Raw genomic sequence first — 52202 nt, forward strand, 5'->3', positions numbered from 1 at the left:
CCAGCGCCGACCACATCAAGATTCTCTTCATGGTTTGCTTGTCTCCTGCTTCTTTTCTTGGGTTGAAAACTCTGTCGAACGAACGAAGGCGCGCAGGGCTGCGCCACCGGGTGCGCTCGGGTGTGCGCACCGGTTGGCGAAAGCCGGGATGAAAAAGGTCTAGCTTGGTGGCGCGGTGCGCTCGATGCGCTCGGTACGCACGAGCACGGCGCCCTTCGACAGCGGCCCCACGTTGCGCCGGTACTGCTGCAGCCAGCCGGTGTCGTTCACCGGCGGCGGCGACTGCCAGCCGTCGCGTCGCGCCTGGAGTTCTGCGTCGCTCAGGTCGATGTCGAGGCGGCGTGCGTCGAGGTCGATGGTGATGAGGTCACCGTCTCGCACCAGCCCGAGCGGCCCGCCGAGCGCGGCTTCGGGCGACACCTCGGCCACCACGAGGCCCTTGCAGACCAGGCCCGACAGGTGGCCGTCGGTCAGCAGCGCGACCTGGTCGCCGAGCCCCGCGCCGTCGACCGCGAAGACCACGCGCGACGCGCCGCCGCCCATCGCCGGACCGCCGCAGGCACCGGCACCGCGCATCACGATCACCTGGCCGGGCGCGATCTCGCCCTTCTTCAGCGCGGCGATGGCTGCGTCCGAGGTCCAGAAGCACACGGCCGGGCCGGTGAATCGGCGCACCTTGCGCTCGGCGATGCCGGTCTTGATGAGGCCCGACTCCGGCGCGAGGTTGCCGCGCAGCAGCACGATGGCAGGCAGCGGCGCCACGGGCCGGCCGATGGGGCGGATCACTTCGGCATTGGCCACCTCGGCATCGCGCAGGTTGTCGGCGAGCGTGCCGCCGGTGACGGTGCGCACGCCGGTGTCGAGCAGCGGCTCCAGCTGCTTCATCAGCGCGCGGCAGCCGCCGGCCGCCTCGAAGGCTTCGATGGAATCGCTTCCGATGGGACGCACGCCGGCCAGCACCGGCGTCTCGGGGCCCAGGCGCTCGAACATGCCGTAGACGTCGACGCCGGTCTCGCCCTCAGTCGCCACCGCCTGCAGGTGCTTGGCGGTGTTGAGCGAGCCGCCGATCGACAGCACTGCGCGCACCGCATTGGCGAAGGCGCCGGGCGTGAGGATGTCGCGCGGCTTCAGGTCGTCCCACACCATCTGCACGATGCGAGTGCCGGCCGCGCGCACGTCGGCCATCATCTTCGGGCTCAGTGCCGCCACCGGCGCGCTGCCGGGCAACGCCATGCCGAGGGCCTCGCAGACGATGTGCATCGAGTTGGCAGTGCCCAGGCCGGAGCACACGCCGGGGCCGCGGATGGCCTCGCGGCTCATGCCCACGAGTTCCTCCACCGGCAGGTTGCCCGTGACCGCATGCATCGCGCCGATGAACACTTCCTCGATGTCCATGTGGTGGCCCTTGTACTCGCCGCTGGGCTGATAGCCGCAGGGCACGAGCAGCGTCGGGATGTTCAGCCGCGCGGCGGCCATCAGCTGGCCCGGAACGGTCTTGTCGCAGGAGGTGAGGCAGACCATCCCGTCGAGCTGCGCGCCTTCGACGGCCACCTCGATGTCGTTGGTGACGAGGTCGCGCGCCGCCAGCATGTAGGCGCCGCGCGCACCCGCGCCGGTGATGAAGTCGCTGGGCGCGGCCGTGCGAATCTCGAAGGGCACGCCGCCCGCCGCGCGGATGGCTTCCTTGATCTCCGCCGCCACGCGGTCGAGGTGGCTGAAGCAGGCGGCCAGCTCCGAGGAGCTGTTGACGATGGCGATCTTGGGCTTCTCGCAGTCCTCCTCGGGAATGCCGAGCGCGCGCCAGTGCGCGTTGCGCACCGACCAGAGGTAGGAGCCGCGCGGGAAGTTGCTGCGCAGTGGGCGGGTCATTCGGCACCTTCCTGTTTCTTCTTCGTGATCTCGACCACGCCGCGGTCGGCGTCCACGCGCACCCAGTCGCCGGTCTCGATGCATTCGAGCGGGTCGCGCTCGAAGTCGGTCATCGCGGGCGAGTGCGTGACCACGGCGCCCAGCGCCATCTTGGTCGTCATCTCGTTGAACAGGAACGCGGCCGGCGCCGAGTTCATGAGCCGCGTCATGTGGAACATGGCCGACCAGCCCGAGGAGCCCTTGGCCCCCGGGAACACCAGCACCTTGCCCGCGAAGCTCTGCCCGCGCAGCTCGTGCCGCGTCTCGACGACGGTGCCGGTGCGCGGATCTATGCCGCCCCAGCCCGAGATGCGGTCGCGCGTGACCAGCGCCTCGCCTTCCGCAACGCCGCCCACCACCTTGCGGCCGCGGATGACGAGGGTCTGTTGTTCGGTGATGACTGCGGCGTTCATTGCAATACCTCCGTGCTTCGCACTGCGGTGCGAGCTTGCTTGGGGCGGCCCGGCGCGTCGCTCATGCATAGCCTCCGTTCCAGCGCCCGGTGCAGGCCGCGTCGATGCATTCGGCGGTGCTGCCGAACCAGGCCTGCACGCCGAGGATGGCGGGCAGGTAGTGCGCCTGCTTGGCGGAATCGAGCGCGACGGTCTTCGTGCCCTTGGGCACGGCGCGGCTCATGGCGGAACAGCTGTCGCCCATGATGATGCCGCCCGCGTCCTCGATGATCTTCGTGTAGCCGTTGCGATCGGCCAGCGCCTTGATGGCGCGCGGCGTGAAGATCCACAGCTCGCAGTCGGGGTGCACCTTGCGCCCTTCGATGAGCTGCGCGGCCTCCCAGATCTGCTCGATCGTGTAGTGCGGGCAGCCCAGCATCACGTACTGCACCTCAGCGTCCCTGGCAGTGATGTTGATCTTCTCGTAGGTGGCGCGGCGCTCGGCCTCTCCGTAGCGCAGCACCTCCACGGGCGCCCTTGCGCCGAGCGCCTGCTCGAGCGTGAGCGCTTCGGGCGTGACGCCCGCGATGTGATACATCTCCACGCCGCCCGAGGACGAGGCCGCCGCGCCGAAGTGCTTGAGCCTCGGCAGGTTCGGCACCCGCGAGATGCCGCGCCGGCTGTGCACCACCGGCACGCGCTCCTGCACGTGCTCGCCGATGTAGTAGCCGAGCAGGCCCCAGTCCTGCACCGATTCGACCTCGATGTCGAGCTCGACCACGTGCGTGGCATGGCGGTTCTGGTCGAGGTGGTAGCCCCAGTAAGGGATGCGGCCGGTGAGCATGGCAGCGCCGGTGCTCTCGCGGCCTTCGGTGTTGGTGCGCGCGCCCAGCACCGAATTGCAGTACACGACCGCCGACGACTCCATCCATGCGCAGTGCTCGCCGCGCGTCGGGATGTTGCCGACCTGGTAGGGCGTGCAGGTGTTCATGATCTGCGCGCCGAGGCCGGCGGCATGGCGCTCGCTCTTCTCGTAGAAGCGCACGATCTCCTCGCTCACGCCCATGCGCTCGGGCTGGCCGGGGTCGAAGCCCAGCTGCAGGTGGCTGGTGAAGACCTTGAACTTCGGGATCTCGACGGTCTCCTGGCTGTCGAGGCTGAATTCGGAGAACACCGCGTCCATGCCGCCGCCCTTGGCGAGCGCGAAGTCGCGCTGGAAGGGCGTAGTCGATGTGATGGTGGCGCACACGTTGCGCGTCTCGACCAGCCGCTCGGCGCCCAATGCTTCGCCGTAGCGCACCAGCAGGTCCATCGCCTTCTGCACGGCCGGGCCGTCGCGGCCGTCGTACATGGCTTTTTCTTCATCGCTCAGGTGCATGACCTGTGTCTCCGTTCTTCTGTCGTCATGGGGAATGAACCCCGGCCGGGCTGCTAGCCCGGCGAGGGCGTGGGTACGTGGCCGCCGATGTCGCGCGCGATGCTCAGCGCGATGTCGTGCAGGCGCGGCGCGAGTTCGTTGCGCAGCCGGTCTTCCGTGAACACGAAGGCGGCGCCGCCGCCGTTGAGCGCCATCACCTCGCCGTCGGGCCCGATGAGCGGCACCGACACCGAGTTGATCTCGCGGTGGAATTCGCCGAGCGACAGGCAGTAGCCCAGCCGCTTCGACTCGCCGATGGCGCGGTTCATGCTGGGCGCGATGCCGTCCCATTCGGGGCCGCGCAGGAGGCGCATCGAATCGACGAGCTGGTTGCGCTGCGCCTCGGGCAGTGCCGAGAGGTACGCGCGGCCGAGCGCCGAGTTGGCAAGGGGCGCGCGCGAGCCGACGTCGAGCCGCGCCGAGAGCATCGACGAGCGCGGGCGGCAGGCTTCGATCAGCACCATCTCCATGCCGTCGCGCACGGCCAGGTAGACCGAGGCGCCGACCTCCTCCGCCATCGCCTGCATGCTGGGCCGTGCGGCGGCGCGCACGTCGAGGCTGCCGAGGAACACGCGCGACAGCGACACCACGCCCGGGCCGAGCATGAAGCGGTCGGGCGCCTGCGCCGGCTTGAGCATGCCCAGCGAAAGCAGCGTGGCGACCAGCCGGTTGACGGTGGCGCGCGGAATGCCGGTCATGCGCGCCACATCGGCGTGCCCGAGCACGGGCCGGTCTTCGCTGAAGCAGCGCAGCACCGAGATGCCGCGCTCCAGCGCGCTCACGGTGTCGGAACGCTCGCCGCGCGCGTCGGCCTGCTGTTCGGCCTGGGGGAAAGAGGTGTCGTTCTTTTCGGTGGACATGGAGGAACCCTTCGCAAGACTCTCAGGATCGGGACTCCCGAATGTAGAGGCTCGCGGACGGAGGGTTGCCGGGTTCATGGCCGCGCAGTGCCATCAGGCGCCGGCCTCGGCCGTGGCGGGCGAAGCCGCCGCGCCCTGGCCCTGGCCTGCACCGGCGCGCAGGTACACGCCCTGCTCCAGCAGCGCGGACTGCAGCGCGCCCACGTCGACGAAGCGGGGGGCGATGCCGCCTTGAGAAGCGATCGCCGCAGCCACGCCGGCCGCCTGGCCGGTGATCCAGCACTGCGGGATCTCGCGCATGAAGCCGTGCGAGTTGCGGTCGCAGGAGATGTGGCGCCCGCAGGCCAGCAGGCCGTCGAGTTGCTTCGGCACCAGTGCGCCGTAGGGGATGGAGATGTTCGGGAACTTGGGCGAGACGGCAGGCGACACGCCGATCTCGTCGGCCAGCGGCACGCCGTCGGGCCACTGGCTGCGCAGCACGGAGCCCACGCCGACGAGTCGCCGTGCATGGCGCACGCCGATCTGCGGCGCGCTCAGCATCAAATAGGCGTTCTCGAAACCCGGCGCATGGGCGCGGAAGTAGTCGAGGTGCGCAGCCATGGCGCGGTGCGAGCGCACCTCCACGGCGGTGAGGTCGTCCACGTCGAGCGCGGAGTAGCCCGACTGGCGCGGCCCCATGAAGAGCGCCACGTCATTGCGCCACGAGACGAAGGGCCGCTCGAACAGGCCGCACTGCTCGCGGCCGCCCGCCATGAAGGCGGTGAAGGCCTCGGGCTGGCCGGCCTTGAACTCGATCCAGCGGTTCATGTCCACGCCGCCGAAGAGCCAGGAGGTGTTCATGCAGTGATGCACGTCGGCCTCCTCGATGTCGTTCACGTACTCGGCGCCGGCGCGGGCGAACAGGTCGCCGTCGCCGGTGGCGTCGACCACCACGTCGGCCATGATGGCCATGCGGCCTTCCTTGCTCTCGAACACCACGCCCTTCACCACGCCGTCCTGCACGATGGGAATGGCGGCCCACGAGTGATAGATGAGCTTGACCTTGCGCTCCAGCACGATCTCCTGCGAGAGCAGCTTCAGCCGCTCGGGGTCGATGGTGGGCGACCAGGTGACGACGCCATGGTAGGCGGCGGTGCGCTGCGACCAGTGCGCGGCCTTGGCCGTGTCCTGCGAGCCCCAGTCCTCGCGCGCCGGGCCGGCGATGGCCTCGGCCGGCAGGCGGTCGAACAGCTCTTCGGCGAAGCCGCGGATCACCAGCTTGCCCTCCCAGTCGGTCATGCGGTCGATCCAGATGACCAGGCCGCCGGTCGACAGGCCGCCCAGGTGGTTGTAGCGCTCCAGCAGCGCCACGTCGGCGCCCGCGCGGGCGGCGGCGGCCGCGGCGGCGGTGCCCGAGGGGCCGCCGCCCACCACCAGCACGCCGCAGCGGTGATAGACCGGAATGCTCTTGCCGGGCTCGGCCCAGCTGCCGTGGTCAGGCCGCTTGACGCGGCTGTCGCGGTCGAAGATGTCGGAGGTCAGGATGCGCTCGTCGGTGCGGACGACAGTTTTCATGAATGCGTTCTCGGCTTGGCTTGTTTCGTCGTATTTTGATTTCACTTTCCATTTTGTCAAACTCAAAAGCCGATTGTTCGGGGTATTCCCTAGTAAATATGGCTTTTTATGGATTTGAAGATCAATATCGAAAAAGCATTCCAACGGAGACATCGATGAAGAAACCTCACGGCACCCGCCGTGCCTTCGGCTCGGCCATCGGCGCCGCAGTGCTTCTGGGCCTCGCCCCCCTGGCCATGGCGCAGGACTTTCCGGCGCGCGGCAAGCCCATCCGCATCGTCGTGGGCTTCACCCCCGGCGGCGGCACCGACGCGCAGGCGCGCATCGTTGCGCAGAAGCTCGGCGAGGTGCTGGGCACCAGCGTGATCGTCGACAACAAGCCCGGCGCCAGCACCATGCTGGCGGCCAACGAGGTGTCGCGCGCCCAGCCCGACGGCTACACGCTGCTGTACGCGCCCTCCTCCACCATGGCGCAGAACCCGCACACCTTCGCGCAGGTGCCCTACGACCCGTTCAAGGACTTCACCGCCATCTCGATGGGCGGGCGCGGGCCGCTGGTGCTGTCGCTGAGCACCAGCGTGCCGGTGAACAACGTGAAGGAGCTGGTGGCCTACGTGAAGTCGCACCCCGGCAAGGTGAGCTACGCCTCGTTCGGCGCGGGCACCTCCTCGCACATCTACGGCGAGGCCTTCGTGAAGAAGACCGGCATCGACGCGGTGCACATTCCGTACAAGGGCGGCTCCGACGCAGCGAAGGACCTGATCGGCGGGCGCGTGCAGTACATGTTCGACTCGGCCTCCTCGGCCATCATCACCGCCTCCACCGGCAAGGTGAAGATCCTCGCGGTGGCCGCCGGCTCGCGCATCGCGGCGCTGCCCGACGTGCCCACCTTCGCCGAGCAGGGCTACGCCGGGCTCGACCTGCCGAGCTGGCTGGGCTTCTACGGCCCGGCGCGCATGTCGGCGCCGGTGGTGGAAAAGCTCAACGCGGCGCTCGCCAAGGTGCTGGCGATGCCGCAGGTGCAGGAGTTCTATCGAAGCGGCGGCTACGAGGCTGGCGCCACCACGCCGGCCGAGTTCGCGAGCATCACGCGCTCGACCTACGACAGCTGGGGCGCGATGGTGCAGCAGGTCGGATTGGTCAAACAATGAGCGACATGACGGCTTCTTCCTCCTTCTCCTCTTCGCTGCAGCGCCGGCGCTTCGCGGCCTGGCTCGCGCTCGGCGCCGCAAGCCCCCTGCTGCCGGCCCGCGCCGCCGCACCCTTCCCGGAAAAGGGCCGCACCGTCCGCATCGTGCTGGGCCTGGCGGCCGGCGGCGCCTCGGACGCGCAGGCTCGCTTCGTCGCGAACAAGCTCGGCGAGGTGCTGCAGACGCCGGTGATCGTGGAGAACCGGCCGGGCGCGAGCTTCATCCTCGCGACCGAGGAGGTGATCCGCTCCACGCCCGACGGCTACACCTTCATGTACGCGCCCTCCTCCGTGGTGGCGCAGAACCCGCAGACGCTGGCGCAGGTGCGCTACGACCCCTTCAAGGACCTCACGCCGATCTCGCTCGGCGCGCGCGGCCCGCTGGTGCTGACCGTGCACACGAGCGTGCCGGCGCGCACGGTGCAGGAGCTGGTGGCGTACATCAAGGCCAACCCGGGAAAGATGAGCTACGCCTCCTTCGGCACCGGCACCTCCTCGCACATCTACGGCGAGGCCTTCGCGCGGCAGGCCGGGCTGGACGTGGTGCACGTGCCGTACAAGGGCGGCGCCGACGCGGCCAAGGACTTTCTCGCGGGCCGCGTGCAGTACTACTTCGACGCGGCGCCCAACGCCATCCAGAACACGGCCACCGGCAAGGTACGCATGCTCGCGGTGGCCGCGCCCAAGCGCAGCCCGATGCTGCCCGACGTGCCCACCATGGGCGAACAGGGCGTGAGCGGCGTCGACATGCCGAGCTGGCTGGGCTTCTACGGCCCGGCGCGCATGCCGGCACCGGTGGTCGAGAAGCTCAACGCCGCGCTGGCGCAGGTGCTGGCGATGCCGGCCACGCGCGACTTCTTCCGCCAGGGCGCCTACGAGGCCGAGTCGTCGAGCCCGAAGCAGTTGGCCGACCTGACGCGCGCCACCTATGACCAGTGGGGCGACATCATCCGCAAGCTGGGGCTGGTGAAGCAGCAGCAATAGCCACAGCAGCAGGGCTCAGCGGAAGAACTCCACCAGCCGCGCATTGACCTCGTCGGCGCGCTCGTACTGCGCCCAGTGCCCGGCGCCGTCGATCACCACGCCCTCGCGCCCCGGGCCTTCGGCCGCGAGCTGCGCCACCAGCGGGCGCGGATCGGCCGTGACGTCGAACTCGCCCCACAGCAGCAGCGTCGGCACACCCATCGTTGCCAGCGCCTGCTGCAGCCCGCCCGACTGAGACACCTCCTTGCTGCGGAAGCGCGTGCCGTGGCAGGAGACGTCGTGGATGGCGAAGGCCAGCTCGTCGATGGCGGCGGCGTCGTGCAGCATCAGCGCCGCCAGGTTGTGCAGCAGCGCGGCACGCTCGGCCTCGCGGTCGGGGGCGGCGCGCCAGTTGATCATCTGCGCCGTCATGCGCCGCAGCGTGCCGTGGCCGCCGCTGCCGATCAGCGCCAGCCGGCGGACCGCACTGCGACCGGCGCCGAAGCGCGCGGCCGTCAGCCCGCCGAAGGAGAAGCCGCCGAGGTCGATGACGGTGCCTGCGCCGATGAGCTGGTCGAGCGTGCCGCCGAGCGCGGCGAGCAGCGGTTGCAGCGGGTCTTCGCCGGGCGCCACGCGCGGCGGTGCGTCCGATTCGTTGAAGCCGGGCATGTCGGGCAGCCACAGCGTGCGGCCGGCCGAGAGCGCCTCGGCATTGAGCAGCCAGTGCATCCAGCTGCCGTGGCCGCCGTGCAGCAGCACCAGCGGCGGGCGGCTGGCGTCCGAGCCGAAGCGGCGCCAGCGCACGCGCACGCCCTCGTGCACCGCGTCGTGATGGGTCGAGAGCGCGTCGATGCGCGCGATGAGGTCGGCGTTCAAGGCCACATCCTCTGCAGTTCGCGTTCGCCGTCGAGGAACTGGTGCTTCAGCGCGGCCAGCACGTGCAGGCCGACGAGCACGTACAGCACGTAGCCGGCCCATTCGTGCACACCGCCCAGCACGGTGTGCCAGGTCTCCTTCACCGTCGGCTCGATCGCCATGATCCAGCCGATGCGCGGCCATTCGAACAGGCCGAAGAGCTGCATCGGGTGCGTGGCGGCGTCCTTCCAGGCCGAGTCGTGCATCCAGCCCGACAGCGGCAGCAGGATCATCAGCACGTACAGCGCACCGTGCGCCAGGTGGGCCGCGAAGCGCTCGAAGGCGCCGTAGGAGCCCGGCATGGCCGGCGGCTTGTGCGTGGCGCGCCAGAGGATCCGCATGATGACCAGGCCCAGCACCGTGATGCCTATGGACTTGTGGGTGTCGACGGCCGGGCGCACCCACTCGTCGGGATAGCGGTCGACCAGCAGGATCAGCGCGATGTTGATGATCATGAGGACCGCGATCAGCCAGTGCAGCGCGATCGCGGTTCGGGTGTAGCGGGTTTGTGCGAGCATGCGGGGAATTTTCGGGCGGGTGCCGACTCAGTCGGAAGCGCGTGCGATTGTCCGGGCATTCCCCGGGCTTTTCGAAACCGCAGGCCGAGTATTTGCGTATCACGAACCTCCGACCGACCGATCGACAGCCGCCCTGGCCCACTTTCCTTGAACGATCCTCTACAAAGCGCCTTCGTGGCCGCGTCGCCGCGCCTGTCTCCCCCCGCCACGCCGCTGCGCAGCTGGCTCATCCACGGGGGCGTGCTCGTGCTGTGGGTGCTGCTCTTCGCCATGGCGTTCAAGGCCGTCGACGTCGGGGCGTGGTCGGTGGGCGTGGCCTACGTGCTGTACGACACGGTGCTGCTGCTGTTCGTCGCGTGGATGACGCTGCCGATCCTGCGGCCGCGGCCGGCGCCTTCGCCCGCGGCAGCCGCGCGGCGCGACTCCCTGGGCGTGATCGTCGCCTCGCACAACGAGGCCGCGGTGCTGCCGGTGACGCTGGCCGCCCTGCTCGCCCAGACCGACCTGCCCGACCGCATCGTGATCGCGGACGACGGCTCGAGCGACGGCACGGCCGAGCTGCTCACCACGCGCTACGGCCTCGTCGCTCCCGGACTCGGCGAGCTGAGCGCTCCCAGCTCTCTGCATCCGTCGCTGCGCTGGCTGCGGCTGCCGCACGGCGGCAAGGCGGTGGCGCTGAACGCGGCCATCCTGTGCATCGACACCGACATCGTGCTCACGGTCGACGGCGACACCCTGCTCGACAGCCGCGCCATCGGCGCCGTGCGCCGTGCGTTCTCGCAGGAGCCGGAGCTCGTCGCCGCCACCGGCGTCATCACGCCCGTGTGCAGCCGCACGCTGGCCGGCCGCTGCTTCCAGTGGTTCCAGACCTACGAGTACATCCGCAACTTCCTCTCGCGCTACGCATGGATGCGCGTCAACGGCCTGCTGCTGATCTCCGGCGCCTTCGCGGGCTTTCGCACCGAGGCCGTGCGCGCGGTGGGCGGCTTCGACACCGACTGCCTGGTCGAGGACTACGAACTCATCCACCGCCTGCACCGCCACGCCCAGGCCCATGGCCTGCCATGGACGGTGCGCGTGCTCGGCGACGCGCAGGCGCACACCGACGCGCCGAGCAGCACCGGCGCCTTCCTGCGCCAGCGCCGCCGCTGGTTCGGCGGCTTCCTGCAGACGCAGTTCTGGTACCGCGCCATGGTGGGCGACCGGCGCTACGGCTGGCTCGGCGTCGCGATGCTGCCGGTGAAGGCCGTCGACACGCTGCAGCCGCTCTACGGCCTGGCCGCGTTCGGCCTGCTGCTGGTGTACCTGGTGCGCGGCAACCTCGGCGTGCTTGCGCCAGTGGCAGGCGTGATCGGCGCGAAGATCGTGCTCGACCTCGTCTTCCACCTGTGGTCGGTGCACCTGTACCGCCGCTGGCTGGGCGCCGCCGGCGAGGCCGCCAAGGTCGGATTCGCGCAGGCCTTCGCGGCCGCGCTGGTCGAGCCCTTCACCTTCCAGATCCTGCGGCACACGGGTGCGGCGTGGGGCTGGTGGACGTTCCTGACGGGGCGCGGCACCTGGGGCCGGCAGACGCGGGTGGGGCTGGTCGACGCCGACGGGGCTCGGCGCGGCTGAGCGCCCGTCCCCTTGTCTCTTATTTCTGGCGTCAGGCCCCGAACCGGAAGCTCGACACCACCAGCCCGCCCATGAAGGCGTCCTCGTGATAGACGCGCTCGCCGGCTTCGCCCTCGGCCGCGCCCACGGCCACCATCAGCGGAATCAGGTGCTCCTCGCGCGGATGCGCCATGCGCGCCGCGGGAGCTGAATCCCACTGCAGCAGCTGCGCGCTGCGCTCGCCGGGGGAGCTCTTTACCACGGCAGCGTCGAGCCAGTCGTCGAAGGCCTTCGACACGCCGTGCGCCTGCGGACCGAAGTTGCGCAGGTTGTGGTAGCTCAGCCCGCTGCCGACGATCAGCACGTTCTCGTCGCGCAGCGGTGCGATCGCGCGGCCCAGCGCGAGGTGCTCGGCGGGGTCGAGGCCGCGGCGCAGCGACAGCTGCACCACCGGCACATCGGCCTTGGGATAGATGGCCGCCATCGGCGAGAACATGCCGTGGTCGTAGCCGCGCTGGGGGTCGATCTGCGCCGGCAGGCCGGCGGCGGCGATGAGCGACTGCACGCGCTGCGCCAGCTCGGGCGAGCCGGGCGAGTCGTAGTGCACCTCGTAGGTGTGCGGGGGAAAGCCCCCGTAGTCGTAGATCATCGGCGGCTTCGCGCTGCCCTGCACGGTGAAGACGGGTGCCTCCCAGTGCGCCGAGACCATGAGGATGGCGGCGGGCGTGCGGCCGATCTGGCGCGGCATGTCGGCCAGCGAGGCCTCGAGCTGGTCGTAGGTCGGGCCCATTTCCTTCTTCATCCAGGGCCAGGGGCCGCCGCCGTGGGAGATGAAGTAGGTGGGCAGGCGGGGCGAAGCGGAAGTGTTGTCGTGGGTCAAGTCGATGCTCCTCGATGAAAGCGTTGGATCGACTGTAGACATTTCCTTGGAGGAAATCGACAGGCTACGATGCATCGGATCAGTTCCTGCCAGGAAATCTTCGACAAGGATGCGCACATGGACCGGATGACCAGCCTGCGGGTGTTCCGCGAAGTCGTGGAGGCGGGCAGCTTCGTGGCGGCGGCCGAGCGGCTGGGCATGTCGCCGCCGATGGCGAGCAAGCACGTGGCGCAGCTGGAGAAGTCGCTGGGCGCGCGGCTGCTGCACCGCTCCAGCCGGCACCTGAGCCTGACCGAGGCCGGCACCGCCTGGTACGAGCAGAGCCGCCGCGCGCTCGACCTGCTCGACGAGGCCGAGGCCGCCATCGGCCAGACCAGCGACGTGCCGCGCGGCCTGCTCAAGGTGAGTGCGCCCGTGTGGTGCGCCACGCCGCGCTTCGCCCGGGTGCTGGCCGACTACCGCGAGAAATACCCCGAAGTGCTGGTCGACATGCACCTGGAGAACCGCAAGGTCGACCTCGCGGCCGACGGCTACGACCTCGCATTGCGCGCCACACAGGAGCCCTCGCCCGCGCTGATCGCGCGCCCGCTGTGCCAGGTGCCCTTCTTCCTCGCCGGCACCCCCTCTTATCTCGAGCGCATGGGCGGCGTGCCCGCCGTGCCGGCCGACCTCGCGAAGCTCGGCGCCATAGTGCCCAGCTACGTCAACCTGGACAACCTCGCGCTCAGGGGCCCGGGCGGGCGGATGTTTCCGCTGCGGCTGGCGCCGGCCATGCGCTCGGACGACACCACGCTCACGCTGCACGCGGTGCGCGCGGACATGGGCATCGCCTACATGCCCACCTGGCTGATCGACGAGGACATCGCGCAGGGCCGGCTGCTGAGGCTGCTGCCGGACTTCGAGGCCACGCCGGTGACGCTCTTCGCGGTCTACACCAGCCGGCAGTACATGGCGCCCAAGCTGCGCACCTTCATCGACTTCCTGGGCGAGCGGCTGGGCCCGCCGGCGGCCGCCCAGGGAGGCCGCGCGGCCCGCTGAACGCTTGCTGAAGAACGCACCTTTTCGGGGCAAGGTCATGCATGCGCGGCTAAAGTCCTGAGCTCTCCGGGAGACTGCGCCCTTGTTCCGATTCTTCGAAAAACTCCTCCACCCCTACCCTGCCGCCGAGCCCGCGATGCCGCCGCAGGGCTTCTTCGCCTTCCTCTGGGCCTGCACGCACGGCGTGCGCGGCAAGATCGCGGTGATGGCGGTGCTCACCGCCGCGATGTCGATCTTCGAGGCGGCACTGTTCGCCATCCTCGGGCGCATCGTCGACTGGCTCGCGGGCCAGGAGCCCTCGCGCCTGTGGCAGGACCGCGGCGGCACGCTCATGTGGCTGGCCGCCTTCCTCGTCATCAGCATCGTGGTGGTGGCACTGCAGACCATCGTGAAGCACCAGACGCTCGCGGTGAACCTGCCGATGCGCCTGCGCTGGAACTTCCACCGGCTGATGCTGGGCCAGAGCATGGCCTTCTACCAGGACGAGTTCGCCGGCCGCATCACGGCCAAGGTGATGCAGACCGCGCTGGCGGTGCGCGACACCATCTTCGTGCTGGCCGACGTGCTGGTGGCCATGGGCGTGTACGTGGCCACGATGATCATCCTGGTCGGCCTGCTCGACACGCAGCTGGTCTGGCCCTTCCTGATCTGGCTGGTGCTGTACGTCTGCTCGCTCGTCTACTTCGTGCCGCGCCTGGGCAAGGTCGGCAAGGAGCAGGCGGACGCGCGTGCGCTCATGACCGGCCGCGTGACCGACGCCTACACCAACATCGCCACCGTCAAGCTGTTCTCGCACACCCAGCGGGAGGCCGGCTTCGCGCGCGACGCGATGCGCGAGTTCATGAAGACCGGCTACGGCCAGATGCGACTGGTGAGCGCCTTCGAGATCGTGAACCACACGCTGAGCATGGGCCTCACGGCCGGCATGGCGGGCGTGGCGCTGTGGCTGTGGTCGCACGGCTCGGTCGGCGTGGGCGCGGTGGCGGCGGCCACGGCGATGGCGCTGCGGCTGCAGGGCATGTCGCACTGGATCATGTGGGAGATGACCAGCCTGTTCGAGAACATCGGCACGGTGCAGGACGGCATGAAGACGCTCTCGCGCCCGCGCGCCGTGCTCGACGCGCCCGACGCCAGGGTGCTGGAGGTGCCGCGCGGCGAGGTGCGCTTCGAGCACGCGAGCTTCCGCTACGGCGACGCGGGCCGCCGTGTGATCGACGACCTGACGCTGACGGTCAGGCCCGGCGAGAAGATCGGCCTGGTCGGCCGTTCGGGCGCGGGCAAGTCGACGCTGGTGAACCTGCTGCTGCGCTTCCACGACCTGGAGAGCGGCCGCATCCTGATCGACGGCCAGGACATCGCGCACGTCACGCAGGACTCGCTGCGCAGCCACATCGGCATGGTCACGCAGGACACGTCGCTCATGCACCGCTCGGTGGCAGACAACGTGGCCTACGGCCGGCCCGATGCGACGAAGGAGCAGATCGAGGCTGCGGCCAGGCGCGCGGAGGCGCACGACTTCATCCAGACCCTGGGCGACGCGACCGGCCGGCGCGGCTACGAGGCGCACGTGGGCGAGCGCGGCGTGAAGCTGTCGGGCGGCCAGCGCCAGCGCGTGGCCATCGCGCGCGTGATGCTGAAGGACGCGCCGATCCTGCTGCTCGACGAAGCCACCAGCGCACTCGACTCGGAGGTGGAGGCCGCCATCCAGCAGAGCCTCTACACGCTGATGGAAGGCAAGACCGTGATCGCGATCGCGCACCGGCTCTCGACCATCGCAGCGATGGACCGCCTCATCGTGCTCGACGAAGGCCGCGTGGTGGAAGAAGGCGATCACCGCACGCTGATGGCGCAAGGCGGTCTCTATGCGCGGCTGTGGGCCCACCAGAGCGGTGGCTTCCTGGGCGACAGCCTCGAAGAGGATGAGGCGCTGCGCGCCTGAGGAGCCTTCTCCGCGAAACACCGTGGAACCGGCTTTGCCGCGCCACAGGTGCTGCCCCCGGAAGGGGGTTGGCATAGCGACACGAAGTGCGCGAAGCCTGGGGGAGAACCTAGCCCGGCAAGGCACCGGCCTCGTATTGGGCGACGAACTCCCCGCTCGGCGGGATCGGCTTGATGATGTCGATCAGCACCCCGTTCGGATCGCGCGTGATGAAGTGGCGCTGGCCGAATGCCTCGTCGCGCAGCGGCAGCAGGATCGGCAGGCCGGCGGCCTTCAGCCGGTCGTGCACCGCGTCGGGGTCGTCCACCTCGAAGTTCAGCAGCGTGCCGCCTGCCACCTGGCCGCGCGCGGCTGCGGGAATGGTCTCGTGGCGGCCGTCGAGCACGGCGAGGTTCACCGAGGGCTCGTCCGCCATCTGCAGATGCACGTACCAGTCGCTCGTGAAGAGCGGCATGAAGCCGAAGTGCGTCTTGTAGAAATCCGCGGTCGCCGCGACGTCGGCGGTCATGAGAACGGGGTAGTAGCTCGTCACTTTCACGGTGGACCCTTTCATTTAACATACAGACTGCATGTAAATTGAATATAACTTACAGACAGGCTGCATGTAAATGAGCAAGACCACATCGGCGACCGTCAGGACCAACCGCGAGCGCACGGAAACCACCCGCCTCGCCCTGCTGGACGCGGCGCGTGCCCTGTTCGTCGGCAAGGGCTACGCCGACACCTCCACGCCCGAGATCGCGGTGGCCGCGGGCATCACGCGCGGAGCGCTGTACCACCACTTCGAGGACAAGCGCGACCTGTTCCGCCAGGTGCTGCAGCGCGAGAGCCAGGCCGTGGCGGCCGACATCGAGGCGGCCGCGCCCGAGCAGCTCTCGCCGCGCGAGGCGCTGCTCGAAGGCAGCAAGGCCTACCTGAACGCGATGACGGCGCCGGGCCGGACGCGGCTGCTGCTGATCGACGGGCCCGCCGTGCTCGGCATGGAGGAAATCATGGCGCTGGACGACACCACCTCGGCCGCGTCGCTGCGCCAGGGCCTGGAGCGCGCCGGCGTGGGCAGGGACGAGGCCTCGCTCGACGCGCTCACCCCACTGCTCTCGGCCGCCTTCGACCGCGCCGCGCTGGCCATCGACGCAGGCGCGGACGCCGAGGAAACCCGCACCGCGATGCTGTGGCTGCTGGAGCGCGCGCTCGGGCCCGCTCGTCAACCCTGACGGCTCGCTCCGGCTCGGCGCTTCACACCCGCCTACACCACCCGCCGCCCCCTGCCGACAGTGGCGCCGCGATACCGGCGCGATGCTGAAGCCATCGTCAACACTGAGGAGCAATCGCGTGAATTCCATCATCTACATCGTCGGTCTGGTCGTGGTGGTCGTTGCCGTTCTTTCGTTCTTCGGCCTTCGCTGATCCACGAGCCCTGCTCATCCCTTCAAACGGGGCCGTTCGCGGCCCCGTTCTTCGTCGTGCCCTCGCGGGAATCCGCCGGAACCCGCCGGGCATAATTTGCGCGGCCCCGCACCGCTCGACCACCGTGTCGCGCCTGCTGCGCAGGGCCTCATCGACTCATCCGGATACAGATCGGCTTCAAAGGGACCCTGTTGACCAACACCGCGCTGCGCGACCCCGCCTTTACCGACGCGGTGATCACCGAGGCCATCCGATGGACCGAGCATAGCGGGCCGCTCGACGACGCACAGGCGCTGCGCACCGCAGCCTCCCGCACGACCGATCCGCACCGCCAGGTCACCGAGCGTGCGCTGCTGCTCGGAGAACGCATCGGCCTGCAGCCTGAACTCGCGCGTGCGCGGCAGTGGGCGCCCTGGGTGCTGATCGGCCTTTCGGCGCTGATCGTCATCGCCGGCCTCGGGCTCGCGGGCAACGTGGTCGGCGGGGGCGAGCGCCACATCAACGTGATCGTCGCGCTGGCAAGCCTGCTCGGGCTGCATGCGCTGACGCTCGTGCTGTGGCTCGCCGGGCTGTGGCTGCCGCTGGGCTCCTTCAGCACCGCCTCGCTGGGCTGGATCTGGCTGTCTCTCACCGCACGCGTGGCCGGCGGCAAGCGCGGGCAGGCGCCGGTTCTGGTGCGCGCGGCCACCGGGCTGCTCGCGCGCGCGAGGCTGCTGCCCTGGGCCTTCGGACTCGTGAGCCACGGAATCTGGTCGCTGTCTTTCGCGGTGGTGCTGGCCGCGATGCTTTTCGCGCTCGCGTTCCGCAGCTACACGCTGAGCTGGGAGACGACGATCCTGGAGCCGGAATTCTTCGTGCATGCGGTGCAGGCGCTCGGCTGGGCTCCGGCGAAGCTGGGTTTTCCGGTGCCCGATGCCGCGACCGTGATGGCCGCCCCCGGCTCCCCTGGCTCGTTGAATGCGGCCGGGCAGCGCACCTGGGCGCTGTGGCTCACCGGCTGCATCCTGGTCTACGGCTTTCTGCCCCGGCTGGTGCTGACCCTTTTGAGCGGCGCCATCCTGCACAGCCGCCGCAAGGCGCTGCAGCCCGACTGGCGCGAGCCCTACTACCGCAAGCTGCTGGCCCGCTTCGCCGCGATGGCGCCGGCAGCCATCGTCGATGCCGACCCGGGCCGCCTGCGCGCCGCCACGCCATCGGGCCTGCCGGCCTCGGAACTGCACGACGCCCTCTTCGTCCTCGGCTTCGAGCTGCCGCCCGACATGCCCTGGCCGCCGGCCGCGCTGCCCGCGGCCATTGCAGCGCAGGCGCAGCGCATCGACGGCAGCGCCCCCGCGCGGCGCGCCGTGCTCGACCAACTGGCCCGAATCCATCCGCGCACCGTGCTGATGGTCTGCCACGCAGCCTCGAGCCCCGACCGCGGCACCGAGCGCTTCCTTCGCGAGCTGCTGGCGCACTGCGGCGAATGCCGCCTGTGGCTGGCCGACTCGCCCGGGGCCGACGCCACGCAGCGCTGGCTCGACTGGCTGCGCGACACCGGCCTGGAGCGTATCGCCGCCAGCGAACGCCTCGAAGCCGCCCTGCCCGAAAGCGCCATCGCCCCATGACGCAACAGCCCATCCGCATCGCCGTCGTCGGCCACACCAACGCGGGCAAGACCTCGCTGCTGCGCACGCTCACGCGCCGCGTCGACTTCGGCGAGGTGTCGCAGCGCCCGGGTACCACGCGCCATGTGGAGTCGGTCGATCTCGACGTGGATGGCGAAACCGCCGTGCGCTTCTTCGACACACCGGGCCTGGAAGACGCCGTCGCGCTGCGCGAGCACCTGGCCGCCGGTTTCGACGCGCAGGCCACGCCGCCGGAGCGCATCCGCCAGTTCCTGCGCGGGCCCGAGGCGCACGGCGTGTTCGAGCAGGAGGCCAAGGTTCTGCGCACCATGCTCGACATCGACGCCGCCTTCCTGGTCATCGACGTGCGCGAGCCGGTGCTGCCCAAGTTCCGCGACGAGATCGAGCTGCTCAACTCCTGCGCGCGACCTGTGCTGCCGGTGCTCAACTTCGTGCGCGACGCCGCCAGCCGCGAGCCGGCGTGGAAGGAACTGCTCTCGGCCTACGGCCTGCACGTGCAGGTGCGCTTCGACGCGGCGGCCCCCTTCGTGGGCGCCGAGCGCGACCTGTACGGCGACCTCGCCACGCTGCTGCGCGATCGCCGCGAGCTGCTGCGCGGCGTGGTCGATTCGCTGGCTGCCGAGGCCGCACGTCGGCGCGAATCGGCGTGCTCGCGCATCGCCAGCCTGCTGGTCGATGCCTCGGCGGTGCGGCGCACGGTGCCGTCCACCGAGTTCGCCGACGACGCGCGCCGCAAGGCCCTCGTTGCCGCGCTGCAGAAGGAGGTGTTCGACAAGGCCCAGCGCTGCACCGACGACCTGCTCGCGCTCTACGGCTTTCGCCAGGGCGATGCCGACGAGGCGCCGCTTCCGATCATCGAAGGCCGCTGGACGCTGGACTTCTTCAGCCCCGAGGCGATGAAGGATGCAGGCCTGCGCCTAGGCAAGGGTGCCGTCATCGGCGCGGCGGTGGGCGTGGTGGCCGACCTCGCGGTGGCCGGCATCTCGCTCGGGGCTGGCGCGGCGCTCGGCGGCGCCATCGGCGGTGCGGTGTCGCAGGGTCTGGGGCCGCTCGGGCGCAAGCTGGCCAACAAGCTGCGCGACGTGCACGAGCTCACCGTGGAAGACGGCGTGCTCTTCACGCTGGCCGCGTGGCAGCTGAAGCTGACCCAGGCCCTGGAGCTGCGCGGGCACGCAGCCACGCAGCGCATCGCCGCCGAATCGCCCGAGGACGGCGATGCGCCCACGCGCGCGGCCGCCGCCGCGGTGCGCGCGGCGCAGCCGGCGCGCAACCATCCCGAGTGGGAAGCCGCCGGTATCACCTCCCGCAGCTTCTGGCGTCCTTCGCCGCAGCGCGAGGCCCTGGTGGCGCAGCTGTCGACGGCGCTGCAGCGCGCCTTCGAAGCGGCGCCCCAGCCCTAGTCAGTTCACCAGCGCCTGCAGCCGCGCATAGTCGCCCGGCCGAGCGCCCAGCTGCTCGGGCGTGGAACGCTTGACGACGCGCTCCTGGAACAGCTGCCGGTTGGCCGGCGACACGGTCATGCCCTTGTCGCGCAGGAACTTCTCGTCTTCCAGCTCGCCGGCGATCACGCCGACGTTGGTCCACTTCGCGGTGTCCGCCAGCACCTTCTCGACCATCGCCTGCTGCTGCGGATTCAGCCTGCCCCACGCCGCCTTGCCGATAACGATGCCCAGCGTGTCGTAGACGTGCGAGGTCAGCAGCACGTACTTCTGCACTTCGTAGAGCTTCTTCGACTTGACGATGTCCAGCGGGTTTTCCTGCGCCTCGACCTCGTTCTTCTTGAGCGAGCCATACAGGCTCATGAAGGGCAGCGTCACCGGCTTGGCGTCGACCGCGGTGGCGAAGAGCTGATAGGCCGCGGCAGTGGGAACGTACAGGCGCAGGTCGCGGAAGTCTTCGGGCCTGGCCAGCGGCTTTGCCGATGTGACCTGGCGCGCGCCGTAGTAGACGGAGGCGACCATGCGGTTGCCGCTCCTCTCGTTGTAGCCCTTCATGAGCTCGGCCAGCAGCGGGCTCGCCAGGTACTTGCGCATGTGGTCGAGGTCCTTGAAGGCAAAGGGATAGCTCGCCAGGCTCAGCGGCGGATAGCCCTCGGCCAGCGTGGCCTGGCCGACGTAGGCGATCTGCATCGAGTCGTTGGCCAGCATGAGCGGATAGTCGCCCTCCTGTCCCAGCTTGGAGGAAGGCACCACCTCGATCTTGATCTTGCCTTCGGACTGCTCGGCGATCTTGCGCGCCGCCAGCTCGGCCTGCTGGTGGAAGATGCTCGTGGGCTCGTAGACGTGGCCCCACTTGAACTGCAGCGCCTGCGCCTGCGCAGCCACTGCGCCCGCGAACGCCATGCAAAGAAAAACACCGGCGCGGCGCCACGGCAACAAGCTTTTCATCGACTCTCCCTCGGGTTGAAAACAGCCCGGCCCCATGCAAGATCGACGCCATGGTGGCGGGCGCTGCCGGGCAGCATGTCCGGCGCGGCGATCGTAAGTATTTGAAACCTTATTCGTAACCGGGTTTGCCCGACTGCGGCCGACGCGCCTACGATGCCTCTGCACATGACCGATACGACCAAGCTGCGCGCGATCCGCGCCGACATCACGACCCTGCGGGTGGACGCCATCGTCAACGCCGCCAACTCCTCGCTGCTCGGCGGCGGCGGCGTGGATGGAGCGATCCATCGCGCGGCCGGGCCCGAACTGGTGCACGAATGCCGGCTGCTGGGCGGCTGCAAGACGGGCGATGCGAAGCTCACCAAGGGCTACCGGCTGCCCGCCGGCTTCATCATCCACACCGTCGGCCCCGTATGGCGCGGCGGCGGGTCGGGCGAGCCGGAGCTGCTGGCCTCGTGCTACCGGCGATCGATGGCACTCGCGGCGGCACAGGGCGTTCGCAGCATCGCGTTTCCGGGCATCAGCACCGGCATCTATGGCTACCCGGTGGAGCCGGCGGCAAGGCTCGCGGTGAGCACGGTGCGGGAAGCCCTGGCGGATGCCGCATCGCCGGTGGAAGAAGTGGTCTTCTGCTGCTTCTCCGCCGGGGACCTTGCCATCTACGAAGCGGTGCTGGCCTGATCCGGCATCGGCCCTGAAGAAAAACCAACCCCACACCCCATGTCCGAATCCAAGCTCCAGTCCGAGGACAGCGACGACAACGCCGGCATGCGCAAGGGCCTCACCAGCTACGGCGACCGCGGCTTCTCGCTCTTTCTGCGCAAGGCCTTCATCAAGGGCGCGGGCTATACCGACGCCGCGCTGGACCGGCCGGTGGTCGGCATCGCCAGCACCGGCAGCGCCTACAACCCCTGCCACGGCAACGCGCCGCAACTCGTCGAGGCCGTGAAGCGCGGCGTGATGCTCGCGGGCGGGCTGCCGATGGAGTTTCCGACCATCTCTGTGCACGAGAGCTTCGCCGCGCCGACGAGCATGTACCTGCGCAACCTCATGGCCATGGACACCGAGGAGATGGTGCGCGCGCAGCCCATGGACGCGGTCGTGCTGATCGGCGGCTGCGACAAGACCGTGCCGGCGCAGCTCATGGGCGCGGCGTCGGCCGGGCTGCCGGCCATCCAGCTCATCACCGGCTCGATGCTCACCGGCAGCCATCGCGGCGAGCGCGTGGGCGCCTGCACCGACTGCCGCCGCTACTGGGCCCGCTATCGCGCGGGCGAGATCGACGCGCAGGAGACCGCAGACGTCAACGACCAGCTGGTGGCGAGCGTGGGCACCTGCTCGGTCATGGGCACGGCCAGCACCATGGCCTGCATCGCCGAGGCGCTGGGCATGACGGTGCCGGGCGGGGCCTCGCCGCCCGCAGTCACGGCCGACCGCATCCGCATCGCCGAGCAGACCGGCGCGCAGGCGGTGCGGATCGCGCGCGAGCGCCTCACCATCGACCAGGTGCTGACTCCCGCCGCCTTCGAGAACGCGATGCGCGTGCTGCTGGCCATCGGCGGCTCGACCAACGGCATCGTCCACCTCGCGGCCATCGCCGGCCGCATGGGCCTGGACATCGACCTGCACGCGCTCGACCGCATGGGCCGCGAGACGCCGGTGCTGCTCGACCTGAAGCCCTCGGGCCGGCACTACATGGAAGACTTCCACGCCGCGGGCGGCATGGCCACGCTGCTGCGCGAACTCAGGCCGCTGCTGCATCTCGACGCCCTCACCGTCACGGGCCGCACGCTGGGCGAGGAGATCGAGGCCGCCGGCCCCGGCTTCGCGCAGGACGTGGTTCGCCCGGCGGCGCAGCCGATCTACCCGCAGGGCGGCATCGCGGTGCTGTGGGGCAACCTGGCACCGGGCGGCGCGATCATCAAGCAGTCGGCCGCCGACCCGGCGCTGATGGAGCACGAAGGCCGCGCCGTGGTCTTCGAGAACGCCGAGGACCTGGCCCGCCGCATCGACGGCGACGAGCTCGACGTCACGCCGCACGACGTGCTGGTGCTCAAGAACATCGGCCCCAAGGGCGCGCCGGGCATGCCGGAGGCGGGCTACCTGCCGATCCCGCGCAAGCTCGCCCGGGCCGGCGTGAAGGACATGGTGCGCATCTCCGACGGCCGCATGAGCGGCACCGCCTTCGGCACCATCGTGCTGCACGTGACGCCCGAGTCGGCCATCGGCGGGCCGCTGGCCCATGTGCGCAACGGCGACCGCATCCGGCTCAGCGTGGCGAACCGCGAGATCTCGCTGCTGGTGAGCGACGAGGAACTGGCACGCCGCGCAAAGGAGTCGCCAGCCGTGGTGCCGACCGCCGAGCGCGGCTACCGCAAGCTCTTCCTGCAGGCCGTGACGCAGGCCGACAAGGGCGTGGACTTCGACTTCCTCCGCGCGCCGGGCAACGCGGGCAAGGTGCCGCGCTAGCCACCGCACAATGCCCGGATGACCAACGACTTCTACGACGAACTCGCACCGCTCTATCACCTGATCTATCCGGACTGGAACGAGAGCATCCGCGTACAGGGCGAGAAGCTCTCGCAGCTCATCGAGGCCGAATGGCCCTGCACCCAAGCGCGCCGCAGGGTGCTCGACGTGTCGTGCGGCATCGGCACCCAGGCGCTGGGGCTCGCGGCGCTGGGCCATGCAGTGACGGCGTCGGACCTGTCGCCCGATGAGATCGAGCGCGCGAAACGGGAAGCCGGCCAGCGCGGCCTCGACATCGCCTTCTCGGTGTGCGACATGCGCGAGGCACACACGCACCACGGCGGCGGCTTCGACATCGTGATGTCGTGCGACAACTCCATGCCGCACCTGCAGACCGACGCCGACCTGCTCACGGCCCTGCGCCAGATGAGCGCCTGCCTCCGCCCCGGCGGTGGCTGCGTGGTCAGCGTGCGCGACTACGCGAAGGAAGAGCGCGGCAGCAACATCGTGAAGCACTACGGCGCCCGCCTGGACGAAGGCAGGCGCCATGTGCTTTTCCAGGTCTGGGACTTCGACGACGACGGCGGTGGCGATCACTACGACCTCGGCTTCTTCTTCGTCACCGAGGATCTCGCGACGCAGGCGGTGAGCACGCGCGTGATGCGATCGCGCTACTACGCCATCTCGACGGCGAGGCTGTGCGAGCTCATGCAGGAAGCAGGCCTCAAGGACGTGCGGCGCATCGACGGTGCCTTCTTCCAGCCCGTGCTGGTGGGCACGCGGCCCTGACAAGAAGCCGCCCGGGCGTCGATCCGACGCTGGTTTTCAGGCTGTTGCAGGGGAAGTCGCGGGGGCGCATGCCGGTCACTGTCCCGTCACGGGGCAAACCTAGCATCCGCCGGCTTTCGCTTCTTCATCAACAGACACCTGAAAACCACATATGAAAAAGAGCGTTCCCGCGTCTGCGAACCGTCCCGTCCTCGCGACCATCGCCGCAATCACCGCCATCGGCGGAAGCATCCTGATGACGGCCTGCGGCGGCGGCAACGGCGGCGGCATCTCTTTGCCGGTGCTTCCGCCGGCACCGGCGCCCGCCCCTGCACCGGCTCCCACGCCCGCTCCGCCCGCGCCAGCGCCGCTGGGCACGCTCGACGGTTCCGTCCCCCTGGTCATCGGCCATCGCGGCCTGCCAGGCCTGTATCCGGAAGAAACGAAGACCGCCTACGAGGCCGCCGCCGACGCCGGCGCCGATTCGCTCGAAACCGACCTGCACCTCACCAAGGACTGCGTGCTCGTCGCGCGCCACAACCCCTGGCTGAGCGACAACACCAACATCGCGGAAGTCGCCAAGACCAACACCACGGTGGCTGCGCGCCAGCGCACCGTGCCGGGCGTGAAGGTCAACGTGAAGTATCCGGTCACGCCCGAGAACGGCCCCGCGCAATACTGGAGCGATCTGACCGATCCCAACGACCCCAAGTCGGTGCTCAAGTCGCTCATCGTGGATGGTCAAGACCACACCGGCGACTGGTCCATCACCGACTTTACGATGGACGAACTGCGCCAGTGGATCCGCGGCACCACCTACGACGCCAGGAACCAGCGCCCCACCGACCTCAACGGCAAACTGCCGATCATCAGCTTCCAGGAGCTGATCGACATCGCCAAGGCCAAGAGCGCCGCCACGGGCCGCGCGCTCACCGTGTACCCGGAAACCAAGAACCCGATCTGGAACAACGCCCAGGCCATCGCCAACGGCTGCGGCCCCGCGGGCAGCCATCCGCTGGAAGACGCGCTGCTGAAGGTCATGAACTTCAACGACCTCAACCGAAAGGACGCGCCGATCTTCGTGCAGAGCTTCGAGCCCGAGAGCCTGAAGTACCTGCGCTCGGCCGGCATGAAGGCGCGCGCGGTGCAGCTGATCGACGGCAACGACGTCAACTACCAGACGGGCGAGATGATCTACGTCACCAACGACGAGTACACCTTCATCGATGGCCGCCCCTACAGCTGGACCCTGGCGGGAAATCCGAAATTCTTCGGTGAAATGCTCACGCCCGCAGGGCTAGCAGAGATCAAGACCTACGCCGACGGCATTGGGCCGTGGAAGCCGCAGGTCATGGCGCACACCATCGTGCCTTTCGTCGCAGGCAAGGGCCTGGCCGACGTGAACAACGTCAAGCCCACCAGCCTGATCGCCGACGCGCACAAGGCCGGCCTCTTCGTGCACACCTACACCTTCCGCAACGAGCCAAACTACCTGGCAGGCGTCTACAAGGGCGACCCGACGGCCGAATACCTGGCGTTCTTCCGCGCGGGCGTCGACGGCGTGTTCTCGGACTTCGCGAACACCGCCTTCGCGGCGCGCAAGACCTACCTCAAGGAAACGGGGCGCTGAGACAAGGCACGCGAGGCAGGCAGGCGAATTCTGGCGAGGCGCGATGTACCCGGGCGAACGGCTCAACGGATACAGCCACCTGCTGGGCCTGCTGCTCGCGCTGCCGGCAATGGCCCTGCTGCTCGCCAAGACGTTGCCCACCGGCGATCCCGCGCGCATCGTGGGCGCGCTGGTGTTCTCCCTCTCGGCGGTGGCGCTGTATGCCGCCTCCACCCTCTTTCACAGCACGCGCGGGCGCCTCAAGCGCATGTGGGAGCGCGCGGACCACTGCGCCATCTTCCTGCTGATCGCCGGTACCTACACGCCCTTCGCGCTGGTCACGATGCAGGGCCCGTGGGGGCTCTTGCTGCTCGCGACGATCTGGACCGCGGCCGCCTTCGGCATCCGGCGCGAACTGGTTCCGGCGAAGAATGGCGCGCCGAAGAAGCCGTCGCTGCCGATCTACATCGGCCTGGGCTGGCTGGTGGTGCTGGCTGCCGTGCCGCTGGCTGCAAGGCTCGATACGGCAGGCCTCGTGTGGCTGCTGGTCGGCGGCGTGTTCTATACGACGGGCACGGTGTTCTATCGCAACCGCTCGGGCTTCAGGCACGCGCACGGGGCGTGGCACCTGTTCGTGCTGGCGGGAACGACGAGCCACTACGTGGCGGTGGGCTGGTTCATCCTCTGAGCTTCGAGTCGGCGGGCGCGGGGATAATCCCCCACCGATGATCGTCCGACCCCGCCCCCACTGGCTGCGCATGCTCTTCGTATGGCACGGCTCCGTCCTGTCGGACATCGCGCCCCAGCTGCTGTGGACCACCGCCTTCGCGGTGCTGGTGACGGTGCTGCACGGCCGGCTCTTCCAGTGGAAGGTGCCGCTGAACTTCGTGCCCTTCTCGCTCATCGGGCTGACGCTTGCCATCTTCCTGGGTTTCCGCAACGGCACGAGCTACTCGCGCTACTGGGAGGCGCGCACCCTCTGGGGCACGCTGCTCAACGAGACGCGCACGCTGGTCCGGCAAGTGCTCACGCTGACGGATGCGCCCGCTGAGGCATCCACGCCGGCCATGCGCCTGGTCGCCTTCGTCCACGCGCTGCGCCATCAGTTGCGCGGCACCGACGCTTCGGCCGACCTCGCCCGGCTGCTGCCCGCACAAGACTGCGCACGCCTTCGGGCCGCGCGCTTCAAGCCCGCCGTGCTCCTGCTGATGGTGGGCGAGTGGCTGCGCGAGCAGCGCCGCCACGGCCGGCTCGACCCGACGCTGGCGCAGGCCATGGAGCACCCGCTGGGCCGACTGACCGAAGCGCTGGGCGGCTGCGAGCGCATCGCGGGCACGCCGATACCGTTCACGTACTCGGTCATCATCCACCGCACCATCTACCTGTACTGCGTGCTGCTGCCCTTCGGGCTGGTTGACGCGATCGGCCCGATGACGCCGGTGGTGGTCGCCTTCATCGCCTACACCTTCTTCGCGCTGGAGGCGCTGGGCGCGGAGATCGAGGAGCCCTTCGGCACGCAGCCCAACGACCTGGCGCTGGATGCGATGTCCCGCACCATCGAATCGACGGTGCGCGAGATGCTGGGGGAGCCGCAGGTGGCGACGCCTCCCACGGCCGGGCCCGCGGGGTACATCCAGACCTGAGGAGCGAGCGGCCTGTCACCTGCAGTCTGCAATTCCTCGAGCACATCCCCGGAACCTCCCATGCTGTCCAAGCCCCGGCATCCGCTGCACGCCATGCTCGCGATCGTGGCGGGCGCCGTGGTCGCGCTCCTCGCCGGATGCGAGCGCGTCGACACCGCCGCGCAACCCACCCCCGAGGAAATCGCCATCCGCACCGCGCCTGCCGAGCAGGTGTTCCAGGGCACGCTCGCCGGCCAGCCGGTCCATCTGGTGGTGCACGACTGCGAAGTGCTTCGCGTGCGGCAAGGCCCGCAGGGCCGGCTCGAATGGACGAGCGTGCTGGCTCCCGAACCGTATCCGCTTCCGACCGCGTGCGAGCGCCAGTCGCTGAGCTTCGATGCGGGGCAGGTCACGGCAAGGCTCGGTCGACGTGCCTTCGGCGCGGGCGGCTGCTGCGCCAGCGGCGGCACCTATCGCTCGGCCGATGGCCTCACCTGGAAGAAGCTCTAGCGCCCGGCATCGCCTCCAGGCCCGGATAATCCGGCTCCTTTCATCACGAGGGGTACGCATGAGAGCCGCCGCATCCGCCATCGCCATGCTCCTGGCCGCCGGCACGGCGTTCGCCCAGGGGACGCCGGCTCCGTACAAGGGCCCTCTGTTCGACACGCACCTGCACTACAACCAGGAAGCCTGGGACGGCAACACCGGCCCCTTCCCGCCCTCGGAGGCGCTGGCGCGCATGCAGCGCAACGAGGTGAAGGCAATCATCGCGAACTCGCGCCCCAATGCCGGCACGCAGACGCTGGCGGCGGCTCGCGAGACGCGTGCGGCGGGCGTGACGGTGGTGCCCTTCGTGCGGCTCTACCGCAACCGCGACGACTACACCAACTGGTTCCGCGACGAGACCATCTACGAGATGGTGCAGACAGAGCTTGCGCGCGGCACGGCCAGCGGCCCCTATCGCGGCCTGGGCGAGTTCCACCTGTACGAGAGCGCCAACGCCAACGGTCCGGTCGCGAAGAAGCTGGTCGCGCTGGCGGAGCGCGAGAAGCTCGCGGTGCTCGCGCACGTCGACGACGTAGCGGTCGACCTGCTGATGGCGAATGCGCCTTCGAAGGGACAGTCGCTGCGCCTCATCTGGGCCCACACGGGCATCGGCGGCACGCCGGTGGAGCGGGTGCAGGCGATGCTGGAGCGCTATCCGCTGCTGATGGGCGAGCTCTCGTACAGGCCGGGGCTGACCTGCGAAGGCGGCAGGCTCTGCCCCGAATGGCGCGCGCTGATCCTCAAGCACCCGGGCCGCTTCATGGTCGGCTCCGACACCTGGATCAACCAGCGCTGGAGCAGCTACGACGAAACGATGCGCGCCTATCGGGTCTGGCTCGGCGACCTGCCGGAGGATGTGGCGCAGCGAATAGCCTGGGGCAACGCGGCCGGACTGTTCGGCATGCGCTGACGCCGCGGGCTCTCAACCGGCCAGGGCGGTGGCAGCGATGCGCGCGGCCGAGGCGATCACGTCGTTGCGGCCCTTCGCATCCTTCTGCGGGAAGGTCAGGTACACCGACAGCACGATGGGCGCACCGGCCGGCGGCCACAGCACGCCGACGTCGTTGGTCGAGCCATAGGAGCCCGAGCCGGTCTTGTCGCCCACCTTCCATCCCGCCGGCACGCCCGCCAGGAAGCGCTCGGTGCTGGTGGTGTTGCCCAGCAGCCAGGTCTTGAGCTGATCGCGCTGCGCCGCGCCCAGTGCGTCGCCGAGCACGAGGCGCTGGATGCTGTCGCTCATGGCCGACGGCGTCGTGGTGTCGCGCGGATCGCCCGGGATGCTGGTGTTGAGTTCGGGCTCGGTGCGGTCGAGCCTGAAGGTCTGGTCGCCGATGCCGCGCGCGAAAGCGGTGACCGTGGCCGGGCCGCCCAGCTCCTTCAGCAGCAGATTGGCCGCGGCGTTGTCGCTGTACTGGATGGTGGCAGCACACATGGCGGCCACCGTCATGCCGGTGGCGACATGCTTCTCGGTGATCGGCGAATGGTCGATCAGGTCGCCCTTGCCGTAGCTCAGGTTGCGCGACAGCAGGCTGCCGTCCCTGGTGCTGCGCTCGAGCACCGCAGCGGCCAGCATCAGCTTGAAGGTGCTGCACAGAGGAAAGCGCTCGTGCGCCCTGTGCTGCAGGCGCACGCCGCTGCCCGTGTTGAAGCCGGCCACGCCCAGGCGACCGCCCGATGCGCGCTCCAGCTCTGCGAGCTGCGCTTCGGCGGAAGACTGGGAGCGCGCGCCCGACCACGCTGTGCAGGCGCCGGCAAGCGGCAGGACGGAGGCGGCGAGCAACAGGGTGCGGCGCTGGATGGGAGATGTCATTTCGTTTTCTCTTTCTTTTTGCGAGTGGATGGAACGAAACGAATCCTAGGAGCGCCCCCTGCCACGATCCAGCCTGATGCCGGCGTTTCCCGTCCCGGGTGTATCCGGTGTAACGGACATCGTTATTCAACTATTTGGTTGAACATCAGCGGGATCGCGTCTATATTCAACCATATGGTTGAACTAGAACTCGCAGACGAACGGCTCGACGCCGTGTTCCACGCCCTTGCCGACAGCACGCGCCGCACGATGCTGCAACTGCTGTCCCATGGCGAGTGCAGCGTGGGCGAACTGGGCGCGCCCTTCCACATGTCCTTCGCCGGGGCGTCCAAGCACGTGAAGACGCTGGAGCGCGCGGGCCTGGTGTCGCGCACCGTGCAGGGCCGCGCACATGTCTGCCGGCTGGAGCCGGAGGCGCTGGCCATGGCGGATGCATGGCTGCGCTACTACGAAGGCTTCTGGAGCAATCGCCTCGATGCGTTGGAGCAGGAGCTGAGGCGCGATTCGCAGGCCCGAAAGTGAGCGTTTCTCCCCCATCCAACCCAAGGAGCATCAGCAAATGACGACCAAGCACAACCTGGGCGCCCAGGTCGACGCCACCACCCTGCGCATGGAGCGCATCCTGCCCGCGCCCATCGAGCGCGTATGGGCCTACCTCGCCAACTCCGACAAGCGCGCCACATGGCTGGCCGGCGGCGCGCTGCCTCCGGCGCCAGGCGAACTCTTCGAACTGCGCTTCGACCACACCAGCCTCACCGGTGAAGTGGCGCCCGATCGCTTTGCCGAGTGCCGAGAACCGATCCTGCAGAAGTCGCGGCTCCTGCGCATGGAGCCGCCCAGGCTGCTGGCGATCAGCTGGAACGAGGGAGGCGCGGCACCATCGGAAGTCACCTTCGAACTCACGCCGCAGGGCGACACCACGCGGCTCGTGCTCACGCACAGCCGGCTGGCCAGCCGCAAGGGCATGCTCAGCGTGGCGAGCGGCTGGCACGCGCATGTCGACGTGCTCATCGAAACCCTGGCGGGCGGCAAGCCGCAGGGCTTCTGGACGAATCTGCTCGCGCTCGGGCAGGAGTACGAGGCGCACATCGGCTGAGGCTGCGCGCTCTTTCGCCCACTCCCTTCTCTTGCATTTCTCTCCACGGGGCCTTCGGGCCCCGTTTTTCTTGGCCGTCGACCTTCACGGTCCTGTCAAACCGTTGTCACCCGCGAAGCTCAATATTTGAGGCATTCGGAGCATTTGTGCGTTTTGTTGCAAATGCATTTCCTTGCACAACCACATGCGGGAACACGCAAGCCCATGGTCGGAGCCACGGGCCGGCATCTCAACACTTCGAGGGGAATCATGATCAGAGGATTGAACGCTCGCCATGCGCGTGCGTGGGGAAGCGCTTGCACGCTGCTGCTTCTTGCGGCCTGCGGTGGGGGTGGTGGAGGTGGCGGCGCGAGCTTCCCGCTCGTCGGTACCCCACCGGCAAGCAGCGGCAGTGGTGGCAGCGCCGGCAGCAGCAACGCGCCGCCGCCGGTCAACCAGGGCAAGAGGGGACCGAAGGCATTGGTCGTGGAGATCGACGGCTTCACGCATTCGGCGCTTCGCGATGCGATGGCGCAGAACAAGGTCCCGGCCCTTCAATCGCTGCGCGTTGCGCCGGCCTGGACCGGCGGCGCCAACGGCACACCGAGCGAGCAGCGCACCACCGACGGCCCCGGCTGGGCCACGCTGGTGACCGGCACCTGGGCACAGCGCCACGGCGTGCGCTGGGACACGGCCGACCAGCGCATCGACGTCAAGCTCGCACCTTCCGTCTTCGCGCTCGCCAGGCAGAACAACAAGGCGGCCGGCTACAGGACGGCATCGGTCACCTCGAGCCCGCTGTACCCGCTGCTGCTGGCGAACGAAGCCGGCACGGTGGACAGCGCCATCGACTGCGCGGGTGCCGACGCCTGCGTCACCGACCGCACCTCGCAGCTCATCGACGCCGGCTACGACCTGCTGGTGGCGCAGTACGGCGCACCGGCAGCAGCCGCGGGCAACGGCCTGAAGAGCGACGCCTACCAGCGCTCGATCGCCGACACCGCGGCAGGCATCGACCAGTTGCTCGCACGCGTCGCACAGCGCTCTGCCAACGACCCGAAGGAAGACTGGCTGGTGATCCTCACCACGGGCCATGGCCTCGATGCCTTCGGCAGCGCCACCGGCGTGCAGGACAACGGCAACAAGACGGTCTTCATCGCGAGCAACAAGACCCTGGCAGCCCTGCCGGGTGTCGGCGCTGCTGCTCCGGCAGATGCCACGCTGCTCGCACTCGCTGCCGCCACCGACATCGCGCCGACGGTGCTGCGCCACCTCGGCGCGCTGCCTGCGGCAACGGACTACCGCTTCGCCGGCCAGGCCTTGCAGGCCAGCACCTCGCTGCGCAGCCTTGCAGCGAAGACCGGCGCGGACAAGCGCAGCATCGAACTCTCGTGGACCCTTGCCGGCAACACCAGCGCCGCGGTGCAGGTCCTGCGCGACGGCAAGGTGGTGGCCACGCTGCCGGCCGGCTCCACCGCCTACACCGATCCCATCGTCGCGGCGAGCGACGGGCTCTACGCCTTCCAGTACACGGTCGTCGCGGGCGAAGCCAGCGTGGCGCTTGCGGCTCAGATCTCGTATGTCGCGCCCGAGGCGCCGGTGACGCTTGCACCCACGCTGGCGAACGGACTGGTCAACTACTACCCGCTCGACGCCCTGCCCGGCGTGGATACCAAGAACGCCTCCACGCTAGCGCCGTGGGCGTCCGACGCCAACGGCGGTTCGCTGGTCGACGACGGATACAGCGCGCCCTACAAGGCCAAGGCGCTGCGCGTCGACAGCACGGTGAAGAACGCCAGCGGCATGGCCGGCTACCGGCTCGTGCAGAACAACGACGTCACCACCAACGCCGCGGTCACGGCATTCACCATCGGGTTCTGGGTGCGCACCGATGCCACCTGCAGCCAGGGGGTGAGCAACGGCGGCACGGTGATCGGCAACAAGAACTACACCACCGGCGGCAACGCGGGCCTGGCCATCAGCCTGTTCGGCAGCTGCGAGATCCGCTTCAACGTCGGCACGGGCAGCGCGCGCGCGGACAGCAACGGCTACAGCCTCAGCGCAGGCCAGTGGGCCTACGTGGCGGTGGTCATCGACAAGGCGGCGCTCACCATGCGCGGCTACGTGATGGACCCCGTGCGCGGCGTGCAGACGAACAGCACCGCCATCACCACCGCGCTGGTCGACAAGCTTGGCGGCCTCGGCAACGGCCTGGGCCTCAACGAGGACGGCACCGGCCTCTACTACCAGCGTGAGAGCAGTTCGCCGCGCGGCGCCATGGACTTCAACGACTTCGCGATCTGGAACCGTGCGCTCACGAGCGCCGAGCTCAACAGCATCTTCAAGTCGGGCCAGCCGCTGTCGAGCCTGCCCTGAGCCCAGATCACCTTCAGCCCCAAGACAACAACGCCCACAGAGGACATCAACCATGCAACTTCACTCGTCTCTCCTCGCGCGGCTCGCACCCGCGCTCGTCCTGGCCTGCGTCCTGTCCGCCTGCGGCGGCGGCAGCGGTGGCGGCAGCGGCTTCTTCGGCGGCACGCCGACGACTCCGGGCACGCCCACCACGCCTGCCACGCCCACGCAACCCGATACCGGCGCCGCTCCCGTGAAGAGCTGCGCACCCTGAGCCCCACATCCAGCCCCAAGCCATGCCTCAACAAGAGAAGAACAAACCCATGACGAATTCACGTCGCAAGTTCCTCACCGGCACCGCCACCACCGGCGCCGCCGCCCTCGCACTGTCGGCGTTTCCGCCCAGCATCCGCCGCGCGCTGGCCATTCCGGCCAACAACGCCACCGGAACGATCAAGGACGTCGAGCACATCGTCATCCTGATGCAGGAGAACCGCTCCTTCGACCAGTACTTCGGCACCCTCATGGGCGTGCGCGGCTTCGGCGACCGCTTCACCATTCCGCTGCCCAAGGGCCTGAACGTGTGGCAGCAAAGCGATGCCAACGGCAAGGTCATCCTGCCCTACCACCTCGACAGCCGCAAAGGCAACGCCCAGCGCGTGAGCGGCACGCCGCATTCGTGGAGCGACGGCCAGAACGCCTGGGACGGCGGCCGCGCCTACCAGTGGCCGCGCTACAAGAACAACGCATCGATGGGTTACTTCAAGGAAGCGGAAGTCACCTTCCAGTTCGCGCTGGCCAACGCCTTCACGCTGTGCGACGGCTATCACTGCAGCATGCACACGGGCACCAACTCCAACCGCATGTTCCACTGGACCGGCACCAACGGCCCCTCGGGCCAGGTCGGCACGGGCGTCGCGGGCGTGGCCTCGGTGGTCAACGAGTGGGACGACATCGGCCCCTCGACCAGCGGCTACGAGTGGAAGACCTACCCCGAGCGCCTGCAGGAGGCCAAGGTCAGCTGGTTCATCTACCAGAACATGCCCGACAACTTCACCGACAACCCGCTGGCGGGCTTCAAGCAATACCGCCAGGCCAACGAGGCCTCGGGCAAGCCGGTGAGCAACGACACGGCGTCGCCCGCCTACGACCCGGCCAGCGACGATGCAGGCAATCCGCTCTACAAGGGCATCGCCAACACCATGCCCGACGGCGGCTTCCTCGAGCAGTTCCGCCAGGACATCAAGAACGGCAAGCTGCCGCAGGTGTCGTGGATCATCGCGCCGGCCACCTACTCCGAGCACCCCGGACCGTCGAGCCCCGTGCAGGGCGGCTGGTACATCCAGCAGGCGCTGGACGCGCTCACCGCCGTGCCCGAGGTGTGGAGCAAGACCGTGCTGCTCATCAACTTCGACGAGAACGACGGCTACTTCGACCACTATCCCTCGCCGGCAGCGCCCTCGCTCAACCCCGACGGCACGATGGCCGGCAAGACCACGCTGCCCGAGTCCGACCTCGCCGTGGAACGCTTCACCCACCCGAAGCCGCCGGGCACCAGCAGTCAGCCCGCACCCGACGGCCGCGTCTACGGACCCGGCGTGCGCGTGCCGATGTACGTCATCTCGCCCTGGAGCCGCGGCGGCTGGGTCAACTCGCAGGCCTTCGACCACACCTCGGTGCTGCGCTTCATCGAGGCGCGCTTCGGTGTGAGGGAGACGAACATCTCGCCATTCCGCCGTGCGGTGTGCGGCGACCTCACGAGCGCGTTCAACTTCGCGACGCCCAACAGCGAAGCGCTGCCCACGCTGGCAGGGCGCACCACCAGGGACGCCGCCGACAAGCTGCGTGCCGACCAGCAGGCGCTCGCACAGGTGGCGCTGCCCCTCGACCCGCAACTGCCCCGCCAGGCCACCGGCACGCGCCCCTCGCGCGCCCTGCCCTACGAGCTGCACGTGAGCGGCCGCGCCGATGCCGTCAACGGCCAGATGCGGCTGATCTTCAAGAACAGCGGCAAGGCCGCTGCCGTGTTCCATGTGTACGACAAGCTCAACCTCGACCGCCTGCCCCGCCGCTACATGGTCGAACCCGGCAAGCAGCTCGACGACACCTGGAGCCCCGCCAGCGACAACAGCGGCTTCTACGACCTTTGGGTGCTCGGTCCGAACGGCTTCCACCGCCACTTCAAGGGCGACCTCAACAAGCTGCGCGCCGGCGGCTCGCCCAACCCCGAGGTGCGCGTGTGCTACGACGTGACCAACGGCAACGTCTCGGTGGAGATGCTCAACGGCGGCAGCGGTGCCGCGAAGTTCACGGTGCGCGCCAAGGCCTACCGCGACGACGGCCCGTGGACCGCCACGGTCAACGGCGGCGCCAAGGCCGAGCAGGCCTGGGTGCTGGCCAGCAGCGGGCAGTGGTACGACTTCGCCGTCACCTGCGACTCCGACCCGGCCTTCTATCGCCGCTTCGCCGGCCGCGTGGAAACCGGCAGGCACTCGGTGAGCGACCCGGCCATGGGCCTGATCGACCTCTGAGGGCGGCATGGGCGTGCGGGTGTGCGGTCGGTTGATCGCGCATCCGCATGGGCGTACTCGGGCACACGGGCACAATGGCGCGGCTTTCGCGCCTGCCCCAGGGCGGCCGTCTCGCGACGCCGCCTTTTTCACTTCTTCCCTCAAGCCGCGTTTCCATGCTCCAAGAAGAACGATTCCTGCGTATCCGCAGCCTGCTGGCCACCTTCTCGCGGCTGAGCGTGGAGCGCATCGTCCAGGACCTTGCCGTGTCGCGCGAAACGGTGCGGCGCGACCTGGTCGAACTCGAGAGCCTGGGCGAGCTGCGGCGCGTGCACGGCGGCGCAGTCGCGGTCAAGGCGGAGCCCGAACCGCCGCTGGCGGTGCGGCTGGTGGCGCGGCAGCGCGAGAAGCGCGCCATCGCCAAGGCCGCTGTCGCCCTGCTGCAGCCGGGCCAGACCATCTTCATGGACGCTGGCAGCACCATGTCGATCTGCGCGGAAGAGATCGCCACGCTCAGCGGCATGACGGTCATCACCAATTCGCTGAGCATCGCGCTCAAGCTCGCGGGCGCGGGCGAAGGCCGGCTCACCGGCAACCAGACCATCCTGCTGGGCGGCCAGATCGACGTGAAGGCGCAGGCCACCTTCGGCGACACCACGGTGGAAGCCATCCACCGCTACCGCGCCGACATCGCGCTGCTGTCGCCCGTGGGCCTGCATGCGAAGCACGGGGCCATGAGCTTCGAGCACCACGAGGCCACCGTCGCACGCGCCATGGCCGAGCAGGCGCAGCAACTGGTACTGCTGGCCGACCACGCGAAGATCGGCCAGGCCAGCCGCGTGACGTACGCGCGCACGGCGGACGTCGACGTGGTCGTCACCGACGCCAAGGCGCGAGAACTGCCCGGCCTTTCGGGGCTGCGCAAGGCCTGCGAGCGGGTGATACTGGCCTGATGCCGGCGCTGAGCGGCGAGCTCAGCCACCTCGCCGCGAGAAATAGCGGCCGGGCGATTCCCCGAAGGCCTTGCGGAACATCGCGATGAAGTTGCTCGGCGTCGCATAGCCGAGCGCATCGGCGACGCCCGCGACGGACTCGCCGTTGGCAAGCCTCTCGAGTGCCGTCGCAAGCCGCGCCTGCTGGCGCCACTGGATGAAGCTCATGCCCGTCTGCGCAACGAAGTGGCGGCGCGCGCTTCGTGCCGAGAGACCTGCCCATGCCGCAAGCTCGTCGAGCGTTCGCGGGTCTTCCGGATGCTCGATCAGGAGATTGGCCATCGTCACGAGACGGCGCTCGGTCGGCATCGGCAGGCCGAGCGGCTCGCGCGGACCGAGCCGGATCTCGTCCAGCAGCACCGCGACCAGGCGCTCCTGCTCGGGCTGCAGATGTTCGCTGCCGCTCCAGCTGGCGGCGCGGCGCACCAGGGCGTGCAGCACCTCGCCGACGCCCATCACGCAGGGCTCATCCGGAAGGCCGGTGCCGGCGTCGGGCCGGAGCATCACGCCCCAGCCGCTCAGGGCGCCGCTCACGCTCACCTTGTGATCGACACCGGGCGGAATCCATCCGGCGCGGTGCGGCGGCAGCAGCCATGCGCCGCGCGCGGTGCGCACGCGCACCAATCCGCGATCGATGCAGAAGAGCTGGCCGCGCACGTGGCTGTGCCAGTCGTATTCGCGGGTGCCGAGCCGGAATTCGCTTTCAGGCTCGTCGCTGCCCCAAAAGGCAAAGAGCACCGGCCCGTCGGCACGCTCGCTGGGGTCGGGAGATGCGCTCGTGCCCGCTCGGGCCGACGTTGGTCGATGTTGGCCGTTTCTCATTGTTTTTCGTCCCGATGAAATTATCAGGCCACCGCATCCGGCACTTAGCCTCGAATGAAGGAGAAACAACGGATGCACCAGCAATCACATGTCTCGATCATCGGCGCGGGCCTCGGCGGCCTCTGCCTCGCCCAGGGCCTGCGGCGCGCGGGCATTGCTTTCGACGTCTACGAGCGTGATCCGGCTACCGCCAGCCGCAGCCAGGGCTACCGGATCAGGATCGACGCCGACGGGCAGGCCGCGCTGGCGCAGTGCCTGTCGCCGGAGCTCTACGAACTGTTCCGGCGCAGCTGTGGCGGCAGCTCGGGCGGCGTCCGCTTTGTCGGCAGCGACCTGGAGCCGGTGCCAGGACGCCCCGCCAGAAGCTGGCGCGCCTCTGACTCCGGCAATGCGCCTTCCCGACCCCACGATCTCAGCGCGAACCGCCAGACGCTGCGGGAGATCCTGCTGTGCGGACTGGAAGGCCGCGTGCACTTCGGCAGGGCCTTCCGCCGCTTCGAGGCCCTCGACGACAACGACGTGCGGATCGTCTTCGAGGACGGCAGGGAAGCGAGATCGACGCTGCTGGTCGGCGCCGACGGAGCGAACTCGGCCGTGCGCAGACAGCTCGCTCCCGGCGCCGAGCCCGTCGACACCGGCGCAGCCTGCATCTACGGCAAGACCATCGCGACCGCCGCACTGCGCGAGAGCCTCGGCGCGGACCTTTGGGCGGGCACTTCCGTGGTCTTCGCCGACGGCTTCGCGGTGATCCTGGACCCGATGCTGTTCCAGCAGCCGTTGCCAGCCATGGCGGCGACGCTTGCACCCGCCTGCTCGCTGGAGCCTGTCGACGACTATCTCTACTGGGCGTTCATCGGTCCTCGCGCAAGGCTCGGGCTGGGTCCCGGGCAACTGCCGGATCAGGCACGGCTGCCCGCGCTCGTCGAGGCGGTCGTGCGGCAATGGCATCCCAGGCTTCGCACGCTGTTCGCACAGGGCGACATCCGCACCCTCGCGGTGCTGCCGGTGCGCAGCTCGCCGCCGGAAATCGCGGCATGGAGCCCCGGTCCCGTCACTTTGCTCGGCGACGCGGTCCACGCCATGAGCCCCGCCGGAGGCGTCGGCGCCAACACGGCGCTGCGGGACGCGGCGGCGCTCGCCAGTGCCATGGCCGGCGAGCGCTCCTCGCACACCGCCGTTTCCGCCTACGAGACCGCGATGCGCGCATGGGCCAGGGCCGCCATCACGGCTTCCAACGACGGTGCGCGCAGCCTGTTCGATACCGGCACGCCCGACGGCAACTGAAGGCATGCCGGCACGCGGTCGCCGGGCTATGCTGCGCGACCACATGCCGCGACACGACGCCTCCGCCAAGCTCCCAGCTTTTTCTTCTTCGCTGCGTGCAGCGCTGCTGTGCGGCGCCCTGATGCCTGTACCGGCGCTCGCCGCGCCGGTCTGCCTCGACACCGCCACGCAGGTCCCGCCACCCGCGCGCGCCCTCGCCATGGCCAGCTTCGCCATGCAGGAGCACGAAGCGTTCGGCGGCCAGGCGATGGACGCCGAAGGCCGCATGACCGAGGCCGGCGACTCCGAAGCCGAGGACACGCGCCGCACCGTGCCCGGACTCGCGCCGTGGCAGCGCGTGCTGGGCTACTGGAAGGCGGTCGACCCGCGGCTGCCCTCGCAGGTCCGCTTCGGCGCCCTGCGGCCGGCCGACCGCCATCTGCTGATGCAGGCGCTGAACGAGGCGACGGCCGGACGCCTGCAAGGCATGGGCGTGGGCCCCGACGAGGGGCTGGATTCATCCGAACTGCGCGCCGTGCAGGCAGCGCTGGCACGCACCGCGGTGATCGACACGCCCTGGTCCGCAGCCTTCATCAGCTGGCTGGCACGGCAGGCCGGACTGGCCGAAGAGGAATTCGTGTTCTCCGAAGCACATGCCGACTACGCGGGAGCCGCGTGGCAGGCCGGTGTCGACGAAGGCTTCGGCCGCGGCACGCGCTACGCGCTGCGGGCCTGTGACCTCAGGCGCACGCCGCCGCGCGTCGGCGACCTGGTCTGCCAGGCGCGCGGAACAGGCGCCGAGCTCGACACCTTCGACAAGATCGGCGAGGTGCTGGCCGCTCGGACCACCGGCGGCGAGCCGCTTCCCATGCACTGCGACGTGGTGGTGGCGGTGGATGCCACGGGCTTCGATACCGTGGGCGGCAACGTGCTGCAGTCGGTCACGCGGCGCCGGCTCGATTTCGCGCCGGGCACGCGGTGGCTGGACCCGAGCTACCTGCCCGAGGGATGCGCTTCGGGCACGCCGGGCTGCATCGATCGCCACATGAGCCGGCAGCCCTGGTCGCTGCTTCTGCAGTGGCGATGAGCGGCCGTGTCTCTTACTTGTAGTACGCCTCGACGGCGCCCTTGAGCTTGATCAGCAGCGGCTTGCCCTTGCGGTCGAGCGTCTTACCGGCGGGCACCTTGATCCAGCCTTCGCTGATGCAGTATTCCTCGACGTCGAGACGGTCCTTGCCGTTGAAGCGGATGCCGATGTCGTGCTCGAAGGCGGCAGCCACGTGGTGCGGGCTGCGCGGGTCGATGGAGAGATGGTCGGGGAGAGGTGGGCGGGAGGTGGCTTCTGTCATGGCGCGTGATGATAGGGGCTCCGGCACGGGTTCCCTTTTCCGGAACCCGTCGGCGCCTACCGGCGCTTGCGGTGCCGGCGCGGTGGCGGCTTGGGGCCGAACCCCAAGGCGGCGCGCGCCAGTGCGTCGGCCTCGCCGTTGCGATGGCGCGGAATCCAGTGCAGGCGCACGTCGTCGAAGCTGCCCAGCAGTGCACGGGCTTCGTCGAAGAGGCCGGCCAGGCGGACGATGGGTGCGGGCTCGGGCCCGGTCGCGCCAAGCTGCTCGACCAGGATGCTGTTGTCGCTGTAGGCCCGCACCGCCGTCGCACCGCGCTCGCGGAGGTCACGCAGCGCGAGCGTCAGCGCCAGCAGTTCGGCCTCGTTGTTGCAGCCCGTGGTGTGCGTGGCCTGCGAGAGCGTGTGGCGGCTGCCGTCCGGCGCGGTGATGACGGCACCGATGCCCATTCGGCCCGGATTGGGCATGGCGCTGCCGTCGCAATGCACGACCCACGGCGCGCTGCCGGCCTCCTGTTCGTCCCCAGCACTCATCCGGTCGGTCTTCAGCAGTTGTTGCGCTTGATGCCGGCGAGGTTCTGGCAAGGCCGCTGGCCGGGCGGCGGACCGGGGTCTTGCGCATGCGGCGGACGCGGCCTGCGGATGGGGCGCACGCCGTCGTAGTACGGGTCGGGGCTCAGGATGACCACACCCGGCGGATCCGCCGCGGCCTGCGGCAGGCTCTCTTCCGGATAGCGCGGAATGATGGCCGGCCCGGAGGGCGGATTGCCCGCCACCCGGCTCGGCGGCGCGACCGGAGGTGTCGGCGAGGCCTGCGGCGGCGTGTAGTCGCGCCGGGCCGGGTCGGGCGGAGGCGATTCGAGGATCGGCACCTGCCGCGACTGCTTGCTGCCCGGCGGGCAGGCCACGTTCGTGTACGACACGGCCCCGCTGGCATCGGTGCAGCGCACCACCTCGGCGGCGTGCGCACCGAGCGCAGCGGCGGAGATCGACAGGAAGATGGCCAGGGAACGCATCGGATGGGTCGGTTGCCCGGAAAGGATTGGAAACAGGCCGACTGTAGCCCTACCCCGATCCGCTTGCGAGCCCCCCGGCACCCGGCCCCACCCGTGGCGTCGTCATTCCGGCTGGATGCCGGCCGCGCGGATCACCTGCCCCCACTTCTGCGATTCCGCCGCCTGGAACCGGGCCAGCCCCTCTGGCGTGCTGGTGGCTGCTTCGCCGCTGGTGGTGGCCTGATAGGCGACGACGGCGGGCGCAGCGGACACCTTGACCATCATCTCGTTGAGCTTCTGCGTGATGGCGGCCGGTGCGCCTGGCGGGAGGTAAACGGCCGTCCAGTAGGACATGTCGTAGCCCTTCACGCCGGCCTCCTCCACGGTGGGCAGCGCGGGCACGGCCTCGAGCCGCTTGCTGCCGCTGACGGCCAGCGCACGCAGCTTGCCGCTTCTCACCTGCGGCAGCGCCGTCGGCGCGTCGGCGAACATGAAATCGACCTGTCCGCCCAGCAGGTCCGTGATGGCCAGAGGATTGCTTTTGTAGGGCACGTTCACCACATCGATGCCAGCCATCTGCTTGAGCAGTTCGCTGGCCACACGGCTGGACGAACTGCCGCTGCCGAAGTTGAGCTTTCCAGGCGACTTCTTTGCGGCCGCGATGAGGTCGGCCACCGACTTGATCGGCGAATCGGCATTCACCAGCAGCAGCATGTGGCCCTTGGACAGCAGCGTGACCGGCGTGAAATCCTTCACCGGGTCGTAGGGCAGCTTCCTGAAGAGGTGTTCGTTGGCCGCGTGCGTGGTGTTGGTGGTCATGAGCACGGTGTAGCCGTCGGGCGCGGCCTTGGCCACGTATTGCGCGGCGATGAAGCCGCTGGCGCCGGCGCGGTTGTCCACGATGACCGGCACCTTGTACTCGGCGCCCAGCGCCTGCGCCATGCTGCGCGCCTGCTGGTCGGTGCCGCTGCCCGCGCCGAAGGGCACGACGATGGTGATGGGCTTGGCGGGGTACTGCTGGGCATGGGCCGAGGCGATGGTCAGCACGGCCGCGCAGAGCGCCGTGGCTGCGCGGAGTCGGGAAGCGAAGGTCTGCACGGTGTTGTCTCTTTCTGTGGTTTGTTTTCTTCTTCGGCTCGCCAGATGGCGGCAGCGATCAGTGGCGGAAGCGCCCGAGCGTGCCCGCCCGCATGAGCTTGCCCGGCAGCGGGTGACCGACGATCTCCTCGGCCATGCGCGCGCAGCCGATGAGCGCATCGAGGTCCACGCCGGTCTCGATGCCCATCTCCTCGCACATGAAGGCCAGGTCCTCGGTGCAGATGTTGCCGGCCGCCCCGGTGTGGCCTGCGAACGGGCAGCCGCCCAGGCCGGCGCAGGCGCTGTCGAAGGTGTCGATGCCCATCTGCAGGCCCATGAGCGCATTGGCCATCGCGGTGCCGCGCGTGTCGTGCAGGTGCAGGCCCAGCCGCAGATCGGGCCAGCGCTCGCGCACCGCGCCCACCACCGAGGCGATGGCGTTGGGCTGGGCCCAGCCCACGGTGTCCGCCAGCCGCAGGATCGGCAGGTGCAGGCCGAACTCGGCCATCACCTCGAGCATCTGCGCCACGCGCTCCACCACGGTGGCCGGGGCGATCGCGCCTTCGAGATTGCATCCGAAGGCCGTGGTGACGATGCCGCGCGTCACCGCAACGCCGTGGTCGACGCAGAAGGCCAGCGTCTCGCGCTGCGACTCCCGCAGCGCGTCCAGGCCTTTGCCGTTGTTGCGCACCGAGAAGGCTTCCGACGCGCTGGTGCCGATGGTGCCTTCGATGTCGAGCTGCGTGCGCATCGCGCGCTGCATGCCGCGCAGGTTGAGCCACAGGCCGGTGTAGCGCACGCCCTCGCGCTTGCGGATGGCCCGGGCGACCTCCTCGGCGTCGGCCATGCCGGGCACGCGCTCGGGGTTCACGAAGGAGACGCACTGCACCTCCTCCAGCCCGGTTTCGGCCAGCGCCTCGATGAAGCGCACCTTGTCGGCGGATGCGATGGGGCCGGCCTCGATCTGGAAGCCCTCGCGCGGGCCTTCCTCGTGCAGATGGACGCGGCGCGGCAGATCAGGCATGGGTGCTCCCTTCCTTCGACGGCACGGCGGGCGCGCCGAATTCCGCGTTGTGCTGGCCCAGCCGCGGCGCGACCGAGCGGTGCGACGGCCGCTGGCCATCGATCGACAACGGCAGCGCGGTGAGCCTGAAGTCTTCTCCCGGCACGCCCTGCAGCATGCCGAGCGCCTCGACTTGCGGATGCGCGATGGCCTCGGGCAGCGTGTGCACCGGCGCGCAGGGCACGCCGGCCGCGGCGAAACGCGCGCTCCACTCGTCGCGGGTGCTTGCGCGCAGCAGCGTCCCGATCTGTGCGAGCAGTTCGGCCTTGTGACGCAGCCGCATGCGGTTGGTGGCGAAACGCTCGTCGGCGATCCAGTCGTCGCGGCCGAGCTCGTGCGCGAACTTGGCGAAGAGCCGGTCGTTCCCGCAGCACACCAGCAGCGGTGCGTCGGCGGTGTCGAAAGCCTCGTAGGGCACGAAGCCGGGGTGGCCCGAGCGATGGCGATCGGGCTGGCGGCCCTCGTTGGCATAGGCGTCGGACTTCTGGCCGGTCCAGACCAGCGCGGTCTCCAGCAGCGAGGCGCTCACCACGCCACCCCTGCCTGTGACATGGCGCCGCTGCAGCAGCGCCAGTGCGCCGATCACCGCCCACATGCCGGTGCCCTGGTCGCACACCGAGGCACCGGTGCGCATGGGCGGGTCGTCCGGTCCGCCGTTGATGCTCGACAGGCCGCTGAAGGCCTGGATGAGCGGCTCGTAGCCCGGCTGAATGGCGAGCGGCCCGGTATGGCCGAAGGCGGAAATGCCGCAGTAGACGAGGCGCGGATGGCGCGCGCACAGCGATGGCCCGTCGATGCCCATCGACTCGGTGACGCCCGGGCGCAGGTTGTGGATGAGGATGTCGGCCTCCCCTGCCAGCCGCTCGAACACGGCCATGCCCTCGGCACTCTTGAGATCGATGGCCACCGACTTCTTGCCGCGGTTGAACACGTGGAAGTTGAGCGCGTCGCCGTGCCGGAACGCCGGGCCCATGTGGCGCGCGTCGTCGCCGCCTTCGATGCGTTCGAGCTTCACCACGTCGGCGCCAAGGTCCGCGAGGATGGCGCCGGCGAACGGGCCGGCCAGCACCTGTCCGAGTTCGAGCACCCGGATGCCTTCCAGAATTCCTTGCATGACTCGTGCCCCGCAGGGGGTTGTCTCCGTTGTAGATGGCTCGAAGTCTGGCCTCCGCTCACTGATCTGGGAAGACGAATGTTTCTATATCTGTGATAACTTGAGCGGATCAATCCCGAAGGAAGTGCCTTGCGAGTCGACATCACGCTGCAGCAGCTGGAGGCCTTCGCCGAGGTCGCGAAGACCTCGAACTTCCGCGCCGCCGCATCGGCGCTGCACGTTTCGCAGCCGGCATTGAGCCGCACCATCCGCATCGTCGAGGACCTGGCCGGTGCGCGGCTCTTCGACCGAGACACGCGGCATGTCGAACTCACGCCCGCCGGGCGCGAGCTGCTGCCGATCGCGCTGCGCATCCTGGAGAACTTCAACAGTTCGTTCAGCGAGCTGTCGCAGTTCCTCGAGGGACGCAGCGGGCACCTGACCATCGCGGCGCTGCCATCGACCGGCGTGGCGCTGCTGCCCAATGCGATCGCCGAGTTCCGCCGCAGCCATCCGCAGGTGGCGTTCTCGTTCGTCGAGGGGCCGGCGGAGCTGGTGCGCTCCGCGGTGGACGAGGGCAAGGCCGACTTCGGCATCAGCGTACGTCCCGGGCCGCAGGAGCCGATGCTCTATCGACATCTCATCGACGACCCGTTCATGCTGCTGTGCCGGCGCGACGACCCGCTCGCGTCGCGAGCCTCGGTCGCGTGGTCGGTGTTCGCGACGCGGCCCTTCATCGCCAGCGGGTTCCGCAGCAGCATCCGCCCCATCACCGACGCGGCCTTCCTGCAGCGCGGGCTGCAGGTGGTGCCGGCGCTGGAGTACCCGAGCGTGGCGGCCGCGGGCGCGCTGGTCGCGGCAGGACTGGGCATCACAGCCCTGCCCCGGCTGGCGCTGCAGCTCGCGCACAACGACGATCTGGTGACGGTGCCGCTGCAGAGGCCGGTCATGTCGCGGCCCATCGGGCTGGTGACGCGGGCGGGCCGCTCGCCCTCGCCGGTGAGCCGGGCCTTCATGGACCTGCTGCACAGCCGGGAAGCCGCCCGCTGAAACCGAGCTTTCGCTCTGCGGCATGATCGCGGGATGGACATCTCCCGACCGCATCCCCTCGTCATCGTCAAGCTGGGAAGCACCTTCGAGGCCCTGCGCGCGCAGCAGGGCGGCGACTTCGAACACTGGATCGCCGACGGGCTCGGCGAACACGCGCTGCCGCTGCTGGTGATCGATCCGCGCCGGGGCGACGCCCTGCCCGACCCCGCCGGCGTGGCCGGCGCAGTGGTCACCGGCTCGCATGCGATGGTGTCGCACCGCGAGCCCTGGAGCGAAGCCACCGCCGCCTGGCTCGCGCAGCTGGTCGCACGCGACACGCCGGTGCTGGGCATCTGCTACGGCCACCAGCTGCTCGCGCACGCCCTGGGCGGCGAAGCCGGCGACCATCCGCAGGGCGCCGAAGTCGGCACCGTCACCGTCACGCTCGGCGAGGCCGCCGCCACCGACGCGCTGCTGCAGGGCCTGCCCGCGCAGTTCCCCGCGCATGCGGTGCACTGGCAGAGCGCGTTGCGCCTGCCCGAAGGCGCCGTGCCGCTGGCCCGCAACGACCATGAGCCGGTGCATGCCTTCCGTGTCGGCCGGCACGCCTGGGGCGTGCAATTCCACCCCGAATTCAGCGCCGACGCCATGCGCGGCTACATCGGCGTGCTGGCCGGCGAGCTGGCCGCCAAGGGCGCCGACGCGGCCGCGCTGCGCGATGGCGTGGTCGACACCGATGCGGCCGCCAGCCTGCTCGGCCGCTTCGCGCGCATCGTCGAGGCGCACCGGCAGGCCTGAACGCCTGTCCTGCCCTGTCCCGGCCTGTCCCGGCCTGTCCGACAGGCGGCGCCCGCGCGTCGGACCGCGACTACAGGCTGCGCCCGCTGCTTCGGTTAAGGTGCGGTCCATCGGCCGCCAGCCAGTCCTATTTCTTCCTTCGCTCTTCATGACCACACCATCCCCCGTGCCGGGCCGCAAGCATTTCTCGATGATCCGGGAGTTCCACCTCGCCGACGTGTTCACGCTCGGCAATGCGGCGTGCGGCGTTGGGGCGGTCTTCCTGGCGATGGCCTTCATGGCGAGCCATTCGATCGCGCAGTTCATGTGGGCCGCGGCGCTCGCGCCCACGGCCTTCGTCTTCGACGTGCTCGACGGCCGCATCGCGCGCTGGCGGCAGACGCAGTCGGCCCTCGGGCGCGAGCTCGACTCGCTGGCCGACGTGATCTCCTTCGGCGTGGCGCCCGCGGCGCTCGGCTTCGCGGCGGGGCTCGATGGCGGCTGGGACTGCGCCATCCTGGTCTATTTCGTCTGCTGCGGCGTGAGCCGGCTCGCCCGCTTCAACGTGACGGCCGAGACGCTTTCGGCCGGTTCCGGCAAGGTGAAGTATTTCGAGGGCACGCCCATCCCGACCAGCGTGGTGCTGGTGGCCGTGCTGGCGTATGCCGCATGGCAGGGGCGCATCGGCGCCGACGTGTGGGGCGGCGCATGGGTCGTCGGGCCCTGGCAGCTGCATCCGCTGGCGCTGCTGTTCGCGCTCTCGGGCACGCTCATGATCAGCAAGACGCTGCGCATTCCCAAGTTCTGACCCATCGCCTGTCGAGGCCGCAGGAGACACACCCATGACCATGAAGCTGTATTTCGACCCGCACAGCCGGGCGCAGGTGGCGAAGTGGATGCTCGACGAAGCCGGCGTCGACTACGAGATCGTGCCCACCCTCATCCGGGAGAAGGCGCACAAGACGCCCGAGTTCCTCAAGATCAACCCGGCCGGCAAGCTGCCCGCGCTGGTCGACGGCCGCACGCGCATCTTCGAGAACGCGGCCATCTGCATGTACGTGGCGGAGAAGTTTCCCGGCAAGCGGCTGGCGCCGCCCGTCGGCTCGCCCGAGCGGGGCCGCTACCTGTCGCTGATGGTCTATTCGACCTCGCAGCTCGAGCCCGCGATGGGCGACGCCATCCTGAAGATCCGCAGCAACAACAGCGCGCGCGGCTGGACCGACTTCGAGGCGGCCAAGGACGCGGTCGAACGCGAGCTGGGCGACGGCCCCTACCTCTTCGGGGCGCAGTTCACGGCGGCCGACGTGATGATCGGCTCGATGTTCATCTGGCACCGCGCATTCGGCGGCCGCTCGAACCGCCCCAAGATCGATGCGTACATCCACCGCCTGCAGGCCCGTCCCAAGGGCATGAAGTTCGGCTGAACCCGGCGCGGCGTGCCGCGCTGGTGACAATGCGCGGCGAAGGCACGTCCTTTAATCGGCTTGCTTGTTCCCATCCAAGAAGAGAGACGCCCGCATGACATCGAAGAACGCCACGCCCTCCCGGTTTCCGCTCACGGCCCTTTCGCTGGGCCTGGCCGCCCTGCTTACCGCCTGCGCGAGCACGCCGCCGCCCGGCGGGCGCAGCGTGACCATCGAGCGCACCACCTTCGGCATCGCGCACATCACCGCGCCCGACTACGAGGGCCTGGCCTACGGCAGCGCCTACGCGCATGCGCAGGACAACGTCTGCCAGACGGCCGAGCACCTGCTCACGCTGCGCGGCGAGCGCTCGCAGTTCCTCGGCGCGCAGAACACCGGCGAGCTGGGCCTGGGCCGCGCGCCGAACGCGCAGATCGACCTGTTCATCCGCTATCACATGGACGACGCCGCGCTGGCACGCGCGGGCGCCACCACCAGCCCCGAGGTGCAGGCCGCGTTGCGCGACTACGTGGCCGGCTACAACCGCTACCTGCGGGACGCCGGCGCCAATGGCCTGCCCGAAGCCTGCCGCGGCAAGCCCTGGGTGCGCCCGATGACGGCCGCCGACCTGTCGCGCGCCACCGAGATGTCGATGATCCAGGGCGGCCTGGGTGCACTGGCCGGCGCCGTGCTGGCCGCAGTGCCGCCCGCGCCCGGCGCGAAGACTGGCGCCGCGCCGGTCGAGCTGAAGGAAGCCGTCGCCGAGATCGGCCGCCACAGCTTCAACGCCAACCCCGAGGGCGGCGAGCTCGGCTCCAACGGCTGGGCCTTCGGGCGCAACGCCACGCCGGACGGCAGCGGCCTGCTGCTGGGCAATCCGCACTTCCCGTGGAACGGCACCAACCGCTTCTGGCAGATGCACCTGACCATCCCCGGCAAGCTCGACGTGATGGGCGCGACCGGCGGCCTGAGCCCCGTGGTGGCGATCGGCTTCAACAAGGACGTGGCCTGGACCCATACCGTCTCGACCGGCAAGCGCTTCACGCTCTACGAACTGAAGCTCGACCCCGCCGATCCGACCACGTACCTGGTCGACGGGCAGCCGCGCAAGATGCTCGCGCGCACCGTGACCCTGCCCGCCGCCGCAACGGGCGGCAGCGCGCCCCAGGTACAGCACACCTTCTATTCCACCGACTGGGGCCCGGTGATCTCGCTGCCGCGCGCCGGCCTGGGCTGGACCGCGCAGAAGGCCTATGCCATCCGCGACGCCAACACGCTCAACGTGCGATCGGCCGACGCGTGGATGAAGATGGCGCTGGCGCGCAACGTCACAGAGCTGCGTGCCGCCATGGGCAACCAGGGCATGCCGTGGATCAACACCATCGCCGCCGACCGCGAGGGCAACGCGATGTACGCAGACCTGTCGGTGGTGCCCGACGTGTCGGCCGAGATGCTCAGGAGCTGCGCGCCCTCGCCCGCCGCTGCAGCGCTGCTCAACGCGGCCGGCCTGGCGGTGCTCGACGGCTCGCGCAGCGCCTGCGCCTGGAACCGCGACAGCGCCGCCGCCGCGCCCGGCATCATCGCGCCGGCACGCATGCCGGTGCTCGTCACGCCCGACTACGTGCAGAACAGCAACGACAGCTTCTGGCTCAGCAACCCCGACGTCCCACCGGCGGCGGGCATCTCGCCGCTGGTGGGCCCCGTCGGCGTGCCGCAGCGGCTGCGCACGCGCAGCGGCATCCTGGAGATCCGCAGCCGCCTGGCGGGCACCGACGGCCTGCCCGGCAACCGCATGGGCGCGGCCGAGCTGCGAAGCGTGATCTTCCGCGACAGGAACCTCGCCGGCATGCTGGTGATGGACGACCTGCAGGCAGCCTGCCGCGCCGCCGGCAGCGCGCTCGACACCGACCAGGCGCTGGGCTGCCGCGTGCTCTCAGCCTGGGACCGCACCAGCAACGCCGACTCGAAGGGCGCACCGCTCTTCCGCGAGTTCTGGCGCAAGGCCAAGGACATCCCGAAGGTCTGGCGCCTGCCCTTCGACCCCGCGCAGCCGGTGGCGACGCCGGCCGGGCTCGACATGGCCACGCCGGCCACGCGCGAGGCCGTGTTCAAGGCGCTGGGCGAGGCCGTCGGCATCCTGCGCACCGCCGGTTTCGCAGCCGACGTGCCGCTGGGCGTGCCGCAGTCGCGCCTGGTGCGCGGCCAGAAGATCGCGCTGCACGGCGGCGACGAGTTCGAGGGCGTGCTCAACAAGCTGGAGTCGCAGGGCCAGTCGCTGATCGACCCGAAGGGCTACAACGTCAACTACGGCAGCAGCTACATGCAGGTCGTGAGCTTCGACGCCAACGGCCCCGTCGCCCAGGGCCTGCTGACCTACGGCCAGAGCAGCGACCCCGCCTCGCCGCGCGCCTACGACCAGCTGCCGCTGTTCGCGGCCAAGCAGTGGCATCCGCTGCCCTTCCACCGCGCCGACGTGCAGGCGCAGCGCGTGGGCGCGCCGCTGCAGCTCGCCTACTGACCGATCGATACCACCTTCCATCCATGTCGACACAGACCGCTACCCCCGCCCACGCCCGACCCAGCGGGCTCGACCAGCTGATCCGCATCGCCGCGGACCAGCCGCTCTCGCCCGACTGCGACCATTTCTACTTCCTGCGCCATGGGCAGACCGGCCGCAACGTGCTGCGCATCTTCCAGGCGGTGGACGAGCCACTGAGCGAGCTCGGCCTGCAGCAGGCCGCGCGCGCCGCCACGCTGCTGGCGGGCGAGCCGATCCGCACGGTGGTGTGCAGCGACGCGCGGCGCGCGAACGACACCGCCTATGCAGTAGCCACCGCGCTCAAGCTGGTGCCGGCCGCGCAGGCCACGCTGCGCGAGCGCAACTTCGGCGCGCTCATCGGCACCTCGTCCGCCAACATCGACTGGGCCTGCGAGCCCGAGGGCGGAGAGACGCTTTCGCAGTTCATCGCGCGCACGCGCGAGGCCATCGACACCGCCCTGCGGCTGCCGGCCCCGGTGCTGGTGGTGGCGCACGGCGGTACGCTCTACGCGCTGGCCGCTCTGCTGGGCGTGCCCGTCGACCTCGGCCTGCTCGGCAACGCCCAGCCCTTGCGTTTCGAGCGCCGCGGCCCCACATGGGCCGTGACGCCGCTGCTGCGGCACGCCGACGGCGACGCGGCCCTGGCCTAGTAGCTGCCGGGGATCTTTCCCCACCTCGATGCCGTCCACCCAACGAACCACCACGCACCATGGAATTCAAGGACTACTACAGCGCACTGGGCATCGACCGCACCGCGTCCGACGACGAGGTGCGCAAGGCCTACCGCAAGCTCGCCCGCAAGTACCACCCCGACGTCAGCACCGAGGCCGATGCCGAGCAGCGCATGCGCGACATCAACGAGGCCAAGGACGTGCTGGGCGACAAGGAGAAGCGCGCCGCCTATGACGCGCTGGCCGACCGCGTCGCGCGCGGCGGCAGCCCCGAGGGCGACTTCCGTCCGCCGCCGGGCTGGGACGAAGGCTTCGAGTTCCACCGCGGCCCGCGCCAGGGTCCGGCCGACCATGCCGACTTCAGCGACTTCTTCTCTTCGCTCTTCGGCGAGGCCGAGCGACGTGGCGCCGCGCGGCAGAACTTCCGCGCGCGCGGCGAAGACCACCATGCGGCGATCGAGATCACCCTGGAAGACGCCCTCAACGGCGCCGAGCGCGAGATCACGCTGCGGGCGCAGACCATCGACGCGCAGGGCCACCCGCAGTGGAACAACCGCACGCTCAGCGTGAAGATCCCGCCGGGCGTCCACCCGGGCCAGTTCATCCGACTGGCCGGCCAAGGCATGCCCGGCCACGGCGGCGAGCCGCCGGGCGACCTGTACCTCGAAGTGCGCATCGCCCCGCACAAGCTCTACCGCGTGGAGGAACGCGACCTGTACATGACGCTGCCCGTCACGCCCACCGAGGCCGCGCTGGGCGCGCAGGTTCAGGTGCCGACGCCGACCGGCGGCGTGGTCGAGGTGACCGTGCCGCGCAACGCGCGCAGCGGCCTGAAGCTGCGCCTGAAGGGCCGCGGGCTTGCAGGCAAGACGCCGGGAGACCTGTACCTGCTGATCGAAGTCGCGGTGCCGCCCGCCGACAGCGACGACGCCCGCAAGGCCTACGAGCAACTGGCCCAGGCCACCTCATCCTTCAACCCACGCCAGCATCTGGGAGTCTGAGCATGGTGAATTTCACCCTCACGAGCACCACCGCCATCAGCGCATCGCAGCCGCTCGCGGCGAGCGAACTGGCGCATGCCGTCGGCGCAGACACCGCCTGGGTCGTGCAGCTGGTCGAAGTCGGCATCCTGCGCATCGAAACAGCCGAGGCGCCGCCCGAGCGCTGGGAGTTCTCGAGCACCGACCTGCAGTGCGCACTCGAGGCGCGCAGGCTGGAGCGCGACTTCGGCGTGAACCTCGATGCCGCCGCGCTGATCCTCGACCTGCAGCACGAGGTGCGGCGCCTCAAGGCGGCCCTGCACGCGCACGGCCTTCGATAGGCGGCGCAGGCAGCCCGGCGGGAGGCCGCTTCGCCCTCCCGTCCAAAGGGAAAAGCGGCCCGCCCGCTTGACCTTGACACCGTGCGAAGCCGAAGACTGCGAGCCTTCTCGACACGAAGGAGCTCGCATGAAGAACCCTCGCCACCAAGGCACGCCGGATTCGGCATCGGCATCGGCAACCGCAGCGCAGCCCGAACCGCGATTCGGCATGGAAGAGGCCATCGCCCGTGCGGGCATCTCCGAACGGTTGCTGCGCCAGTGCGAAGCCCGAGGGCTGGTCCTGGGCGCCTTCAGCAGCGGATACAGCCACGAGCACATCGGCGTGCTGCGCTTCGTCCGCCGGGCGCACGCACTGGGCTTCGGCATGGGCGACATCGCCAGGCTGCTCGCGCTGAGACAGGACGAGCACCGCATGAGACATCCGGTGTCAACCCTCCCGAGAAATTTCGATGCGACAAGCGCT

At 69.6% G+C, this 52202-nt stretch carries 52 protein-coding genes (1 of these 52 cut by a window edge); 33 read left to right on the top strand and 19 right to left on the bottom strand.

Features of this window, described 5'->3' with window-relative positions; translation table 11 throughout:
- The 6 genes from ACTJLF_RS04245 to ACTJLF_RS04270 form a co-directional block, all read right to left on the bottom strand.
- A protein-coding gene (locus tag ACTJLF_RS04245) for a porin (RefSeq protein ID WP_132798274.1) crosses the window boundary here: on the bottom strand, window positions 1-31 show its beginning. The gene continues 1103 nt to the left of window position 1, outside the view; 31 of the gene's 1134 nt are visible here — the first part of the coding sequence; its start codon is at window positions 29-31; the stop codon falls past the left edge of the window.
- A gap of 128 nt (window positions 32-159) precedes the next feature.
- Window positions 160-1869, bottom strand: a complete 1710-nt coding sequence (gene ilvD, locus ACTJLF_RS04250) for a dihydroxy-acid dehydratase (protein ID WP_440882558.1) — start codon at window positions 1867-1869, stop codon at window positions 160-162.
- Window positions 1866-2321, bottom strand: a complete 456-nt coding sequence (locus ACTJLF_RS04255) for an aconitase X swivel domain-containing protein (protein WP_126182176.1) — start codon at window positions 2319-2321, stop codon at window positions 1866-1868. Before ACTJLF_RS04255 ends, ilvD begins: the two co-directional genes overlap by 4 nt.
- Before the next feature lie 61 nt (window positions 2322-2382).
- Window positions 2383-3678, bottom strand: coding sequence for an aconitase X (locus ACTJLF_RS04260; protein WP_019652081.1), 1296 nt, complete (start codon window positions 3676-3678; stop codon window positions 2383-2385).
- A 53-nt stretch (window positions 3679-3731) separates the two neighbouring features.
- Window positions 3732-4577 carry an IclR family transcriptional regulator gene (locus ACTJLF_RS04265; RefSeq protein WP_354409453.1) on the bottom strand — a complete coding sequence of 282 codons (846 nt, stop codon included), beginning with the start codon at window positions 4575-4577 and terminating at the stop codon, window positions 3732-3734.
- Window positions 4578-4670: 93 nt separating this feature from the next.
- Window positions 4671-6131 (bottom strand): FAD-dependent oxidoreductase, encoded by a 1461-nt coding sequence (locus ACTJLF_RS04270; protein WP_440882559.1) that lies wholly within the window; start codon window positions 6129-6131, stop codon window positions 4671-4673.
- Window positions 6132-6286: 155 nt separating this feature from the next.
- Here ACTJLF_RS04270 and ACTJLF_RS04275 point away from each other — a divergent pair, with 155 nt between their 5' ends.
- Together ACTJLF_RS04275 and ACTJLF_RS04280 are read left to right on the top strand one after the other, a co-directional pair.
- Complete coding sequence (locus ACTJLF_RS04275; protein ID WP_440882560.1) at window positions 6287-7282, top strand: Bug family tripartite tricarboxylate transporter substrate binding protein; 996 nt, start codon at window positions 6287-6289, stop codon at window positions 7280-7282.
- A 5-nt stretch (window positions 7283-7287) separates the two neighbouring features.
- On the top strand, window positions 7288-8304 hold the full coding sequence (locus ACTJLF_RS04280; RefSeq protein WP_440882561.1) for a Bug family tripartite tricarboxylate transporter substrate binding protein: 1017 nt from the start codon (window positions 7288-7290) through the stop codon (window positions 8302-8304).
- A gap of 15 nt (window positions 8305-8319) precedes the next feature.
- Here the strand turns inward: ACTJLF_RS04280 and ACTJLF_RS04285 are convergent, their stop codons facing one another.
- Together ACTJLF_RS04285 and ACTJLF_RS04290 are read right to left on the bottom strand one after the other, a co-directional pair.
- Entirely contained in the window at window positions 8320-9165 is an 846-nt protein-coding gene (locus tag ACTJLF_RS04285; protein ID WP_440882562.1) for an alpha/beta fold hydrolase, read from the bottom strand.
- Entirely contained in the window at window positions 9156-9716 is a 561-nt protein-coding gene (locus ACTJLF_RS04290; protein WP_019652075.1) for a cytochrome b, read from the bottom strand. Before ACTJLF_RS04290 ends, ACTJLF_RS04285 begins: the two co-directional genes overlap by 10 nt.
- A 147-nt stretch (window positions 9717-9863) precedes the next feature.
- Between ACTJLF_RS04290 and ACTJLF_RS04295 the strand changes: the two genes are divergently transcribed.
- Complete coding sequence (locus ACTJLF_RS04295) at window positions 9864-11330, top strand: glycosyltransferase family 2 protein (protein WP_126182180.1); 1467 nt, start codon at window positions 9864-9866, stop codon at window positions 11328-11330.
- 31 nt (window positions 11331-11361) lie between these two features.
- Here ACTJLF_RS04295 and ACTJLF_RS04300 read toward each other — a convergent pair whose 3' ends face one another.
- A complete protein-coding gene (locus tag ACTJLF_RS04300; protein ID WP_019652073.1) occupies window positions 11362-12189 on the bottom strand; it encodes a DODA-type extradiol aromatic ring-opening family dioxygenase in 828 nt (275 codons plus the stop codon).
- Window positions 12190-12306: 117 nt separating this feature from the next.
- Here ACTJLF_RS04300 and ACTJLF_RS04305 point away from each other — a divergent pair, with 117 nt between their 5' ends.
- Both ACTJLF_RS04305 and ACTJLF_RS04310 read left to right on the top strand, forming a co-directional pair.
- Complete coding sequence (locus ACTJLF_RS04305; protein WP_038113894.1) at window positions 12307-13227, top strand: LysR family transcriptional regulator; 921 nt, start codon at window positions 12307-12309, stop codon at window positions 13225-13227.
- 82 nt (window positions 13228-13309) lie between these two features.
- Window positions 13310-15166, top strand: coding sequence for an ABC transporter ATP-binding protein (locus tag ACTJLF_RS04310; RefSeq protein ID WP_184603869.1), 1857 nt, complete (start codon window positions 13310-13312; stop codon window positions 15164-15166).
- Window positions 15167-15275: 109 nt separating this feature from the next.
- Here the strand turns inward: ACTJLF_RS04310 and ACTJLF_RS04315 are convergent, their stop codons facing one another.
- Complete coding sequence (locus ACTJLF_RS04315; RefSeq protein WP_132798288.1) at window positions 15276-15704, bottom strand: VOC family protein; 429 nt, start codon at window positions 15702-15704, stop codon at window positions 15276-15278.
- Window positions 15705-15774: 70 nt separating this feature from the next.
- Here ACTJLF_RS04315 and ACTJLF_RS04320 point away from each other — a divergent pair, with 70 nt between their 5' ends.
- The 3 genes from ACTJLF_RS04320 to ACTJLF_RS04330 all read left to right on the top strand — a co-directional run bounded on the left by ACTJLF_RS04320 (window position 15775) and on the right by ACTJLF_RS04330 (window position 19598).
- Window positions 15775-16380 (top strand): TetR/AcrR family transcriptional regulator, encoded by a 606-nt coding sequence (locus tag ACTJLF_RS04320; protein ID WP_132798290.1) that lies wholly within the window; start codon window positions 15775-15777, stop codon window positions 16378-16380.
- Window positions 16381-16764: 384 nt separating this feature from the next.
- Window positions 16765-18177 carry a DUF2868 domain-containing protein gene (locus tag ACTJLF_RS04325; protein ID WP_440882563.1) on the top strand — a complete coding sequence of 471 codons (1413 nt, stop codon included), beginning with the start codon at window positions 16765-16767 and terminating at the stop codon, window positions 18175-18177.
- Window positions 18174-19598 carry a GTPase/DUF3482 domain-containing protein gene (locus ACTJLF_RS04330; RefSeq protein WP_440882564.1) on the top strand — a complete coding sequence of 475 codons (1425 nt, stop codon included), beginning with the start codon at window positions 18174-18176 and terminating at the stop codon, window positions 19596-19598. The genes ACTJLF_RS04325 and ACTJLF_RS04330 overlap by 4 nt, the downstream gene beginning before the upstream one ends.
- Here ACTJLF_RS04330 and ACTJLF_RS04335 read toward each other — a convergent pair whose 3' ends face one another.
- The gene (locus ACTJLF_RS04335) at window positions 19599-20585 is read right to left on the bottom strand and encodes a sialic acid TRAP transporter substrate-binding protein SiaP (protein ID WP_440882565.1); all 987 of its coding nucleotides are present in this window, start codon (window positions 20583-20585) and stop codon (window positions 19599-19601) included.
- A 165-nt stretch (window positions 20586-20750) separates the two neighbouring features.
- On the opposite strand from ACTJLF_RS04335, the gene ACTJLF_RS04340 reads away from it, so the two are divergent.
- The 8 genes from ACTJLF_RS04340 (at window position 20751) to ACTJLF_RS04375 (ending at window position 28509) form a co-directional block, all read left to right on the top strand.
- A complete protein-coding gene (locus ACTJLF_RS04340; RefSeq protein ID WP_440882566.1) occupies window positions 20751-21266 on the top strand; it encodes an O-acetyl-ADP-ribose deacetylase in 516 nt (171 codons plus the stop codon).
- A gap of 39 nt (window positions 21267-21305) precedes the next feature.
- Window positions 21306-23054 (top strand): IlvD/Edd family dehydratase, encoded by a 1749-nt coding sequence (locus ACTJLF_RS04345; protein ID WP_440882567.1) that lies wholly within the window; start codon window positions 21306-21308, stop codon window positions 23052-23054.
- An 18-nt stretch (window positions 23055-23072) separates the two neighbouring features.
- Complete coding sequence (locus ACTJLF_RS04350; RefSeq protein ID WP_440882568.1) at window positions 23073-23843, top strand: class I SAM-dependent methyltransferase; 771 nt, start codon at window positions 23073-23075, stop codon at window positions 23841-23843.
- Window positions 23844-23994: 151 nt separating this feature from the next.
- Window positions 23995-25452, top strand: coding sequence for a glycerophosphodiester phosphodiesterase family protein (locus ACTJLF_RS04355; protein WP_440882569.1), 1458 nt, complete (start codon window positions 23995-23997; stop codon window positions 25450-25452).
- Between the two features lie 43 nt (window positions 25453-25495).
- A complete protein-coding gene (gene trhA / locus ACTJLF_RS04360) occupies window positions 25496-26119 on the top strand; it encodes a PAQR family membrane homeostasis protein TrhA (protein ID WP_440882570.1) in 624 nt (207 codons plus the stop codon).
- 37 nt (window positions 26120-26156) lie between these two features.
- Complete coding sequence (locus tag ACTJLF_RS04365; protein WP_440882571.1) at window positions 26157-27074, top strand: bestrophin family protein; 918 nt, start codon at window positions 26157-26159, stop codon at window positions 27072-27074.
- Window positions 27075-27134: 60 nt separating this feature from the next.
- A complete protein-coding gene (locus tag ACTJLF_RS04370; RefSeq protein WP_132798308.1) occupies window positions 27135-27563 on the top strand; it encodes a hypothetical protein in 429 nt (142 codons plus the stop codon).
- 58 nt (window positions 27564-27621) lie between these two features.
- Entirely contained in the window at window positions 27622-28509 is an 888-nt protein-coding gene (locus ACTJLF_RS04375; protein ID WP_440882572.1) for an amidohydrolase family protein, read from the top strand.
- Window positions 28510-28521: 12 nt separating this feature from the next.
- Here the strand turns inward: ACTJLF_RS04375 and bla are convergent, their stop codons facing one another.
- Complete coding sequence (gene bla / locus ACTJLF_RS04380) at window positions 28522-29409, bottom strand: class A beta-lactamase (protein ID WP_132751383.1); 888 nt, start codon at window positions 29407-29409, stop codon at window positions 28522-28524.
- Window positions 29410-29583: 174 nt separating this feature from the next.
- Here bla and ACTJLF_RS04385 point away from each other — a divergent pair, with 174 nt between their 5' ends.
- The 6 genes from ACTJLF_RS04385 (at window position 29584) to ACTJLF_RS04410 (ending at window position 36302) form a co-directional block, all read left to right on the top strand.
- Complete coding sequence (locus ACTJLF_RS04385) at window positions 29584-29931, top strand: ArsR/SmtB family transcription factor (protein ID WP_019652056.1); 348 nt, start codon at window positions 29584-29586, stop codon at window positions 29929-29931.
- Between the two features lie 37 nt (window positions 29932-29968).
- The gene (locus ACTJLF_RS04390) at window positions 29969-30505 is read left to right on the top strand and encodes an SRPBCC family protein (RefSeq protein ID WP_440882573.1); all 537 of its coding nucleotides are present in this window, start codon (window positions 29969-29971) and stop codon (window positions 30503-30505) included.
- 249 nt (window positions 30506-30754) lie between these two features.
- Complete coding sequence (locus ACTJLF_RS04395; RefSeq protein WP_440882574.1) at window positions 30755-32860, top strand: LamG-like jellyroll fold domain-containing protein; 2106 nt, start codon at window positions 30755-30757, stop codon at window positions 32858-32860.
- Window positions 32861-32912: 52 nt separating this feature from the next.
- Entirely contained in the window at window positions 32913-33113 is a 201-nt protein-coding gene (locus ACTJLF_RS04400) for a hypothetical protein (protein ID WP_440882575.1), read from the top strand.
- 49 nt (window positions 33114-33162) lie between these two features.
- The gene (locus ACTJLF_RS04405) at window positions 33163-35370 is read left to right on the top strand and encodes a phosphocholine-specific phospholipase C (RefSeq protein ID WP_132751386.1); all 2208 of its coding nucleotides are present in this window, start codon (window positions 33163-33165) and stop codon (window positions 35368-35370) included.
- Between the two features lie 155 nt (window positions 35371-35525).
- Complete coding sequence (locus ACTJLF_RS04410) at window positions 35526-36302, top strand: DeoR/GlpR family DNA-binding transcription regulator (protein ID WP_019652051.1); 777 nt, start codon at window positions 35526-35528, stop codon at window positions 36300-36302.
- Between the two features lie 21 nt (window positions 36303-36323).
- On the opposite strand, the gene ACTJLF_RS04415 is transcribed toward ACTJLF_RS04410, so the two are convergent.
- Window positions 36324-37079 (bottom strand): helix-turn-helix domain-containing protein, encoded by a 756-nt coding sequence (locus tag ACTJLF_RS04415; protein ID WP_019652050.1) that lies wholly within the window; start codon window positions 37077-37079, stop codon window positions 36324-36326.
- A gap of 138 nt (window positions 37080-37217) precedes the next feature.
- Between ACTJLF_RS04415 and ACTJLF_RS04420 the strand changes: the two genes are divergently transcribed.
- Together ACTJLF_RS04420 and ACTJLF_RS04425 are read left to right on the top strand one after the other, a co-directional pair.
- Window positions 37218-38447 (top strand): FAD-dependent oxidoreductase, encoded by a 1230-nt coding sequence (locus ACTJLF_RS04420; RefSeq protein ID WP_440882576.1) that lies wholly within the window; start codon window positions 37218-37220, stop codon window positions 38445-38447.
- A gap of 43 nt (window positions 38448-38490) precedes the next feature.
- Complete coding sequence (locus ACTJLF_RS04425) at window positions 38491-39513, top strand: DUF2272 domain-containing protein (protein ID WP_440882577.1); 1023 nt, start codon at window positions 38491-38493, stop codon at window positions 39511-39513.
- A gap of 13 nt (window positions 39514-39526) precedes the next feature.
- Here ACTJLF_RS04425 and ACTJLF_RS04430 read toward each other — a convergent pair whose 3' ends face one another.
- From ACTJLF_RS04430 to ACTJLF_RS04455, 6 genes are all read right to left on the bottom strand, one after another.
- Window positions 39527-39775 (bottom strand): DUF3297 family protein, encoded by a 249-nt coding sequence (locus tag ACTJLF_RS04430; RefSeq protein ID WP_019652047.1) that lies wholly within the window; start codon window positions 39773-39775, stop codon window positions 39527-39529.
- 56 nt (window positions 39776-39831) lie between these two features.
- On the bottom strand, window positions 39832-40305 hold the full coding sequence (locus tag ACTJLF_RS04435) for a ribonuclease HI family protein (RefSeq protein WP_019652046.1): 474 nt from the start codon (window positions 40303-40305) through the stop codon (window positions 39832-39834).
- An 11-nt stretch (window positions 40306-40316) separates the two neighbouring features.
- Entirely contained in the window at window positions 40317-40787 is a 471-nt protein-coding gene (locus ACTJLF_RS04440; RefSeq protein WP_026346114.1) for a DUF4124 domain-containing protein, read from the bottom strand.
- 102 nt (window positions 40788-40889) lie between these two features.
- Window positions 40890-41864 (bottom strand): Bug family tripartite tricarboxylate transporter substrate binding protein, encoded by a 975-nt coding sequence (locus ACTJLF_RS04445; RefSeq protein ID WP_440870825.1) that lies wholly within the window; start codon window positions 41862-41864, stop codon window positions 40890-40892.
- A gap of 58 nt (window positions 41865-41922) precedes the next feature.
- Complete coding sequence (locus ACTJLF_RS04450) at window positions 41923-42867, bottom strand: hydroxymethylglutaryl-CoA lyase (RefSeq protein WP_019652044.1); 945 nt, start codon at window positions 42865-42867, stop codon at window positions 41923-41925.
- Window positions 42860-44020 (bottom strand): CaiB/BaiF CoA transferase family protein, encoded by a 1161-nt coding sequence (locus tag ACTJLF_RS04455; protein WP_440882578.1) that lies wholly within the window; start codon window positions 44018-44020, stop codon window positions 42860-42862. Before ACTJLF_RS04455 ends, ACTJLF_RS04450 begins: the two co-directional genes overlap by 8 nt.
- A 129-nt stretch (window positions 44021-44149) precedes the next feature.
- Between ACTJLF_RS04455 and ACTJLF_RS04460 the strand changes: the two genes are divergently transcribed.
- The 9 genes from ACTJLF_RS04460 to ACTJLF_RS04500 form a co-directional block, all read left to right on the top strand.
- Window positions 44150-45049, top strand: a complete 900-nt coding sequence (locus ACTJLF_RS04460; protein WP_184603904.1) for a LysR family transcriptional regulator — start codon at window positions 44150-44152, stop codon at window positions 45047-45049.
- 33 nt (window positions 45050-45082) lie between these two features.
- Entirely contained in the window at window positions 45083-45826 is a 744-nt protein-coding gene (locus tag ACTJLF_RS04465; RefSeq protein ID WP_440882579.1) for a glutamine amidotransferase, read from the top strand.
- Window positions 45827-45974: 148 nt separating this feature from the next.
- Window positions 45975-46613 carry a CDP-alcohol phosphatidyltransferase family protein gene (locus ACTJLF_RS04470; protein ID WP_132751392.1) on the top strand — a complete coding sequence of 213 codons (639 nt, stop codon included), beginning with the start codon at window positions 45975-45977 and terminating at the stop codon, window positions 46611-46613.
- 34 nt (window positions 46614-46647) lie between these two features.
- Window positions 46648-47229 carry a glutathione S-transferase family protein gene (locus ACTJLF_RS04475; protein ID WP_126182213.1) on the top strand — a complete coding sequence of 194 codons (582 nt, stop codon included), beginning with the start codon at window positions 46648-46650 and terminating at the stop codon, window positions 47227-47229.
- A gap of 94 nt (window positions 47230-47323) precedes the next feature.
- Complete coding sequence (locus tag ACTJLF_RS04480) at window positions 47324-49726, top strand: penicillin acylase family protein (RefSeq protein WP_440882580.1); 2403 nt, start codon at window positions 47324-47326, stop codon at window positions 49724-49726.
- Window positions 49727-49749: 23 nt separating this feature from the next.
- Complete coding sequence (locus tag ACTJLF_RS04485; protein WP_440882581.1) at window positions 49750-50397, top strand: histidine phosphatase family protein; 648 nt, start codon at window positions 49750-49752, stop codon at window positions 50395-50397.
- Between the two features lie 59 nt (window positions 50398-50456).
- Window positions 50457-51419: a DnaJ C-terminal domain-containing protein gene (locus ACTJLF_RS04490; RefSeq protein ID WP_019652036.1), complete on the top strand. Its 963-nt coding sequence runs from the start codon at window positions 50457-50459 to the stop codon at window positions 51417-51419.
- A 2-nt stretch (window positions 51420-51421) separates the two neighbouring features.
- Window positions 51422-51739: a chaperone modulator CbpM gene (locus tag ACTJLF_RS04495; RefSeq protein ID WP_126021976.1), complete on the top strand. Its 318-nt coding sequence runs from the start codon at window positions 51422-51424 to the stop codon at window positions 51737-51739.
- Window positions 51740-51866: 127 nt separating this feature from the next.
- A partial coding sequence (locus tag ACTJLF_RS04500; RefSeq protein WP_440882582.1) for a MerR family transcriptional regulator occupies window positions 51867-52202 on the top strand: 336 nt, incomplete at its 3' end.

Origin of the sequence: Variovorax sp. 22077 (assembly GCF_052044195.1) — a bacterium.
GTDB lineage: Bacteria > Pseudomonadota > Gammaproteobacteria > Burkholderiales > Burkholderiaceae_C > Variovorax > Variovorax atrisoli.

Coding starts and splice junctions, on each gene's coding strand:
- ACTJLF_RS04320 (WP_132798290.1), top strand. CDS start 15,775: ATGAGCAAGACCACATCGGCGACCGTCAGGACCAACCGCGAGCGCACG.
- ACTJLF_RS04490 (WP_019652036.1), top strand. CDS start 50,457: ATGGAATTCAAGGACTACTACAGCGCACTGGGCATCGACCGCACCGCG.
- ACTJLF_RS04410 (WP_019652051.1), top strand. CDS start 35,526: ATGCTCCAAGAAGAACGATTCCTGCGTATCCGCAGCCTGCTGGCCACC.
- ACTJLF_RS04400 (WP_440882575.1), top strand. CDS start 32,913: ATGCAACTTCACTCGTCTCTCCTCGCGCGGCTCGCACCCGCGCTCGTC.
- ACTJLF_RS04470 (WP_132751392.1), top strand. CDS start 45,975: ATGACCACACCATCCCCCGTGCCGGGCCGCAAGCATTTCTCGATGATC.
- ACTJLF_RS04450 (WP_019652044.1), bottom strand. CDS start 42,867: ATGCCTGATCTGCCGCGCCGCGTCCATCTGCACGAGGAAGGCCCGCGC.
- ACTJLF_RS04255 (WP_126182176.1), bottom strand. CDS start 2,321: ATGAACGCCGCAGTCATCACCGAACAACAGACCCTCGTCATCCGCGGC.
- ACTJLF_RS04275 (WP_440882560.1), top strand. CDS start 6,287: ATGAAGAAACCTCACGGCACCCGCCGTGCCTTCGGCTCGGCCATCGGC.
- ACTJLF_RS04265 (WP_354409453.1), bottom strand. CDS start 4,577: ATGTCCACCGAAAAGAACGACACCTCTTTCCCCCAGGCCGAACAGCAG.
- ACTJLF_RS04290 (WP_019652075.1), bottom strand. CDS start 9,716: ATGCTCGCACAAACCCGCTACACCCGAACCGCGATCGCGCTGCACTGG.
- ACTJLF_RS04425 (WP_440882577.1), top strand. CDS start 38,491: ATGCCGCGACACGACGCCTCCGCCAAGCTCCCAGCTTTTTCTTCTTCG.
- ACTJLF_RS04435 (WP_019652046.1), bottom strand. CDS start 40,305: ATGAGTGCTGGGGACGAACAGGAGGCCGGCAGCGCGCCGTGGGTCGTG.
- ACTJLF_RS04280 (WP_440882561.1), top strand. CDS start 7,288: ATGACGGCTTCTTCCTCCTTCTCCTCTTCGCTGCAGCGCCGGCGCTTC.
- bla (WP_132751383.1), bottom strand. CDS start 29,409: ATGACATCTCCCATCCAGCGCCGCACCCTGTTGCTCGCCGCCTCCGTC.
- ACTJLF_RS04465 (WP_440882579.1), top strand. CDS start 45,083: ATGGACATCTCCCGACCGCATCCCCTCGTCATCGTCAAGCTGGGAAGC.
- ACTJLF_RS04455 (WP_440882578.1), bottom strand. CDS start 44,020: ATGCAAGGAATTCTGGAAGGCATCCGGGTGCTCGAACTCGGACAGGTG.
- ACTJLF_RS04305 (WP_038113894.1), top strand. CDS start 12,307: ATGGACCGGATGACCAGCCTGCGGGTGTTCCGCGAAGTCGTGGAGGCG.
- ilvD (WP_440882558.1), bottom strand. CDS start 1,869: ATGACCCGCCCACTGCGCAGCAACTTCCCGCGCGGCTCCTACCTCTGG.
- ACTJLF_RS04480 (WP_440882580.1), top strand. CDS start 47,324: ATGACATCGAAGAACGCCACGCCCTCCCGGTTTCCGCTCACGGCCCTT.
- ACTJLF_RS04350 (WP_440882568.1), top strand. CDS start 23,073: ATGACCAACGACTTCTACGACGAACTCGCACCGCTCTATCACCTGATC.
- ACTJLF_RS04405 (WP_132751386.1), top strand. CDS start 33,163: ATGACGAATTCACGTCGCAAGTTCCTCACCGGCACCGCCACCACCGGC.
- ACTJLF_RS04355 (WP_440882569.1), top strand. CDS start 23,995: ATGAAAAAGAGCGTTCCCGCGTCTGCGAACCGTCCCGTCCTCGCGACC.
- ACTJLF_RS04370 (WP_132798308.1), top strand. CDS start 27,135: ATGCTGTCCAAGCCCCGGCATCCGCTGCACGCCATGCTCGCGATCGTG.
- ACTJLF_RS04390 (WP_440882573.1), top strand. CDS start 29,969: ATGACGACCAAGCACAACCTGGGCGCCCAGGTCGACGCCACCACCCTG.
- ACTJLF_RS04270 (WP_440882559.1), bottom strand. CDS start 6,131: ATGAAAACTGTCGTCCGCACCGACGAGCGCATCCTGACCTCCGACATC.
- ACTJLF_RS04385 (WP_019652056.1), top strand. CDS start 29,584: ATGGTTGAACTAGAACTCGCAGACGAACGGCTCGACGCCGTGTTCCAC.
- trhA (WP_440882570.1), top strand. CDS start 25,496: ATGTACCCGGGCGAACGGCTCAACGGATACAGCCACCTGCTGGGCCTG.
- ACTJLF_RS04345 (WP_440882567.1), top strand. CDS start 21,306: ATGTCCGAATCCAAGCTCCAGTCCGAGGACAGCGACGACAACGCCGGC.
- ACTJLF_RS04330 (WP_440882564.1), top strand. CDS start 18,174: ATGACGCAACAGCCCATCCGCATCGCCGTCGTCGGCCACACCAACGCG.
- ACTJLF_RS04365 (WP_440882571.1), top strand. CDS start 26,157: ATGATCGTCCGACCCCGCCCCCACTGGCTGCGCATGCTCTTCGTATGG.
- ACTJLF_RS04485 (WP_440882581.1), top strand. CDS start 49,750: ATGTCGACACAGACCGCTACCCCCGCCCACGCCCGACCCAGCGGGCTC.
- ACTJLF_RS04440 (WP_026346114.1), bottom strand. CDS start 40,787: ATGCGTTCCCTGGCCATCTTCCTGTCGATCTCCGCCGCTGCGCTCGGT.
- ACTJLF_RS04430 (WP_019652047.1), bottom strand. CDS start 39,775: ATGACAGAAGCCACCTCCCGCCCACCTCTCCCCGACCATCTCTCCATC.
- ACTJLF_RS04420 (WP_440882576.1), top strand. CDS start 37,218: ATGAAGGAGAAACAACGGATGCACCAGCAATCACATGTCTCGATCATC.
- ACTJLF_RS04340 (WP_440882566.1), top strand. CDS start 20,751: ATGACCGATACGACCAAGCTGCGCGCGATCCGCGCCGACATCACGACC.
- ACTJLF_RS04260 (WP_019652081.1), bottom strand. CDS start 3,678: ATGCACCTGAGCGATGAAGAAAAAGCCATGTACGACGGCCGCGACGGC.
- ACTJLF_RS04375 (WP_440882572.1), top strand. CDS start 27,622: ATGAGAGCCGCCGCATCCGCCATCGCCATGCTCCTGGCCGCCGGCACG.
- ACTJLF_RS04495 (WP_126021976.1), top strand. CDS start 51,422: ATGGTGAATTTCACCCTCACGAGCACCACCGCCATCAGCGCATCGCAG.
- ACTJLF_RS04475 (WP_126182213.1), top strand. CDS start 46,648: ATGACCATGAAGCTGTATTTCGACCCGCACAGCCGGGCGCAGGTGGCG.
- ACTJLF_RS04335 (WP_440882565.1), bottom strand. CDS start 20,585: ATGAAAAGCTTGTTGCCGTGGCGCCGCGCCGGTGTTTTTCTTTGCATG.
- ACTJLF_RS04395 (WP_440882574.1), top strand. CDS start 30,755: ATGATCAGAGGATTGAACGCTCGCCATGCGCGTGCGTGGGGAAGCGCT.